Annotated in this window: 58 protein-coding genes, 1 tRNA gene, 1 other RNA gene and 1 riboswitch (1 of these 61 only partly in view); of the genes, 32 read left to right on the top strand and 28 right to left on the bottom strand. The window is 68.5% G+C overall.

Translation table 11 applies throughout. From position 1 onward, the window contains the following. The 4 genes from nadB to radC all read right to left on the bottom strand — a co-directional run. On the bottom strand, positions 1–1,152 hold the 5' portion of the coding sequence (nadB, locus tag ACSHSS_RS09040; protein WP_006398543.1) for an L-aspartate oxidase. 435 nt of this gene lie to the left of the window's left edge; only the first 1,152 of its 1,587 coding nucleotides appear in the window; the start codon lies at positions 1,150–1,152; its stop codon lies beyond the left edge, outside the window. Between the two features lie 159 nt (positions 1,153–1,311). Beyond that, positions 1,312–1,479 carry a 50S ribosomal protein L33 gene (rpmG, locus tag ACSHSS_RS09035; protein WP_004185395.1) on the bottom strand — a complete coding sequence of 56 codons (168 nt, stop codon included), beginning with the start codon at positions 1,477–1,479 and terminating at the stop codon, positions 1,312–1,314. Between the two features lie 17 nt (positions 1,480–1,496). Beyond that, positions 1,497–1,730, bottom strand: a complete 234-nt coding sequence (rpmB, locus tag ACSHSS_RS09030; RefSeq protein WP_004186391.1) for a 50S ribosomal protein L28 — start codon at positions 1,728–1,730, stop codon at positions 1,497–1,499. Between the two features lie 238 nt (positions 1,731–1,968). Further along, entirely contained in the window at positions 1,969–2,739 is a 771-nt protein-coding gene (radC, locus tag ACSHSS_RS09025) for a RadC family protein (protein ID WP_035952147.1), read from the bottom strand. 134 nt (positions 2,740–2,873) lie between these two features. Here radC and ACSHSS_RS09020 point away from each other — a divergent pair, with 134 nt between their 5' ends. From ACSHSS_RS09020 to ACSHSS_RS08985, 8 genes are all read left to right on the top strand, one after another. Then, positions 2,874–3,329 carry an FKBP-type peptidyl-prolyl cis-trans isomerase gene (locus tag ACSHSS_RS09020; protein ID WP_006405874.1) on the top strand — a complete coding sequence of 152 codons (456 nt, stop codon included), beginning with the start codon at positions 2,874–2,876 and terminating at the stop codon, positions 3,327–3,329. A gap of 2 nt (positions 3,330–3,331) precedes the next feature. Next, positions 3,332–4,309: a 4-hydroxy-3-methylbut-2-enyl diphosphate reductase gene (ispH, locus tag ACSHSS_RS09015; RefSeq protein ID WP_006398548.1), complete on the top strand. Its 978-nt coding sequence runs from the start codon at positions 3,332–3,334 to the stop codon at positions 4,307–4,309. A 226-nt stretch (positions 4,310–4,535) separates the two neighbouring features. Beyond that, a complete protein-coding gene (locus ACSHSS_RS09010) occupies positions 4,536–5,336 on the top strand; it encodes a branched-chain amino acid ABC transporter substrate-binding protein (RefSeq protein ID WP_105841232.1) in 801 nt (266 codons plus the stop codon). Between the two features lie 211 nt (positions 5,337–5,547). After that, on the top strand, positions 5,548–6,498 hold the full coding sequence (locus ACSHSS_RS09005; RefSeq protein WP_006405872.1) for a branched-chain amino acid ABC transporter permease: 951 nt from the start codon (positions 5,548–5,550) through the stop codon (positions 6,496–6,498). An 18-nt stretch (positions 6,499–6,516) separates the two neighbouring features. Beyond that, positions 6,517–7,686, top strand: coding sequence for an ABC transporter permease subunit (locus tag ACSHSS_RS09000; RefSeq protein ID WP_006398551.1), 1,170 nt, complete (start codon positions 6,517–6,519; stop codon positions 7,684–7,686). Positions 7,687–7,709: 23 nt separating this feature from the next. Next, a complete protein-coding gene (locus ACSHSS_RS08995; RefSeq protein WP_006398552.1) occupies positions 7,710–8,486 on the top strand; it encodes an ABC transporter ATP-binding protein in 777 nt (258 codons plus the stop codon). Continuing rightward, on the top strand, positions 8,486–9,202 hold the full coding sequence (locus tag ACSHSS_RS08990) for an ABC transporter ATP-binding protein (protein ID WP_012212865.1): 717 nt from the start codon (positions 8,486–8,488) through the stop codon (positions 9,200–9,202). Before ACSHSS_RS08995 ends, ACSHSS_RS08990 begins: the two co-directional genes overlap by 1 nt. Positions 9,203–9,443: 241 nt before the next feature. After that, positions 9,444–9,935, top strand: a complete 492-nt coding sequence (locus ACSHSS_RS08985; protein ID WP_445544847.1) for a DUF2278 family protein — start codon at positions 9,444–9,446, stop codon at positions 9,933–9,935. Between the two features lie 22 nt (positions 9,936–9,957). On the opposite strand, the gene ACSHSS_RS08980 is transcribed toward ACSHSS_RS08985, so the two are convergent. The 3 genes from ACSHSS_RS08980 to ACSHSS_RS08970 all read right to left on the bottom strand — a co-directional run bounded on the left by ACSHSS_RS08980 (position 9,958) and on the right by ACSHSS_RS08970 (position 12,932). Next, positions 9,958–10,413 carry a GNAT family acetyltransferase gene (locus ACSHSS_RS08980; RefSeq protein ID WP_006405869.1) on the bottom strand — a complete coding sequence of 152 codons (456 nt, stop codon included), beginning with the start codon at positions 10,411–10,413 and terminating at the stop codon, positions 9,958–9,960. Positions 10,414–10,426: 13 nt separating this feature from the next. Then, entirely contained in the window at positions 10,427–11,611 is a 1,185-nt protein-coding gene (locus ACSHSS_RS08975) for an acetylornithine transaminase (RefSeq protein ID WP_445544846.1), read from the bottom strand. Between the two features lie 289 nt (positions 11,612–11,900). Continuing rightward, positions 11,901–12,932 (bottom strand): CDP-6-deoxy-delta-3,4-glucoseen reductase, encoded by a 1,032-nt coding sequence (locus tag ACSHSS_RS08970; protein ID WP_006398558.1) that lies wholly within the window; start codon positions 12,930–12,932, stop codon positions 11,901–11,903. Positions 12,933–13,038: 106 nt separating this feature from the next. On the opposite strand from ACSHSS_RS08970, the gene ACSHSS_RS08965 reads away from it, so the two are divergent. Next, positions 13,039–14,070, top strand: a complete 1,032-nt coding sequence (locus ACSHSS_RS08965; RefSeq protein ID WP_217261842.1) for an NAD-dependent epimerase/dehydratase family protein — start codon at positions 13,039–13,041, stop codon at positions 14,068–14,070. Here ACSHSS_RS08965 and ACSHSS_RS08960 read toward each other — a convergent pair. Both ACSHSS_RS08960 and ACSHSS_RS08955 read right to left on the bottom strand, forming a co-directional pair. After that, positions 14,053–14,229 carry a hypothetical protein gene (locus ACSHSS_RS08960; RefSeq protein WP_012212871.1) on the bottom strand — a complete coding sequence of 59 codons (177 nt, stop codon included), beginning with the start codon at positions 14,227–14,229 and terminating at the stop codon, positions 14,053–14,055. The two genes, ACSHSS_RS08965 and ACSHSS_RS08960, sit on opposite strands and share 18 nt — an antisense overlap. Positions 14,230–14,334: 105 nt before the next feature. Beyond that, complete coding sequence (locus ACSHSS_RS08955; protein WP_217103840.1) at positions 14,335–15,051, bottom strand: pseudouridine synthase; 717 nt, start codon at positions 15,049–15,051, stop codon at positions 14,335–14,337. A 100-nt stretch (positions 15,052–15,151) separates the two neighbouring features. Here ACSHSS_RS08955 and copC point away from each other — a divergent pair, with 100 nt between their 5' ends. From copC to ACSHSS_RS08935, 4 genes are all read left to right on the top strand, one after another. Beyond that, positions 15,152–15,526: a copper homeostasis periplasmic binding protein CopC gene (copC, locus tag ACSHSS_RS08950; protein WP_445544845.1), complete on the top strand. Its 375-nt coding sequence runs from the start codon at positions 15,152–15,154 to the stop codon at positions 15,524–15,526. A 56-nt stretch (positions 15,527–15,582) separates the two neighbouring features. After that, positions 15,583–16,083, top strand: coding sequence for a DinB family protein (locus tag ACSHSS_RS08945; RefSeq protein ID WP_107998625.1), 501 nt, complete (start codon positions 15,583–15,585; stop codon positions 16,081–16,083). Between the two features lie 174 nt (positions 16,084–16,257). Further along, on the top strand, positions 16,258–17,031 hold the full coding sequence (locus tag ACSHSS_RS08940) for an SDR family oxidoreductase (protein ID WP_445544844.1): 774 nt from the start codon (positions 16,258–16,260) through the stop codon (positions 17,029–17,031). A 151-nt stretch (positions 17,032–17,182) separates the two neighbouring features. Next, entirely contained in the window at positions 17,183–18,112 is a 930-nt protein-coding gene (locus ACSHSS_RS08935; protein ID WP_445544843.1) for a LysR substrate-binding domain-containing protein, read from the top strand. Positions 18,113–18,186: 74 nt separating this feature from the next. On the opposite strand, the gene ACSHSS_RS08930 is transcribed toward ACSHSS_RS08935, so the two are convergent. Next, on the bottom strand, positions 18,187–19,089 hold the full coding sequence (locus tag ACSHSS_RS08930) for a LysR family transcriptional regulator (protein WP_445544842.1): 903 nt from the start codon (positions 19,087–19,089) through the stop codon (positions 18,187–18,189). A 101-nt stretch (positions 19,090–19,190) separates the two neighbouring features. Here ACSHSS_RS08930 and ACSHSS_RS08925 point away from each other — a divergent pair, with 101 nt between their 5' ends. Beyond that, entirely contained in the window at positions 19,191–20,081 is an 891-nt protein-coding gene (locus ACSHSS_RS08925; protein WP_445544841.1) for an alpha/beta fold hydrolase, read from the top strand. Positions 20,082–20,091: 10 nt separating this feature from the next. Here the strand turns inward: ACSHSS_RS08925 and ACSHSS_RS08920 are convergent, their stop codons facing one another. After that, positions 20,092–20,829 carry an SDR family oxidoreductase gene (locus ACSHSS_RS08920; protein WP_445544840.1) on the bottom strand — a complete coding sequence of 246 codons (738 nt, stop codon included), beginning with the start codon at positions 20,827–20,829 and terminating at the stop codon, positions 20,092–20,094. A 116-nt stretch (positions 20,830–20,945) separates the two neighbouring features. Here ACSHSS_RS08920 and ACSHSS_RS08915 point away from each other — a divergent pair, with 116 nt between their 5' ends. After that, positions 20,946–21,848 carry a LysR family transcriptional regulator gene (locus ACSHSS_RS08915; protein ID WP_006398569.1) on the top strand — a complete coding sequence of 301 codons (903 nt, stop codon included), beginning with the start codon at positions 20,946–20,948 and terminating at the stop codon, positions 21,846–21,848. Between the two features lie 148 nt (positions 21,849–21,996). On the opposite strand, the gene ACSHSS_RS08910 is transcribed toward ACSHSS_RS08915, so the two are convergent. From ACSHSS_RS08910 to ACSHSS_RS08900, 3 genes are all read right to left on the bottom strand, one after another. After that, a tRNA-Leu gene (locus ACSHSS_RS08910) sits at positions 21,997–22,081 on the bottom strand. Positions 22,082–22,168: 87 nt separating this feature from the next. Beyond that, on the bottom strand, positions 22,169–23,326 hold the full coding sequence (locus ACSHSS_RS08905; RefSeq protein WP_445544839.1) for an ABC transporter substrate-binding protein: 1,158 nt from the start codon (positions 23,324–23,326) through the stop codon (positions 22,169–22,171). Between the two features lie 64 nt (positions 23,327–23,390). Continuing rightward, on the bottom strand, positions 23,391–24,332 hold the full coding sequence (locus ACSHSS_RS08900) for a CysB family HTH-type transcriptional regulator (RefSeq protein WP_006398571.1): 942 nt from the start codon (positions 24,330–24,332) through the stop codon (positions 23,391–23,393). 213 nt (positions 24,333–24,545) lie between these two features. Here ACSHSS_RS08900 and ACSHSS_RS08895 point away from each other — a divergent pair, with 213 nt between their 5' ends. From ACSHSS_RS08895 to cobA, 6 genes are all read left to right on the top strand, one after another. Continuing rightward, complete coding sequence (locus ACSHSS_RS08895; protein WP_006398572.1) at positions 24,546–26,225, top strand: nitrite/sulfite reductase; 1,680 nt, start codon at positions 24,546–24,548, stop codon at positions 26,223–26,225. A gap of 25 nt (positions 26,226–26,250) precedes the next feature. Next, positions 26,251–26,808 (top strand): DUF934 domain-containing protein, encoded by a 558-nt coding sequence (locus ACSHSS_RS08890; RefSeq protein ID WP_217044807.1) that lies wholly within the window; start codon positions 26,251–26,253, stop codon positions 26,806–26,808. Beyond that, positions 26,805–27,548, top strand: coding sequence for a phosphoadenylyl-sulfate reductase (locus ACSHSS_RS08885; protein WP_006398574.1), 744 nt, complete (start codon positions 26,805–26,807; stop codon positions 27,546–27,548). The genes ACSHSS_RS08890 and ACSHSS_RS08885 overlap by 4 nt, the downstream gene beginning before the upstream one ends. Positions 27,549–27,625: 77 nt before the next feature. Next, positions 27,626–28,588, top strand: coding sequence for a sulfate adenylyltransferase subunit CysD (cysD, locus tag ACSHSS_RS08880; RefSeq protein ID WP_006417190.1), 963 nt, complete (start codon positions 27,626–27,628; stop codon positions 28,586–28,588). Positions 28,589–28,610: 22 nt separating this feature from the next. Beyond that, on the top strand, positions 28,611–29,927 hold the full coding sequence (locus tag ACSHSS_RS08875; protein ID WP_006398576.1) for a sulfate adenylyltransferase subunit 1: 1,317 nt from the start codon (positions 28,611–28,613) through the stop codon (positions 29,925–29,927). 71 nt (positions 29,928–29,998) lie between these two features. After that, positions 29,999–30,763 carry a uroporphyrinogen-III C-methyltransferase gene (gene cobA / locus ACSHSS_RS08870; RefSeq protein ID WP_059782707.1) on the top strand — a complete coding sequence of 255 codons (765 nt, stop codon included), beginning with the start codon at positions 29,999–30,001 and terminating at the stop codon, positions 30,761–30,763. Between the two features lie 100 nt (positions 30,764–30,863). Here cobA and ACSHSS_RS08865 read toward each other — a convergent pair whose 3' ends face one another. Genes ACSHSS_RS08865 through lptF form a run of 3 tightly spaced genes read right to left on the bottom strand, consistent with a single transcriptional unit; the run spans position 30,864 to position 33,519 of the window. Further along, positions 30,864–31,244 (bottom strand): sirohydrochlorin chelatase, encoded by a 381-nt coding sequence (locus ACSHSS_RS08865; protein WP_035952103.1) that lies wholly within the window; start codon positions 31,242–31,244, stop codon positions 30,864–30,866. A 28-nt stretch (positions 31,245–31,272) separates the two neighbouring features. Continuing rightward, positions 31,273–32,421 carry an LPS export ABC transporter permease LptG gene (gene lptG / locus ACSHSS_RS08860; protein ID WP_006417186.1) on the bottom strand — a complete coding sequence of 383 codons (1,149 nt, stop codon included), beginning with the start codon at positions 32,419–32,421 and terminating at the stop codon, positions 31,273–31,275. Between the two features lie 3 nt (positions 32,422–32,424). After that, on the bottom strand, positions 32,425–33,519 hold the full coding sequence (gene lptF / locus ACSHSS_RS08855) for an LPS export ABC transporter permease LptF (protein WP_006398580.1): 1,095 nt from the start codon (positions 33,517–33,519) through the stop codon (positions 32,425–32,427). 122 nt (positions 33,520–33,641) lie between these two features. Between lptF and ACSHSS_RS08850 the strand changes: the two genes are divergently transcribed. The 3 genes from ACSHSS_RS08850 to ACSHSS_RS08840 are packed head-to-tail and all read left to right on the top strand — an operon-like array spanning position 33,642 to position 36,415. Continuing rightward, positions 33,642–35,153: a leucyl aminopeptidase gene (locus ACSHSS_RS08850; RefSeq protein ID WP_006398581.1), complete on the top strand. Its 1,512-nt coding sequence runs from the start codon at positions 33,642–33,644 to the stop codon at positions 35,151–35,153. Positions 35,154–35,187: 34 nt separating this feature from the next. After that, positions 35,188–35,604: a DNA polymerase III subunit chi gene (locus tag ACSHSS_RS08845; RefSeq protein ID WP_445544838.1), complete on the top strand. Its 417-nt coding sequence runs from the start codon at positions 35,188–35,190 to the stop codon at positions 35,602–35,604. Between the two features lie 25 nt (positions 35,605–35,629). Next, entirely contained in the window at positions 35,630–36,415 is a 786-nt protein-coding gene (locus ACSHSS_RS08840) for a DUF2486 family protein (protein ID WP_445544837.1), read from the top strand. Between the two features lie 80 nt (positions 36,416–36,495). On the opposite strand, the gene ACSHSS_RS08835 is transcribed toward ACSHSS_RS08840, so the two are convergent. Both ACSHSS_RS08835 and ilvD read right to left on the bottom strand, forming a co-directional pair. Further along, the gene (locus tag ACSHSS_RS08835) at positions 36,496–36,822 is read right to left on the bottom strand and encodes a c-type cytochrome (RefSeq protein ID WP_253574581.1); all 327 of its coding nucleotides are present in this window, start codon (positions 36,820–36,822) and stop codon (positions 36,496–36,498) included. Positions 36,823–36,974: 152 nt separating this feature from the next. After that, positions 36,975–38,648, bottom strand: a complete 1,674-nt coding sequence (gene ilvD / locus ACSHSS_RS08830; protein ID WP_445544836.1) for a dihydroxy-acid dehydratase — start codon at positions 38,646–38,648, stop codon at positions 36,975–36,977. Between the two features lie 144 nt (positions 38,649–38,792). Here ilvD and ACSHSS_RS08825 point away from each other — a divergent pair, with 144 nt between their 5' ends. Further along, the gene (locus ACSHSS_RS08825; protein ID WP_445544835.1) at positions 38,793–39,704 is read left to right on the top strand and encodes a LysR substrate-binding domain-containing protein; all 912 of its coding nucleotides are present in this window, start codon (positions 38,793–38,795) and stop codon (positions 39,702–39,704) included. An 89-nt stretch (positions 39,705–39,793) separates the two neighbouring features. Further along, entirely contained in the window at positions 39,794–40,687 is an 894-nt protein-coding gene (lgt, locus tag ACSHSS_RS08820) for a prolipoprotein diacylglyceryl transferase (RefSeq protein ID WP_006398588.1), read from the top strand. A 121-nt stretch (positions 40,688–40,808) separates the two neighbouring features. Here lgt and ACSHSS_RS08815 read toward each other — a convergent pair whose 3' ends face one another. From ACSHSS_RS08815 to ACSHSS_RS08795, 5 genes are all read right to left on the bottom strand, one after another. After that, positions 40,809–41,549, bottom strand: coding sequence for an SIMPL domain-containing protein (locus tag ACSHSS_RS08815; protein ID WP_006398589.1), 741 nt, complete (start codon positions 41,547–41,549; stop codon positions 40,809–40,811). A gap of 179 nt (positions 41,550–41,728) precedes the next feature. Then, positions 41,729–42,190: an EVE domain-containing protein gene (locus tag ACSHSS_RS08810; RefSeq protein WP_006398590.1), complete on the bottom strand. Its 462-nt coding sequence runs from the start codon at positions 42,188–42,190 to the stop codon at positions 41,729–41,731. Positions 42,191–42,337: 147 nt separating this feature from the next. Further along, positions 42,338–42,519, bottom strand: a non-coding RNA gene (gene ssrS / locus ACSHSS_RS08805) — 6S RNA. A gap of 82 nt (positions 42,520–42,601) precedes the next feature. Further along, a complete protein-coding gene (locus tag ACSHSS_RS08800) occupies positions 42,602–42,916 on the bottom strand; it encodes a cell division protein ZapA (protein ID WP_006398591.1) in 315 nt (104 codons plus the stop codon). Then, a complete protein-coding gene (locus ACSHSS_RS08795) occupies positions 42,913–43,263 on the bottom strand; it encodes an ATPase (protein WP_445544834.1) in 351 nt (116 codons plus the stop codon). The genes ACSHSS_RS08800 and ACSHSS_RS08795 overlap by 4 nt, the downstream gene beginning before the upstream one ends. Before the next feature lie 165 nt (positions 43,264–43,428). Further along, a riboswitch (cobalamin riboswitch) is annotated at positions 43,429–43,682 on the top strand. A gap of 507 nt (positions 43,683–44,189) precedes the next feature. On the opposite strand from ACSHSS_RS08795, the gene ACSHSS_RS08790 reads away from it, so the two are divergent. The 5 genes from ACSHSS_RS08790 to cobC are packed head-to-tail and all read left to right on the top strand — an operon-like array spanning position 44,190 to position 48,461. Further along, positions 44,190–45,203 (top strand): FecCD family ABC transporter permease, encoded by a 1,014-nt coding sequence (locus tag ACSHSS_RS08790; protein WP_105841303.1) that lies wholly within the window; start codon positions 44,190–44,192, stop codon positions 45,201–45,203. Next, positions 45,200–46,015 carry an ABC transporter ATP-binding protein gene (locus ACSHSS_RS08785; RefSeq protein WP_105836913.1) on the top strand — a complete coding sequence of 272 codons (816 nt, stop codon included), beginning with the start codon at positions 45,200–45,202 and terminating at the stop codon, positions 46,013–46,015. The genes ACSHSS_RS08790 and ACSHSS_RS08785 overlap by 4 nt, the downstream gene beginning before the upstream one ends. A 52-nt stretch (positions 46,016–46,067) precedes the next feature. Beyond that, positions 46,068–47,123 carry a nicotinate-nucleotide--dimethylbenzimidazole phosphoribosyltransferase gene (cobT, locus tag ACSHSS_RS08780; RefSeq protein ID WP_059844080.1) on the top strand — a complete coding sequence of 352 codons (1,056 nt, stop codon included), beginning with the start codon at positions 46,068–46,070 and terminating at the stop codon, positions 47,121–47,123. Further along, entirely contained in the window at positions 47,116–47,889 is a 774-nt protein-coding gene (locus ACSHSS_RS08775; RefSeq protein WP_006409915.1) for an adenosylcobinamide-GDP ribazoletransferase, read from the top strand. Before cobT ends, ACSHSS_RS08775 begins: the two co-directional genes overlap by 8 nt. Continuing rightward, positions 47,874–48,461, top strand: coding sequence for an alpha-ribazole phosphatase (gene cobC, locus ACSHSS_RS08770; RefSeq protein ID WP_105775768.1), 588 nt, complete (start codon positions 47,874–47,876; stop codon positions 48,459–48,461). Before ACSHSS_RS08775 ends, cobC begins: the two co-directional genes overlap by 16 nt. A gap of 67 nt (positions 48,462–48,528) precedes the next feature. On the opposite strand, the gene ACSHSS_RS08765 is transcribed toward cobC, so the two are convergent. Genes ACSHSS_RS08765 through cobU form a run of 4 tightly spaced genes read right to left on the bottom strand, consistent with a single transcriptional unit; the run spans position 48,529 to position 51,989 of the window. Then, entirely contained in the window at positions 48,529–49,446 is a 918-nt protein-coding gene (locus ACSHSS_RS08765) for a cobalamin-binding protein (RefSeq protein WP_445544833.1), read from the bottom strand. Next, entirely contained in the window at positions 49,443–50,462 is a 1,020-nt protein-coding gene (cobD, locus tag ACSHSS_RS08760; RefSeq protein WP_445544832.1) for a threonine-phosphate decarboxylase CobD, read from the bottom strand. Before cobD ends, ACSHSS_RS08765 begins: the two co-directional genes overlap by 4 nt. Next, positions 50,455–51,399 carry an adenosylcobinamide-phosphate synthase CbiB gene (gene cbiB, locus ACSHSS_RS08755; RefSeq protein WP_059782686.1) on the bottom strand — a complete coding sequence of 315 codons (945 nt, stop codon included), beginning with the start codon at positions 51,397–51,399 and terminating at the stop codon, positions 50,455–50,457. The genes cobD and cbiB overlap by 8 nt, the downstream gene beginning before the upstream one ends. Then, a complete protein-coding gene (gene cobU / locus ACSHSS_RS08750; RefSeq protein WP_445544831.1) occupies positions 51,393–51,989 on the bottom strand; it encodes a bifunctional adenosylcobinamide kinase/adenosylcobinamide-phosphate guanylyltransferase in 597 nt (198 codons plus the stop codon). The genes cbiB and cobU overlap by 7 nt, the downstream gene beginning before the upstream one ends. A gap of 77 nt (positions 51,990–52,066) precedes the next feature. Between cobU and ACSHSS_RS08745 the strand changes: the two genes are divergently transcribed. Continuing rightward, on the top strand, positions 52,067–53,572 hold the full coding sequence (locus ACSHSS_RS08745) for a cobyric acid synthase (RefSeq protein ID WP_445544830.1): 1,506 nt from the start codon (positions 52,067–52,069) through the stop codon (positions 53,570–53,572). The last annotated feature ends 215 nt before the right edge of the window (positions 53,573–53,787 follow it).

Below are 53,787 nucleotides of genomic sequence, written 5' to 3'. Positions count from 1 at the left end.
GAGCAGCGAATTGCTCGCGAGCCGGTTCGCGCCGTGCAGGCCCGTGTACGACGTTTCGCCGACCGCATACAGGCCGGCCAGATCGGTGCGTCCGGCGAGGTCGGTCACGACGCCGCCGCACGTGTAGTGCGCGGCCGGCACGACGGGAATCGGCTCCTTGGCGATGTCGATGCCGAATTCGAGGCAGCGCGCGTGGATCGTCGGGAAGTGCTCGCGCAGGAACGCTTCGGGCTGGTGGCTGATGTCGAGATAGACGCAGTCGATCCCGCGCTTCTTGATCTCGAAGTCGATCGCGCGCGCGACGATGTCGCGCGGCGCGAGCTCCGCGCGCGGATCGTGCGCGGGCATGAAGCGCGTGCCGTCCGGCAGCTTCAGCAGGCCGCCTTCGCCGCGCACGGCCTCGGAGATCAGGAACGATTTCGCGTACGGATGGAACAGGCAGGTCGGATGGAACTGGATGAATTCCATGTTCGCGACGCGGCAGCCTGCGCGCCACGCCATCGCGATGCCGTCGCCGGTCGCGGTGTCGGGGTTCGTCGTGTACAGGTAGACCTTGCCGGCGCCGCCCGTCGCGAGCACCGTGTGCGGCGCCTCGATCGTGATCGTGCGGTCGTGCTCGACGTCGAGCGCGTACAGGCCGTGACAGCGGCGGCCGGGCAGGCCGAGCCGGTCCGACGTGATCAGGTCGATCGCGTGATGGTTTTCGAAGAACGTGATGTTCGGATGCCGGCGCGCACGCTCCGACAGCGTCGCGAGCACCGCATGACCGGTCGCGTCGGCCGCGTGGATGATGCGGCGATGACTGTGGCCGCCTTCGCGCGTCAGATGAAAGCCGAGTTCGGCCGCGTCGTCTTTCGTGAACGGCACGCCCTGCGAGATCAGCCATTCGATCGCTTCGCGGCCGTGCTCGACGATGTAGCGCGTCGCGCCTTCGTCGCACAGGCCGCCGCCTGCGACGAGCGTATCGTCGACGTGGTTTTCGATGCTGTCCGCCGAATCGAGGACAGCGGCGATGCCGCCTTGTGCGTTATCGCTCGCGCCTTCCATCATCGAACGCTTCGCGATCAGCGCGACGCGTCGCGTGCTGGCCAGGTTGAGTGCGACCGACAGCCCTGCCAGGCCGCTGCCGACGATCGCCACGTCGAATTTCATGCTGCATCTCCATCGTTGTGCTTTGAGGCTCGTGCGTTCCGGCGGCCGCGCCGCGGGAAAGGGGAGAGCATACCGCGTCGGACGAAGCTGCGTACGCGCAAAACAAAAAGCCCCGCATGAGCGGGGCTTTTCGTGTCAACAGGCTGCAGGAAATGGAGATTACTTGATCTTCGTTTCCTTGTACGCCACATGCTTGCGGGCGACGGGATCGAACTTCATGATCTCCATCTTTTCCGGCATGTTGCGCTTGTTCTTCGTGGTCGTGTAGAAGTGACCCGTACCAGCGGTCGACTCGAGCTTGATCTTGTCGCGTGCGCCTTTTGCCATGATTGTGCTCCTTGGGCTTAGGCTTCGCCGCGTGCGCGCAGGTCAGCGAGCACGGAATCGATGCCGTTCTTGTCGATCAGGCGCAGGCCGGCGTTCGAAACGCGCAGGCGCACCCAACGGTTTTCGCTTTCCACCCAGAACCGGCGGTTTTGCAGGTTCGGCAGGAAGCGGCGCTTGGTCTTGTTGTTCGCGTGGGAAACGTTGTTGCCGCTCATCGGCGCTTTCCCAGTTACTTGGCATACGCGTGCCATGAGAGCACTCCTAATACGCTAAATTCGGGGTTCGATCGCCGGTGAAGGTTCTCATCGCGCCGCCACGTGATCCATGGCCGCACTCCGAACGCACAAGCCCTTGCAGACAAGGCCCTTCGATGGCTAGAACTGGTTGGAAAAAAGACAGACGGCGATTCTAGCAGAAAAATATCAGGAAAATCAAACCTAATTTCGCATCGCCGTTGCGGCGCTCCGCGAAGGGGCGCCGCGCCACAGTCTACAGCCAACCGGCGCGCGCGAACGAGAATGTGTCGGCCTTGCCGACGACGACGTGGTCGAGCAGCCGCACGTCGACCAGCGCGAGCGCGTCGCGCAGCGTGCGTGTGAGTCGCCGATCCTCGGCACTCGGCTGCACGGCGCCGGACGGATGATTATGCGCGACGATCAGCGCGGCCGCGTTCATCCGCATCGCGCTGCGCACGATCTCGCGTGGATAGACGGCCATGCGCGTCAGCGAGCCGCGCGTGTTTTCCTCCATGTCGATGAGGCCGTGCCGCGCGTCCAGATACAGCGTGACGAAGACTTCGTACGGCCGTGTGCCGATCTTCAGCCGAAGATAGTCGTCGACGGCGGCCGGCGAGTCGATCGGCCTGCGCAGCAGCGCCTTTTCCGCGAGCGCGCGGCGCGCGAGCTCGGTGATCGCGCCGAGCAGTGCCGCGCGCGCCGGCCCGATGCCCGGACATGCGCCGAAATCGGCCGGCGTCGCATCGAGCAGCCCGCGCAGCGAACCGAAGCGCACCAGCAGCGCGCGGGCGCTCGCGAACACGCTGTGCCCGCGCACGCCCGAGCCGAGCAGCAGCGCGACGAGCTCGTCGTCGGTCAGCGCGGCGGGCCCGCGCTCGAGCAGCCGTTCGCGCGGCAGGTTCGGCCGCCAGTTGCCCGGCCGGCGCCGGCGCGGCGCGTCGGGCTGCGCACGCTCGGGCGGGGCCGGCGGCGCGTCGTGCGCGTCGCGGCATTCGACGGGCGGAAGAGGGCAGGATATGAGCATCGTCGAAACTCCATTGGCGGCGGCCGCACGTGCAACGTCGTCGCACTTTCAGCCTTGCGCGCTCAGGTGACTTACAATATTGGCTTTGCGCTGGGCCTCGCGGCCGTTTCGGGCGCCGACTGAACGAGTAATTCATGAGCCTCATCGATCTATCCGAAGTGAAGCCCGGTTCCCATGTCACGCTGCATTACCGGCTTGCACTGGCCGACGGCGCCGACATCGTCAACACCTTCGCCGACAAACCCGCGACGCTGCTGCTGGGCGCCGGGCAACTGGCGCCGTCGCTGGAACAGATTCTGCTGGGGCTCAAGGTCGGAGACCATTCGACTTTTCAGCTAACGCCCGAGCAAGGGTTCGGTCCCCGCAATCCCGACATGCTGCAGCGCGTGACGCTCGCGACGCTGCGCGAGAACGGCATGGTCGACGAGGACTTCACGCCGGGCGAACTGATCGAGTTCAACGCACCGGACGGCGGCCGATATGCAGGCGTGCTGAAGGAAGTCGGCGAAACCTCCGCGCTGTTCGATTTCAATCATCCGCTCGCGGGCCAAGCGCTCACGTTCGAAGTGAAAATCATCGGAATCCTGTAATCATGAGCACCACCGATACGCTGTCCGGACAGACCGTCGCCGCCGACGCCGAAATCCTGCTCGCGCAGCCGCGCGGGTTTTGCGCGGGCGTCGATCGCGCGATCGAGATCGTCGAACGCGCGATCGCGATGCACGGCGCACCGATCTACGTCCGTCACGAGATCGTCCACAACAAGTACGTGGTCGAGGATCTGAAGAAGAAAGGCGCGATCTTCGTCGAGGAGCTCGAGGAAGTGCCGGCCGGCAACACCGTGATCTTCAGCGCGCACGGCGTGTCGAAGGCCGTGCGCGACGAAGCCGGCGTGCGCGGGCTGCGCATTTACGACGCGACCTGTCCGCTCGTCACGAAGGTGCACGTCGAAGTCGCGAAGATGCGCCAGGACGGCGTCGACATCGTGATGATCGGCCACAAGGGCCATCCGGAAGTCGAAGGCACGATGGGGCAGGTCGAGCGCGGGATGCATCTGGTCGAGAGCGTCGAGGATGTGCAGAAGCTCGAGCTCGCCGATCCGGAACGCATCGCGCTCGTCACGCAAACCACGCTGTCCGTCGACGACGCGGCCGAGATCATCGCGGCGCTGAAGGCGAAGTACCCGAAGATCCGCGAACCGAAGAAGCAGGACATCTGCTACGCGACGCAGAACCGTCAAGACGCGGTGAAGTTCATGGCGCCGCAGTGCGACGTCGTGATCGTCGTCGGCAGCCCGAACAGTTCGAATTCGAGCCGTCTGCGCGAAGTGGCCGAGAAGCGCGGCGTCGCGGCCTACATGGTCGACGCGCCCGAGCAGATCGATCCGGCGTGGGTCGCCGGCAAGCGCCGCATCGGCGTGACGGCCGGCGCGTCGGCGCCGGAAGTGCTGGCCCAGGCCGTGATCGCGCGGCTGCGCGAGCTCGGCGTGCGCAACGTGCGCGCGCTCGAGGGGATCGAGGAAAACGTGTCGTTCCCGCTGCCGCGCGGGCTGAACCTGCCCGCCGCCTGATTGCCGCATTGCAATCGCGATGCACCGAAGCGCGCCTGACGGCGCGCTTTTTTTTGTCCGTTGAATTCCCCATTCGCAACCATCGTTCCCCGGCATGGTGCAACCCGGTTGCTCCATCCGTTCCAAACGGCCTCTCAAAATTGGTTGCAATGCAGGAAAACCCCATCGAATCAGGAATATTGGCGCGTTCTAAATGGAGTTACAATGCGCCCGTTTTGAGGCCGGAATGGCTTCGAAAGCAGGTTTTGGCAAGGCGCGGGAGACCTATTCGATGCATGTGAAGTTGGCTTACGCCGTGTCCGTCGCCGCACCGGTTGCAATGGTCGCCGGCTGCAGCAAAAAGAGCGACGACGAGGCGGGCAGGGAGGCTGCGGCGTGCGCGGCACCGCCGGCCAGCGACGTGCGCGTCGCCAGAACCGGTCGTGCGGCGTCGTGGGGGCGCCGTATCGCGCAACCGAGCAATGTAGACGGGACACGTTTGACGATCGAGGACATCCACGTAGCGGGCCGCACGCACGCCGGCTCGCGACACGCATCCGTCGCGGCCTGCCGCGCGCGCGGCGCGACGGCGGGCACGCGGGTTGCCGCGCAGTGCGCGCCGGCGGCGCCGCATGGCGGCCGCGCGAGCGGCGCCGTGTCGGCGATCTCGATGCCCGCTCATTCCGATTCGACGAAGCAGCGCGTCGCGACGGCCCGTCGCACGATCGCACGCGGCCTGCTTCGTCCGCTGAATTCCGACGCGGTCCCGACCGGGATCGGAGGCAAGCGCCGCGCGGCAACGCGTCGTGCGGCGCGCGCGTCCGGCGTCGGAGCACACACCCTTGGCGGCAGCGGCGCATGCGCCGGCAAGGCGGTCGAGCCCGCGCGCGACGCGGTGCGCAACCTGATCGGGCGGGATACGGGGTTCGCCCCGGCCCGGACGGAACCAGGCGCGGCTTTCGGGAAACCGGACGCCGGCCGTTTCGGCATGCTGCCCTACGACTTCAAGGAGGCCCACACCACCGTCCTCGATGTCGTAACGATTTAGCGACGGGACTCACGACGGCACCGGAACAGTGCGGTGCCGTTTTTGTATCCGCTCCGGCGGCAGGTCCGGCCGTACAGGCCGGGCGGCGCGCGCCGGGACGATCAACCCTTACCGGTATCGACTAGTACCCGCAGTGTCGCCGAGAAGGCGCGATTCCTCGCTTACCCGCGGGGCGCAACGTCCTCCGGCCGCACGGGCCAAGGAGCTTTAAATGGATATTTTCGTCCAGCAGATCCTCAACGGGCTGGTGCTCGGCAGTGTGTACGCCATCATCGCGTTGGGCTACACGATGGTGTACGGCATTCTCGGCATCATCAACTTCGCGCACGGCGACGTGCTGATGATCGGCGCGATGGTCGCGCTGTCCGCCATCACCGTGCTGCAGAACCATTTCCCCGAACTCGGCAACATCGCGACGCTGACGATCGGCCTCGGCATCGCCGCGATCGTCTGCGCGTTCGTCGGCTTCACGATCGAGCGTGTCGCGTACCGGCCGCTGCGCCGCGCGCCGCGTCTCGCGCCGCTGATCACCGCGATCGGCGTGTCGATCCTGCTGCAGACGGCCGCGATGATCATCTGGTCGCGCAACCCGCTGCCGTTCCCGCAACTGCTGCCGACCGATCCGATCAACGTGATCAAGGCGACCGACACGACGCCCGGCGCCGTGATCTCGGTCACCGAAATCGTGATCATCGCCGTCGCGTTCATCGTGATGGGCGGCCTGCTGCTGCTCGTGCACAAGACGAAGCTCGGCCGCGCGATGCGTGCGATCGCCGAAAGCCCGAACACCGCGAGCCTGATGGGCGTGAACCCGAACTTCGTGATCTCGGCCACCTTCATGATCGGCTCCGCGCTCGCCGCACTGGCCGGCGTGATGATCGCGTCCGAATACGGCAACGTGCACTTCTACATGGGCTTCATCCCCGGCATGAAGGCGTTCACCGCCGCCGTGCTCGGCGGGATCGGCAACCTCGGCGGTGCGATGGTCGGCGGCGTGCTACTCGGCCTGATCGAGCAGCTCGGGGCCGGCTACATCGGCAATCTCACGGGTGGCGTGTTCGGCAGTAACTACCAGGACGTGTTCGCATTCATCGTGCTGATCATCGTGCTGGTGTTCCGTCCGTCGGGCCTGCTGGGCGAACGGGTCGCAGACCGCGCGTAACGGAAGGGAGCAAACAACATGACATCCATTCAACCGATCGAATCGTCGACGACGCTCGTCGAAGAGCGCAACACCGCGAAGACCGTCACCATCGGCATCCTGACCGCGGCGTTCGTGATCGCCGCCCCGCTCGTGATCGGCGCGGCCGGCGGCAACTACTGGGTCCGCGTGCTCGACTTCGCGATGCTCTACGTGATGCTCGCGCTCGGCCTGAACGTCGTGGTCGGCTTCGCCGGCCTGCTCGACCTCGGCTACATCGCGTTCTACGCGGTGGGCGCCTATACGGCGGCGCTGCTCAGCTCGCCGCACCTGACCTCGCAGTTCGAGTGGATCGCGGCGCTCGCGCCGAACGGGCTGCACGTGCCGTTCCTGATCATCGTGCCGATCGCGATGGCGCTCGCGGCGACGTTCGGCGTGCTGCTCGGGGCGCCGACGCTGCGCCTGCGCGGCGACTATCTGGCGATCGTCACGCTCGGCTTCGGTGAAATCGTCCGGATCTTCATGAACAACCTCGATCGTCCGGTCAACATCACGAACGGTCCGAAGGGGATCACGGGCATCGATCCGGTGCACGTCGGCGGCTTCAACCTGTCGCAGACGCACACGCTGTTCGGCTTCCAGCTGCCGTCCGTGTACATGTACTACTACCTGTTCGTGCTCTGCGCGCTGCTCGTGATCTGGGTCTGTACGCGCCTGCAGCACTCGCGTATCGGCCGTGCATGGGCCGCGATCCGCGAGGACGAGATCGCCGCGAAGGCGATGGGCATCAATACCCGCAACGTGAAGCTGCTCGCGTTCGCGATGGGCGCGTCGTTCGGCGGGCTGTCGGGCGCGATGTTCGGTGCGTTCCAGGGCTTCGTGTCGCCGGAATCGTTCACGTTCTGGGAGTCGATCGTCGTGCTCGCGTGCGTCGTGCTCGGCGGCATGGGCCATATCCCCGGCGTGATCCTCGGCGCGGTGCTGCTCGCGGTGTTCCCGGAATTCCTGCGCTCGACGATGAGCCCGCTGCAGCACGCGCTGTTCGGCCACGACGTCGTCGATACCGAAGTGATCCGTCAGGCGCTGTACGGCCTCGCGATGGTCATCATCATGCTGTATCGCTCGGAAGGCCTGTGGCCCGCGCCGAAGCATGAGGACAAGATCGCGAAGCTGGCCAAGCGCAACGGCAAGAAGCCGGTGCGCGCGTAATCAACGGACAAGGGGATCCACACATGAGCGACAAGCAAATCCGACTGTCCGTGCAGGGCGTGAACAAGCGCTTCGGCGGGCTGCAGGCACTGTCCGACGTCGGGCTGCAGATCCGCGAAGGCGAGATCTACGGGCTGATCGGCCCGAACGGCGCCGGCAAGACGACGTTCTTCAACGTGATCACGGGCCTCTACACGCCGGACTCCGGCGAGTTCAAGCTCGACGGCCAGAACTACACGCCGACGGCCGTGCACCAGGTCGCGAAGGCCGGCATCGCGCGCACGTTCCAGAACATCCGGCTGTTCGGCGGGATGACCGCGCTCGAGAACGTGATGGTGGGCCGCCACGTGCGCACCAAGCACGGGCTGCTCGGCGCGGTGTTCCAGACGCCGGCCGAGCGCCAGGAAGAGCGCGAGATCAAGGAACGCGCGATCGAGCTGCTCGAATACGTCGGCGTGCTGCAGTATGCCGACTACACCGCGCGCAACCTGTCGTACGGCCACCAGCGCCGGCTCGAGATCGCGCGTGCGCTCGCGACCGACCCGAAGCTGCTCGCGCTCGACGAGCCGGCGGCCGGGATGAACGCGACCGAGAAGGTCGAACTCACGCGTCTGCTCGACAAGATCCGCGCGGACGGCCGCACGATCCTGCTGATCGAGCACGACGTGAAGCTCGTGATGGGCCTGTGCAACCGGATGACGGTGCTCGATTACGGCAAGGTGATCGCCGAGGGTCTGCCGCAGGACGTGCAGAAGAATCCGAAGGTGATTGAGGCATATCTCGGCGCAGGGGTGCACTGATGGCAGCGGCAATGTTGAAAATCAAGGGCTTGCAGGTCAACTACGGCGGCATTCAGGCCGTCAAGGGCGTTGACATGGAAGTCCGTCAGGGCGAGCTCGTGACGCTGATCGGCGCGAACGGCGCAGGCAAGACCACGACGATGAAGGCGATCACGGGTCTGAAGCCGTACTCGGCCGGCGACATCGAATACGACGGCAAGTCGATCAAGGGCGTGCCGCCGCACGAGCTGCTCAAGCGCGGCCTCGCGATGGTGCCGGAAGGCCGCGGGATCTTCGCGCGGATGTCGATCGTCGAGAACATGCAGATGGGCGCGTATCTGCGCAGCGACAAGGAGCAGATCAAGAAGGACGTCGAGCGGATGTTCGGCTTCTTCCCGCGTCTGAAGGAGCGCGCGTCGCAGCTCGCGGGCACGCTGTCGGGCGGCGAGCAGCAGATGCTCGCGATGGCGCGCGCGATCCTCTCCAAGCCGAAGCTGCTGCTGCTCGACGAGCCGTCGATGGGGCTGTCGCCGATCATGGTCGAGAAGATCTTCGAAGTCGTGCGCGAGATCTCGAAGGAGGGCATCACGGTGCTGCTCGTCGAGCAGAACGCGCGCCTCGCGCTGCAGGCGGCCGACCGCGGCTACGTGATGGATTCGGGCACGGTCACGATGGAAGGCGATGCGAAGCAGATGCTCGACGATCCGAAGGTGCGCGCTGCGTATCTCGGCGAATGAGCGAACGCGTATGGCGCGGCCGCCAGGCCGCGCCATACGGGCGCTTTCGAAAGGCTGTCACGCGATGTCGTGACGGCCTTTTTTCATGGCGGCGCCCGGCATCGAACTGTGCGCGCGATTCCGACTCCATCCGACGATCGTGCCGCGCATGCGGCACGGCAGGCGGCGGCGCACGGCTGTCGGCAAGCCGACACGCGCAGCGCGTAGCATGATGAGCCCCCTCGGCGCATGGAGAGCACGCATGAGTCTCGATTACGGTTTCGTAAAGGCGAAGGTGAAGGCCGTCGCAAGACTGAAGGGTTCACCGCACGGCGGCGAGACGCAGTATCACGTCCACCTGACGCTGGCCGTGCCCGGCGGCGACTGGGACGTCGCGATCAACGTCGGCACCAACGACGCGGACGATTTGCTGTATTACAAGCTCGTCTACGATTTCCATCATCCGGTCGCCGCGCAGGCGGGGCAGTTCGACGTGGTCGTGTTCGGCCGCACGTATGCGCAGGGCAACGGGATACACGACACGCACATGAACCAGGGCTCGACGGGCCCGAACTACCTGCACCGCGCAGGCAACGACCATAACGATCACAACGACGTCTGGCAGGACGGCGCGCTGATCGTGCGCGTGAGCGATACGCAGTGGGCCGCCTATTTCGCCGCGTTCGAAAAGCAGGCGGTGCCGACCGACGCGCTCGGCAACCCGCTGCCGGACGCCGGGCCGATCACGCGCTGACGCGACGCTGCCGGCCGTCGCGTCACGCGGCCGGCAGCGTCTTGCCGAACGAGATGCGCTCTTCGACGCGATAGCCGAGCGCCGCGTAGAAGCGGCATGCGTCGTCGTTGCCGGGCAGCACCTGCAGGTTGATCTTCGGGCAGCCGAGCGCGGCGAGCGCACGCTCGGCATGCGCGATCAGCGCGCGGCCGACGCCGAGCCGCCGCACGTCGTTGGCGACGCCGAACGAATAGAGCCAGCCGCGATGGCCGTCGAAGCCGGCCATCAGCGTGCCGACGACGCGCGTGCCGCAGACCGCGACGAAGAACAGCTCCGGCTGCGTCGCGAGCTTCAGCTCGATCGAGCGCTGCGGATCGCGGTGCGGCGGCGCGCCGGCCGCATCGTAATGCGGAAACGCGTCGCGCCACACCGCGAGTACGGCATCGGTGTCGGCGCGTTCGAACGGGCGGATAACGACGGCATCGGCGGCGGCATCCATCGGCGGGTTCTCCTCAGAGCGTGTCGAGCACCGACCGCAGCATCGCCATCATCTGGTCGATTTCCTCGGTCGTCACGTTCAGCGCGGGCATGAAGCGCAGCAGGTTCGGGCGCGCGGCGTTCAGCAGCAGCCCGTCGGGCTGCATGTCGCGCGCCTTCTCGACGATCTGCGGGCCGATGTCCTTGCCGAGCAGCAGCGCGCGCAGCAGCCCTTCGCCGCGTTCGCCTTCGAAGCCGCGCTCCTCCGACAGCTCGAGCAGCTTGCGCTTCAGGTATTCGCTGCGCGCACGCACGCCCTCGAGGAAGCCCGGCGCGACCAGTTGCGAGATCACCGAATGGCCGACCGCCGTCATCAGCGGATTGCCGTTGTACGTGCCGCCCTGATCGCCGGCTTCGAATACCGCGACGTCGGCCTTCGACAGCAGCGCACCGAGCGGCACGCCGCCGCCGATGCCCTTGGCGAGCGTCATGATGTCCGGCTCGATGCCCGACAGCTCGTAGGCGAACAGCGTGCCCGCGCGGCCGCACCCGCTTTGCACTTCGTCGACGATCAGCAGCAGGTTGTGCTGGCGCGTCAGCTCGCGCAGCGCGCGCATGAACTCGCGCGTCGCCGGAATCACGCCGCCTTCGCCCTGGATCGGCTCGAGCATCACCGCGACCGTCTTCTCGTTGATCAGCTTCTCGACCGACTCGATGTTGTTCAGCTCGGCCTTCGGGAAGCCCGGCACCTGCGGTGCGTAGAGCGTGTCCCAGCCCGGCTTGCCGCTCGCCGACATCGTCGCGAGCGTGCGGCCGTGGAAGCTCTGATCGAACGTGATGATCTCGTACGCGCCGTTGCGGAACTTGCGGCCCCACTTGCGCGCGAGCTTGATCGCGCCTTCGTTCGCCTCGGCGCCGCTGTTCGTGAAGAACACCTTGTCGAACACGCTGTGCTGCGTGAGCAGATCGGCGAGCTTCGCCATCGGCTCGTTGTAGAACGCCGGCGACGGATTCAGCAGCTTCTCGGCCTGCGACTTCAGCGCTTCGACGATCCCTTCGTTGCAGTGCCCGAGGCTGTTGACGGCCCAGCCCTGGATGAAGTCGAGATAGCGCTTGCCCGTGTGATCGTAGAGCCAGGACCCCTTGCCGTGCGTAAACACGATGTCGGGGCGGTTCGTGATGTACATCAGCGAGTCGATCGGGTAATCGTTCAGGGGCATGGCAGCAGACTCCGGCGGACGTGGAAACGGAAACGGGCAATAAAAAAGCCACGGAATGCCGTGGCTGGTGGATCGAACAGCTTGTGCGTAACCGGTGAAGCGGGGCGGGTTACGCGCGAGTCCGTGACGAGCCGGCGGCATCCGGGCGGAGCGGCGAGCGGCGACGTCGGAGAGCGGACAGGAAGCGGTTCATGTGCGCAAGCATAAGGCATCCCGCGCCCGACTGTAAACCGCCGCGATGCCACGCGTGTGACATCGCGACGCGCAGCGGCGCGGGCCGGCGCCGGACTCAGACCGGATGCGCGAGATCGGCGGCGCTCGTGAACGAGTCGGCGTAGAACTCGTCGGCGGGCAGGCCGTGGTGCTGCGTGAAGTCGCGCTGCGCGGACTCGACCATCACCGGCGCGCCGCACGCGTAGACCTGGTAGCCCGACAGGTCGGGCAGATCCTCGATCACGGCGCGGTGCACGAAGCCGGTGCGGCCCGTCCACTGATCGGCGTCGTCCGGCTCGGACAGCACGGGCACGTACTTGAAGTTCGGGATCTCGCGCGCCCACTGCTCGGCGAGCTCGCCGAGATAGATGTCCTTCTTGCGGCGTGCGCCCCAGTAGAGCGTCATCGGCCGCGTGATGCCGGTGTGCTTCACGTGCTCGATGATCGCCTTGATCGGCGCGAAGCCCGTGCCCGATGCGAGCAGCACGATCGGCTTGTCGGAGTCTTCGCGCAGGAAGAACGTGCCGAGCGGGCCTTCGAAGCGCAGGATGTCGCGCTCCTTCATCGCGCCGAACACGTGATCGGTGAACTTGCCGCCCGGCATGTGGCGGATGTGCAGCTCGACCGGGCCTTCCTCGTGCGGCGCATTGGCCATCGAGTAGCTGCGGCGCGAGCCGTCCTTCAGGATGAATTCGATGTACTGGCCCGCGAGATACTGCAGACGCTCGTTCGCCGGAAGCTGCAGCTTCACGACCATCACGTCGTCGGCCTTGCGTTCGAGCGCGGCGATCCGGCACGGCAGCTTCTTGACCTGCACGCCGTCGACGCCCGCGATCTCGCGCACGTCGATCTCGAGATCGCATTGCGCCGTCGCGCAGCAGAGCAGCGCGAGGCCGCGCGTGCGCTCGTCGTTCGACAGCGCCGACGCGGCATGCGGGCCCTGTTCGATCTGCCCCGACACGATCTGCCCCTTGCAGGAGCCGCACGCGCCGTTCTTGCAGCCGTACGGCAGATGGACGTTCTGGCGCAGCGCGGCCGCCAGCACGGTTTCGTCCGACTCGACCTGGAATTGCCGGCCGCTTTGCTTGAGAGTGACGTTGAATGCCATAGAACCAACTAGAACAAAATGTGGGGACCGTGCATGTCGCACACGGCAGCTACAATGCAAATCCGTTGCGCGCCGCGCAACGGTGGCTACTGATCTCGCAACCAACATGATCGCGACTCGAATTCTGCGCCGGCCGCGCGTGCTGGTCGTCGGCTGCGGCGACGTCGGCCTGCGGTGCGTCGCGCAATGGCGCGACACGCGCCGCGACCTGCGGATCGTCGCGCTGACGAGCCATCCGGCCCGCCGCGACGCGCTGCGCGCCGCCGGCGCGACGCCGGTCGTCGGCGACCTCGACCGGCCGCAGACGCTGCGCCGGCTCCGCGGTCTCGCACGGACGATCCTGCATCTCGCGCCGCCGCAGCCCGACGGCCGCGACGATCGGCGCACGCGCGCGCTCGTCGCCGCATTGACCATGCCTGCGCGGCGGCGCCCGCCGCAGCCCGCGACGGGCCGGCTACGCCGGCTGCGCGCCGCGCAAGGCCCGCTGCAGGCGCCCGCGCGCAAAGGGCGTATTGTACCCGACGGCCTTCGCGCGCCGCGGCTCGTGTACGCGAGCACGACCGGCGTTTACGGCGATTGCGGCGGTGCGCGCATCGACGAAACGCAGCCGCTGCGCCCCGCGAATCCGCGCGCGTTCCGGCGCGTGTCGGCCGAGCGGCAACTGCGTGCGGCGACGGTGCGCGGCGTGCTGCTTGCATCGATCGTGCGGATTCCGGGCATCTACGCGGCGAACCGGCTGCCGCTCGCGCGGCTCGAACGCGGAACGCCCGCGCTCGAGCCCGCCGACGACGTCTACACGAATCACGTGCACGCGGACGATCTCGCGGCGATCCTGCGCCGCACGGCGGAGCGCGGCCGGCCCGCGCGCGTCGTGCACGCGTCGGACGACAGCGAACTGCGGATGGGAGAGTATTTCGACCGCGTCGCGCACGCGTTCGGCCTGCCGCCGCCGCCGCGGATCAGCCGTGCGGACGCCGAGCGGCAGCTCGAACCGACGCTGCTGTCGTTCATGCGCGAGTCGCGGCGCCTGTCCAATGCGCGGCTCAAGGCCGAATTGTGCGTGAGCTTGCGCTATCCGACCGTAGACGATTTCCTTCAAACGCTGGCGCCGCGCGGCGCCTCACGTGAGCGCGGGTAGCGCCTCGATCAGCAGGAAGCACATCAGCGCGCCGAGCAGCGCACCGATCAGGTTCGGGTGGTAACGGTGCTTCGCGCGCATCGCGGCCAGCAATCCGCCGATTGCGGCGGCGCCAAGGATCGCGAACGCGATCATCACGTATGACTGAGTGGTTTGCATGACGTCTCCCCTGCATCGCTGCTCGTACAGCTTGTGATTTCAGTATAGCGGGGGAACTGTCGCGCACGGTGGGGCGCAAGGGCGAACGATCGTGCGGATTTTCCCTTACAGGGTTTTGACGGGATTGCGCAGCGCGGCGAGCTCGGCTTCGCCGAGCCAGCGCCATGCGCCGGGCGCGAGGTCGGCGGGCAGCGCGAGGCCGCCGACGCTTTCGCGGTGCAGCGCTTCCACGCGGTTGCTGGCCGCAGCGACCATGCGCTTCACCTGATGATATTTGCCTTCGAGGACGGTCAGCGCGAGTGTGTGCGGATCGCGCGCGTCGGCGGCGACTGCCGCGACCGGCTTCGGCTCGCCGTGCAACTGCACGCCGCCGCGCAGCGCGTCGAGCTGCGCGGCATCGAGCGCGTGGCGCACCGTCGCGACGTAGGTTTTCGGCACCTTGCGCTTCGGCGACGTGTACGCGTGCACGAACTGCCCGTCGTCGGAGAGCAGCAGCAGGCCGGTCGTGTCCTGGTCGAGGCGGCCGACGCACTGCACGCCGCGCGCGACCAGCGGCGCAGGCAGCAGGCTGAACACGCTCGGATGATGCTGCGGATCGCGCGAGCACTCGTAGCCGGCCGGCTTGTTCAGCACGACGTACGCGCGCGCATGGAACGGCCAGGGCGTGCCGTCCACGGTGAAGACGAGGCCGTCGGTGTCGAGGTCGGCGTCCGGGTCGGTCGCCGGCGCGCTGCCGATCGCGACGCGGCCCGCTTCGATCAGCCCGCGGCACTGGCGGCGCGAGCCGAAGCCCTGCGTGTAGAGAATGCTTTCGAGATCCATAGCGCGCGCATTCTATCAAGCGGCACGCGCGCACCGGCATGAAGCCGTGCGCGCTGGTAAGCTGCGCATCACACGTTCGTTCACTCCCGACCGAGAATCCATGCGTTTCGATCCCTGTCTGCTCGGCCGCCGCGCGGCCGCCGTCCTGTTTGCCGCGACCGTTTCCTCGGCCGCGTTCGCGCACGCGCACGTCGCGAAAAGCGATCCGGCCGCCAATGCCGTGCTTGCCGCCGCACCGGCCGCCGTGACGATCGACTTCACCGAAACGCTCGAACCGGCGTTCAGCTCGATCGTCGTCGTCGACGGCGGCGGCAAGACGGTGTCGGACGGGCGTGCGCGCGTCGATGCGGGCGACCGCAAGCGGATGACCGTGCCGCTGAACGCGCTCGGCGCCGGCGCGTATACGGTGAAATGGGTGGCCGTCGCGACCGATGGACACCGCACGCAGGGAAGCTACGGTTTCAGCGTGAAATAGGAAGCGCGCGGCGCACCGCCGCGTTCGCCATCGTCTCGTCCGACCCGGAGGCTCGCATGAACCCGACGACGCTCGATGCACTTGCCGATTTCCCCCGTCTGCTCGAAGCCCACTTCGCGGCCGTGCCGGACGGCTATGCGCGCTGGACGCCGGACGACTGGACCGGCATCCCGAGCGAACGCTTCTCGCCGCTCGGCCAGCTGTGCCACGTGCGCGACATCGAGATCGACGGCTATCACGTGCGGCTGCGGCGCATGCTCGAGGAAGACCGGCCGCTGCTCGTGTCCGTCGACGGCGATGCGCTCGCGATCGAGCGGCGCTACGATGCCGCGTACGCATCGGACGTGCTCGCGGCGTTTCGCGACGCGCGCCGCACGACGCTCGAGATCGTGTCGCGTCTCACGCCGGAGCAGTTCGCACGCACCGGCGAATTCGAAGGCTACGGCCCGCTCACCGTGCGCGGGCTGCTGCATTACCTGTGCAGCCACGATCAGCAGCATCTCGCGGGCATGCAATGGCTGCTCGGCAAGATCGACGCGCAGCGTCACGCGCGCTGAGCGCAACGCGGTTTTTCTGCGGCGGTCGGTGCGGTCGCGCACCGTTCGGCGCCGCCGCCGGCTGCCGGCTGCGATTGGGCGGCTTTTCTGGATAATCCATCCAGCCGCGGCCGGCTGACCGGCGCGGCGTGCATGCCTACACTCGGAGCTTCTTCAACCGGAAAGGAGTCAACCGTGGCCACTCACACGCTCGCAGACAAGGTCGTCCTGATCGCAGGCGGCGCGAAAAACCTCGGCGGCCTGATCGCGCGGGACCTCGCGAGCCACGGCGCAAAGGCCGTGGCGATTCACTACAACAGCGCGGCGACGCGCGCGCAGGCCGACGAGACGGCCGCCGCGGTGCGTGCCGCCGGTGCGCAGGCCGATACGTTCCAGGCCGACCTGACGACGGCCGCCGCGGTCACGAAGCTGTTCGACGACGTGAAGCAGCGCTTCGGCAAGATCGACATCGCGATCAACACGGTCGGCAAGGTGCTGAAGAAGCCGATCGTCGAGATCGGCGAGGCCGAATACGACGAGATGTTCGCGGTCAACAGCAAGTCGGCGTTCTTCTTCATCAAGGAAGCCGGCCGGCATCTCGAGGATCACGGCAAGCTCGTCACGCTCGTCACGTCGCTGCTCGGCGCGTTCACGCCGTTCTATGCGGCGTACGAAGGATCGAAGGCGCCGGTCGAGCACTTCACGCGTGCGGCCGCGAAGGAATACGGCGCGCGCGGGATCTCGGTGACGGCCGTCGGTCCGGGCCCGATGGATACGCCGTTCTTCTACCCGGCCGAAGGCGCCGATGCGGTCGCGTATCACAAGACGGCGGCCGCGCTGTCGCCGTTCAGCAAGACGGGGCTGACCGACATCGAGGACGTCGTGCCGTTCATCCGCCATCTCGTCACGGACGGCTGGTGGATCACGGGCCAGACGATCCTGATCAACGGCGGCTATACGACGAAATAAGCGACGAAGTAAGCGACGAAATAAGCGACCGAGTACGCGCCGGATACCGCGCGGCCGCGCCGTACTGGGCGGTTTGCGTGGACAATCGGAAGGCGTGCGGGCATGCCCGCGCGCCTTTTTCGTTTTCGGCGCCGGCGGCGCACGCAGCCACATGGACAAGCTCGATCAGGTCAGGATCTTCCTTCAGGTTGCCGAGATGGGCAGCTTCATCAAGGCGGCGCACGCGCTCGACGTGCCGCGCGCGACGGTGTCGGCGGCCGTTCAGCAGCTCGAGGCGGCGCTCGGCACACGGCTGCTGCATCGCACGACGCGGCAGGTGCAGCTGACCGCCGACGGCACGGTGCTGCTCGAGCGCGGCCGGCGCCTGCTGTCCGAAGCCGACGAACTCGACCGGCTGTTCCGGCGGCGCGACCGCGACGTGATCGGCCGGCTGAACGTCGACGTGCCGAGCCGGATCGCGCGGCGCGTGATCGCGCCCGCGCTGCCGGCGCTGTTTCGCCGCCATCCGAAGCTGCAGCTGTCGCTCGGCTCGACCGACCGGTCGATCGACCTCGTGCAGGAGGGCGTCGACTGCGCGATTCGCGTCGGGCGGCTCGCGGACAGCAGCCTCGTCGTGCGCCCGCTCGGGCAGTTCGCGCTGATCAACTGCGCGAGCCCCGACTATCTGCGCGAGCACGGCGTGCCCGAGCATCCGGACGCGCTCGCGCACGGACACTGGGCGATCGGCTATGCGTCGCCGACGACGGGGCGCGAGCTTGACTGGGAGTACGGCACGGACGCGGGCCGGCACACGCTGACGCTGCCGAGCCGCGTCGTCGTGAACAACGCGGAAACGTATATTGCGAGCTGCATCGCCGGGATGGGACTGATCCAGATCCCGCGTTTCGACGTCGCGCATCTGCTCGAGAGCGGCGCGCTCGTCGAAGTGATGCGCGCGCATCGGCCCGCGCCGATGGATGTCTCGGCCGTTTATCCGCATCGTCGCCATCGGTCGCGGCGGCTCAACGCGTTCGTCGAATGGTTCGGCGAATTGATGGCCGATGCGCTGACGGACCGTGTCGCCGACGCGGATCGCGACTGACGGCGCGGTACGGCACGATCCGGCGCGACACGCGATGCGATGTCCGCGACAACGCGCGCACCGCATCGCGCCATTCAGCGCGGCATGGCCGCGAACTGCCGCGTCCGCCCAGTGTCCCGCACCGCGTCGATCAGCGCCGCACCGACGCCGTCCGGCTTCGACGTGAACGCGTAGAACCGCGCGGCCGGCAACGCGGGCAGGCCGTCCGCCGCCCCGCACGTACGCAGTCCGGCGCGCAGCTGGCTGCGCGCGAGCACCGTGACCGCGAAGCCCGCGAGCGCGGCCGACACGCAGCCCGCCATGCTGGCGCTTTCGAACAGCACGCGAAACGGGCGCAGCGACGCGGCGAGCGCCGACACGGCCGCGTCGCGATACACGCACGGCTCGGGGAACAGCGCGAGCGGCACTTCGCGCTCGCGATCGAGCGTCGCGTCGGCTGCGAACGCCCATTCGAGCGGCTCCTCCCACAGCAGTTCGCCGGCCGCCTCGACCTGCCGGCACTGCTTGCCGAACACGACGTCGAGCCGGCCGAGCGCCTGCTCGCGCAGCAGCGACGCCGTGATCCCGACCTTCAGCTCGATCGACGCATGCGGATCGCGATCGCGAAACGCGCGCAGCACCTGCGGCAGCCACGCGGCCGCGAAGTCCTCGGACGCGCCGACGCGCAGCCGCCCGTGTGCCGGCGCGCCGCGCAGGCGCGCGCGCACTTCGCGCTCCATGTCGACGATGTTGCGCGCATATGCGTACAGCGTGTCGCCGGCCGGCGTGAGCGCGATCCGCCGCGTGGTGCGTGCGAGCAGCACGGTGCCGGCCGCCTGTTCGAGCCGCTTGATGTGGCCGCTGACCGCGGACGGCGTCAGTGCGAGCCGTTCGGCCGCCGGCGCGAAGCCGCGGCTGTCGACGACTTCGAGAAAGGTGCGCAGCAGCGCGATGTCGAGCGACGTCGACGTCGACGCCGGATCGGTCAGCGGTTCCATCGGACCATTCAACATGAAATGTGACGAGTGATCGATGATACTCCGTGAATCGTGACGAAATGGCGGCTTAGCATCGAACCATCCGATCGACGGGAGCACACATGACTGCCTACGCCCATGCGACCACTGCGTCGCTCGACATCGCCTATCTCGAATGGAATCCGCGCGGCCAACGTGCGGCCGTGCTGCTGCATGGCTGGCCGGACAGCGCCGTCGGCTGGACGCCGGTTGCCGAAGCGCTCGCCGCGCGCGGCTATCGCGTGCTCGCGCCCGCACTGCGCGGCTTTGCGCCGACGCGGTTTCGCGATGCGTCGGTGCCGCGCAGCGGGCAGCTCGCCGCGCTCGGCCGCGACGTGCTCGAGTTCGCCGATGCGCTCGGTCTCGAGCGGCCGGTGCTGGTCGGGCACGACTGGGGCGCGCGGGCGGCCGCCAACGCGTGCGGGCTGCGCGACGGCGCTGCCTCGCATCTCGTGATGCTGTCGGTCGGATACGGCACCAACGATCCGCATCAGCCGCTGTCGCTGCAGCAGGCGCGCAACTACTGGTACCACTGGTTCCTCGCGACGGCGCGCGGCGAGCAGGCGCTGCGCGACGATCGCCGCGCGTTCGCGCGCCTGATGTGGGACACGTGGTCGCCGCCCGGCTGGTATCGGCCCGACGAGTTCGACGCGGCCGCCGTCGCGTTCGACGGACCGGACTGGATCGAGGTCGTGCTGCACTCGTACCGGCATCGCTGGGGCTTCGTGCCCGGCACGCCGGCCTATGCGGACGACGACGCACGGCTGAATCCGGCGCCCGTGCTGGCGGTGCCGACGCTCGTTCTGCATGGCGGCGCGGACACATGCAATCACCCGGACAGCTCGGCGGGGCGCGAGCGGTTCTTCAGCGGTCGCTACGAGCGGCAGTTGCTCGACGGCGTCGGGCACTTTCCGCAGCGCGAGGCGCCCGCGGCCGTCGCGGATGCGGTCCTCGCGTTCTGCGCGCAGCGCTGACGCACCGCGATCAGCACATCCCGCCGTTCGCGCGCAGGATCTGACCGTTGATCCACGCGCCGTCGGGGCCGGCGAGGAAGGCGACGACGCCCGCGATGTCGTCGGACTGGCCGATCCGTTCGAGCGGATTCATCTTGGCGAGCCGCTCGATCTGCTCCGGGCCTTTGCCGCGCAGGAACAGCTCGGTCGCGACCGGCCCCGGTGCGACGGCGTTCACGCGAATCGCGCGCCCGCGCATTTCCTGTGCGAGCACCTGCGTGAGGCTTTCGACGGCCGCCTTGCTCGCGACGTAGACGCCGTAGGTCGGCAGGCGCATGCCGATTACGCTCGTCGACAGGTTCACGATGCGGCCGCCGTCGCGCACGCGCTTCGCCGCCTCGCGGCATACGTTGAACGTGCCTTTCAGGTTGATCGCAATCGTCTCGTCGAACGCGGCGTCGTCGAAGTCGGCGATCGGCGCGAGCTTCATCACGCCGGCGCTGTTGACGACGACGTCGATGCCGCCGAACGCGCGCGTCGCCGTGTCGAACAGTGCGGCAACCGCGCTCGCGTCCGCGACGTCGGCCTGCACGGCGAGCGCCTCGCCGCCGGCCGCCGCGATCGCGTCGACGACGTCGCGCGCGGCGTCGCCGTTGCCCGCGTAGTTGACGACGACCTTGAATCCGTCGGCCGCGAGACGGCGCGCGATTTCCGCGCCGATTCCGCGCGACGCACCCGTGACGACGGCGACCTGGTTCGATGTGTTCATGTCCTGCTCCTTGTTCGTGAATGCCGGCCGGGCCGGCGACAGGACCAATGTAAGCCGCCGCCGCCAATAAAAATAATGAATAATGCTCAGATCATGAATGACAAAAAGTACGTCGGATGCGATTCGACAGCAGGCTTTTGAGCGGAATCGGCGTGCTATCGGCCGTGATCGAGGCCGGCAGCTTCGCGCGCGCGGGCGAAGCGATCGGCCTGACGCAGCCGGCGGTGAGCCGCGCGGTGGCGCGGCTCGAGGAGCGGATCGGGATCCGGATCTTCAACCGCACCGCGCGCGCGATCACGCTGACCGACGAAGGGCGACGCTTCTACGAAGCGGTCGCGCCGCTGCTGGCCGGCATCGAAGACGCGGCGCTCGATGCCGGTCGCGCGAAGGAGAAGGTGAGGGGGCGGCTGCGCGTGAACGTCGACGGCACCTTCGGTCACTACGTGCTCGCGCCGAAGCTGGCCGCGTTCCTCGAGCGCTTTCCGGATCTGTCCGTCGAGATCAGCGTGCGCGACCGGATGGGCGACCTCGTCGCCGACGGTTTCGACGTCGCGGTGCGCTTCGGCGTGCCGGAGCCGTCGTCGTACCGCGCGCGGCTGCTGCTCGAGACGCGCGTGCTGACCTGCGCGTCGCCTGCGTACGTTGCTCGGCACGGCGAACCGCGGCATCCACGCGAGCTTGCCGACGGCCATCGCTGCGTGCTGATCCGCGATCCGGTCACGGGGCGGCCGTTCGAGTGGGAATTCCATCGCGGCGGCGAGGTCGTGCCGTTCGCGGCGGCCGGCCGGCTGATGGTCAACGATACCGGTTCGCTGCTCGGTGCGTGTCTCGGCGGGGCGGGCGTCGCGCAGCTGCTCGAGCTGTATGCGCGCGACATCGTGTCGGAAGGGCGGCTGACGCTGCTGCTGCCGGACTGGACCGACGAGACGTTTCCGCTCTACGCGTACTACCACGCGTCGAACCTCGTGTCGGCGAAGGTGCGCGTGTTTCTCGATTTCGTCCGCGAGCTGACGAACTGAGCGTGGCCGCGCGCGGACGGCGCGGACAAAGAAAAAGCCCCGGTCGTCGACACGGGGCTCGATGCGGGTGCGTCGCGGTGCGAACGCGTGGTGGAGGCAGTCGTCGCGCGCCGGTGTTGCGGCGGGGAGAAGCTGCGCTTCCGTTGTCTGGTGCCCAGGGCCGGAATCGAACCGGCACGCCTTGCGGCGGGGGATTTTGAGTCCCCTGCGTCTACCAATTTCACCACCTGGGCTTGTTCGGACCGCGCATGCGATCGTGCGCGGCGAAACGCGGATTATGGCCGAAAACCGCGCGCCGGGCAAGCCGCGCGGCCGCGCCGTCACTGGCTCAGATAGACGAACTGCCCGTGCCTGACGATCCCCATCACGCTCGCGCGCTGATCGAGGCCCACGTGATCCTTGTCGCTCGTATTCACGACGCCGTTGGGCACGACGAGCTCGTGCGCGCGCTCGAGCTCGCGCCGCAGCGCCGCCCGGAAGGCGGGCGTGCCGGGCTGCGCGACCTTCACCGCGCGCCCGACCGCATCGGCGAGCCGCGGATAGACGCCGGCCGCATCGCCCGCGAACTGCGTGACCGTGCCGGCGCCGTACTTCGCCTCGTACGCGTCGACGAACGCGAGCGCGGCCTTGCGCGCAGGATGGTCGGCCGGCAGCGTGCGCGCGACGACGACCGGCTGCGTCGGAAACAGCGTGCCGTCGACGTCCTTGCCGCCCAGCTTGATGAACTCCGGCGTCGCGATCCCGTGCGTCTGGTAGATCGGCCCCTTGTAGCCGCGCTCGATCAGCGTGCGCTGCGGCAGCACGGCCGGCGTGCCCGAGCCCGCGATCAGGATCGCGTCCGGTTTCGCCGCGATCAGCTTCAGCGCCTGGCCGGTCACGCTCGCGTCGGTGCGGTTGAAGCGCTCGGTCGCGACCACGCGGATCTTGCGCAGCTCGGCGAAGCGCGTGAACTCGTTGAGCCAGCTGTCGCCGTAGCTGTCCGCGAAGCCGATGAAGCCGACCGTCTTCACGCCGTGGTTCGCCATGTAGCGCGTCATCACGTCGGCCATCGCGCGGTCGCTCTGCGCCATCTTGTACGCCCAGGTGCGCGCGCCTTCCTGCGGCTCGACGATCGCGCCCGAGCCGACCAGCGTGATCATCGGCGTCTGGCCGGCCGCGACCGCGTCGAGCGCCGCGAGCGCGGCCGGCGTGATGTTCGGCCCGACCACGACGTCGACGTGATCCTCGTCGACGAGCTTGCGGATATTGCGCACCGCGGCGCCCGGATCGGACGCGTCGTCGAGCACCGTCACCTGCAGCGGCTGCCCCGCGATCGTCTTCGGCCACATCAGGATCGCGTTCTTGCTCGTGATGCCGATCGCGGCGGCGGGGCCGGTCGACGACAGGTCGACGCCGACCTTCAGGTCGGCATGCGCGGTCGCGCACGCGAGCACGAGGGCGGCGCCGGCGGCGCGGCGCAGCAGGGCGGGAAGCGTCATGCGGGATTCTCCGTCGGGCAACAAAAAGGGGCGCGATATGCGCCCCTGTCGTTATACACGCGGCTCAAAGCTCGTACGATTCGGATTCGCCCTTGAGCGCCTGCTCGATCAGCTTGCGGTTCAGCGTCGGCGACAGCAGTTCGACGAGCGTATACACATAGCTGCGCAGATACGCCCCCTGTTTCAGTGCGACGCGCGTCACGTTGCTGCCGAACAGATGGCCGACCGGGATCAGCCGCAGGTTGCGGTCGCGCTCGGGATTGAACGCGATGTCGGCCATGATCCCGACGCCGAGGCCGAGCTCGACATAGGTCTTGATCACGTCCGCGTCGATCGCCTCGAGCACGATGTCCGGCGACAGCCCGCGCAGCGCGAACGCATGGTTGATCTTCTTGCGGCCCGCGAACGCGTCGTCGTACGTGATCAGCGGATACTGCGCGAGATCGTCGAGCGTGACGGGCTTGCGTTCGAGCAGCGGGTGATCGGGCGGGACGACGGCCGCGTGATGCCACTGAAAGCACGGCAGCGACACAAGCTCCTTGTAGTCGGCGATCGCCTCGGTCGCGACGGCGAGATCGGCCTGGTCGTGGATCACCATCTCGGCGACCTGCGTCGGGCTGCCCTGGAGGATCGACAGATGCACCTTCGGGAAGCGCTTCTTGAACTCGGCGATGGCGGCCGGCAGCGAGTAGCGCGCCTGCGTGTGCGTTGCCGCGATCGTCAGGTTGCCCTGATCCTGCGCCGCATAATCTTTTCCGACCCTTTTCAGGCTTTCGACTTCCTGCAGGATCCGCTCGACCGACGCAAGGATGATGCGGCCAGGCTCGGTCAGCGAGCGCACGCGCTTGCCGTGGCGCGTGAAGATCTCGACGCCCAGTTCGTCTTCCAGCTCGATGATCGCCTTCGAAACCCCCGGCTGCGACGTGTACAGCGCCTTGGCGGCCTCGGTGAGGTTGAAATTCTGCCGGACGGCCTCGCGCACGAAGCGAAATTGGTGCAGGTTCATTTATAACCCTTCCGCATATCAACAGAATTTTTTAGTCGTTTGAAATATAAGGCGAGTTTATTACGATTCACCGGAGTTTTTCAAATATGGATATCTGTTTTCGTCATTAGCAATCCACCGGGCAGCGGAAGGCCGGCGGCAGGCGGAACGGAGATTCGGGCGCGACGTGGCTAGGACGTCGCGCGGTCACCACGAAAACCCTGGGGTCCCCGAATGTATCAGTACGACCAGTACGACCAGACGATCGTCGACGAGCGTGTCGCGCAGTACCGCGATCAGGTGCGCCGCCGGCTGTCGGGCGAATTGAGCGAAGACGAGTTCCGCCCGCTGCGCCTGCAGAACGGCCTGTACATGCAGCGCCACGCGTACATGCACCGCATCGCGATTCCGTACGGCAACCTGCGCAGCGACCAGCTGCGGATGCTGGCGCGCATCGCGCGCGAGCACGATCGCGGCTACGGCCATTTCTCGACGCGTTCGAACATCCAGTTCAACTGGATCAAGCTCGAAGAAACGCCCGAGATCCTCGCGAAGCTCGCGTCGGTGCAGATGCACGCGATCCAGACGTCGGGCAACTGCATCCGCAACATCACGGCCGACCAGTTCGCGGGCGTGGCGCAGGACGAAGAGATCGATCCGCGTCCGTGGGCCGAGATCCTGCGTCAGTGGTCGACGTTCCATCCGGAATTCGCGTGGCTGCCGCGCAAGTTCAAGATCGCGGTGTCGGGCTCGAAGCACGACCGCGCGGCCGTGCAGATCCACGATCTCGGCGTGTATCTGAAGAAGAACGCGCAGGGCGAAGTGGTCGCGAGCATCCTCGCGGGCGGCGGCCTCGGCCGTACGCCGATCGTCGGCGCGGTGATCCGCGAGGATCTGCCGTGGCAGCACCTGCTCACGTACTGCGAAGCGGTGCTGCGCGTGTACAACCGTTACGGCCGCCGCGACAACCTGTACAAGGCGCGCATCAAGATCCTCGTGAAGGCGCTGTCGCCCGCGAAGTTCGCGCAGCAGGTCGAGGAAGAGTGGCAGCACCTGAAGGACGGTCCGTCGACGCTCACGCAGGCGGAAGTCGATCGCGTGTCGCAGTACTTCCAGCCGCCCGTCTACGAAAAGCTCGCGGACACCGATGCCTCGTTCGAACAGCATCTGCTCGAGAACAAGGCGTTCGCGCGCTGGGTCGAGCGCAACGTCGCGCCGCACAAGGTGCCGGGCTATGCGGCCGTCACGCTGTCGCTGAAGAATCACCGCGCGGCGCCCGGCGACGCGACGGCCGAGCAGATGGAGCAGGTGGCCGACTGGGCCGACGCCTATTCGTTCGGCGAACTGCGCGTGTCGCACGAGCAGAACCTGATCCTCGCGAACGTCAAGAAGCGCGACCTGTTCGCGGTGTGGGAAAAGGCGAAGGCCGCCGGTTTCGCGACGCCGAACATCGGGCTGCTGACCGACATCATCGCGTGCCCGGGCGGCGATTTCTGCTCGCTCGCGAACGCGAAGTCGATCCCGATCGCGCTCGCGATCCAGCAGCGCTTCGACGATCTGGACTACGTGTACGACCTCGGCGACCTGTCGCTGAACATTTCCGGTTGCATGAACTCGTGCGGTCACCACCACGTCGGCAACATCGGCATCCTCGGCGTCGACAAGGACGGCTCGGAGTGGTACCAGGTGTCGCTCGGCGGCGAGCAGGGCACGGGCCAGAACGGCGCGCGCCTCGGCCGCGTGATCGGCCCGTCGTTCTCGGCCGAAGAAGTGCCCGACGTCGTGTCGACGCTGATCGACACGTTCGTCGAAGCGCGCATCGACGGCGAGCGCTTCATCGACACGTACGATCGCATCGGCATCGCGCCGTTCAAGGAGCGCGTGTATGCCGCGCGCCAGACCGTGAACGCGTAACCAACCGGGTAGAAGGAATTTGCAGATGGCTTCGATTATCAAGAACCGCGCAGTGATCGACGACGCATGGCAGGTCGTGCGCGCGGAGCAAGACGGTGCGCTGCCCGCGGTCGATGCGCTGCCGGCCGGCAAGGTGCTGGTGCCGTTCGCCCTGTGGCAGGCCGAGCGCGCGGCGCTCGTCGCCGCGAAGACGAAGGACGAACTGGGCGTGTGGCTGGCGCCGGACAGCGAACCGGCCGATCTCGCGCCGGACTTCGACGCGATCTCGCTGATCGCGGTGGACTTCCCGCGCTTCGCGGACGGCCGCGGCTACAGCATCGCGCGGCTGCTGCGCGAGCGCTACGGCTGGGCCGGCGAGTTGCGCGCGATCGGCGACGTGCTGCGCGACCAGCTGCTGTACATGTCGCGTTGCGGCTTCGACGCGTTCGCGGTGCGCGCGGACAAGGACATCCACGATGCGCTGAACGCGTTCGGCGAATTCACGCAGCGCTATCAGGGCGCGTTCGACGAGCCGGCGCCGCTGTTCCGTCGCCGCGCGGCGACGGCCGACGTGGCGACGTCCGCTGCCAAGGTGAGCGCATGAGCAACGCAACCGCCACCGCGCTGACGCCCGAGCTCGCCGCGAAGGTCGAGCGGCTCGACGCGCTGCTCGCGCAGATCGCCGCGCGTCATCCGAACGTGAAGCTCGCGAGCAGCCTCGCGGCGGAAGACATGCTGCTCACACACGCGATCCTGTCGAAGGGTCTCGCGATCGGCATCTTCTCGCTGAACACGGGCCGCTTGCATGCCGAGACGCTCGGCATGATCGACCGCGTGCGCGAGCGCTACGGCTACGAGATCGAGCAGTTCCACCCGCAGCAGGATGCGGTCGATCGCTATGTCGCCGAGCATGGACTGAACGCGTTCTACGAAAGCGTCGAGCTGCGGAAATCGTGCTGCCACATCCGCAAGGTCGAGCCGCTGAACCGCGCGCTCGCCGACGTCGATGCGTGGGTCACGGGCCAGCGCCGCGAGCAGTCGGTCACGCGTGCCGAGCTGCACGAGGAAGAGCAGGACGAGGCGCGCGGGATCGCGAAGTACAATCCGCTCGCCGACTGGACCGAGCGCGACGTGTGGGCGTACCTCGACGCGTTCGGCGTGCCGGTCAACCCGCTGCATGCGCGCGGCTATCCGAGCATCGGCTGCGAGCCGTGTACGCGCGCGATCCGTCCCGGCGAGGACAGCCGCGCGGGCCGCTGGTGGTGGGAGTCGCGCGACACGAAGGAATGCGGCCTGCACATCGCGATCACGCCGATTCCCGCAAGCGCCGACGCATCGCACTGAAGCCCGAACGACAAGATCGAATATTGCGCCGCTCGCGACAGCGGGCGGCACGAACCCAGAAGAGAAGGACCGAAACCATGAGCACGACGCTCGAGCAATCCGCCTTTGCCCCGCCCACCGGCGCCGACAGCCGCATGGGCCATCTCGACTGGCTCGAAGCCGAGTCGATCCATATCCTGCGCGAGCTGGTCGCCGAGTGCAGCAAGCCGGCGCTGTTGTTCTCGGGCGGCAAGGATTCGGTCGTCGTGCTGCACCTCGCGCTGAAGGCGTTCGGTCTCGGCGCGAACCGCAAGACGACGCTGCCGTTCCCGCTCGTCCATATCGACACCGGCCACAACTACGAAGAAGTGATCGACTTCCGCGATCGCCGGGCGAAGGAGATCGGCGCCGAGCTGATCGTCGGTCACGTCGAGGACTCGATCAAGCGCGGCACGGTCGTGCTGCGGCGCGAGACCGATTCGCGCAATGCGGCGCAGGCCGTCACGCTGCTCGAGACGATCGACGCGCACGGTTTCACCGCGATGATCGGCGGTGCGCGCCGCGACGAAGAGAAGGCGCGCGCGAAGGAGCGCATCTTCTCGTTCCGCGACGAATTCGGCCAGTGGGATCCGAAGGCGCAGCGTCCGGAACTGTGGAGCCTGTACAACGCGCGCCTGCACAAGGGCGAGCATCTGCGCGTGTTCCCGATCTCGAACTGGACCGAGCTCGACGTGTGGCAGTACATCGCGCGCGAAAACCTCGAGCTGCCGTCGATCTACTACGCGCACCAGCGCGAGATCGTCCGCCGCAACGGACTGCTCGTGCCCGTCACGCCGCTCACGCCGATGCGCGAGGGCGAGACGAGCGAGATCGCGCAGGTGCGGTTCCGCACGGTCGGCGACATTTCCTGCACGTGCCCGGTCGAGAGCGACGCCGACGACGTCGAGAAGATCATCGCCGAGACGGCGGTGACCGAGATCACCGAGCGCGGCGCGACGCGGATGGACGACCAGACGTCGGAAGCCGCGATGGAACAGCGCAAGAAGCAAGGCTATTTCTGACGCACACGAGGACATTCACATCATGAGCATCATCGAGAACACCGAAGACCTCGGCGTGCTGCGCTTCATCACCGCAGGCAGCGTCGACGACGGCAAGAGCACGCTGATCGGCCGCCTGCTGTACGACAGCAAGGCCGTGCTGTCCGACCAGCTGTCCGCGCTGTCGCGTGCGAAGAACAAGCGCACGGTCGGCGACGAGCTCGACCTCGCGCTGCTGACCGACGGCCTCGAAGCCGAGCGCGAGCAAGGCATCACGATCGACGTCGCGTACCGCTACTTCGCGACCGCGAAGCGCAAGTTCATCATCGCCGACACGCCGGGCCACGAGCAGTACACGCGCAACATGGTGACGGGCGCGTCGACCGCGCACGCGGCGATCATCCTGATCGACGCGACGCGCGTGACGGTGGAGAACGGCGTTGCCGAACTGCTGCCGCAGACGAAGCGCCACAGCGCGATCGTGAAGCTGCTCGCGCTGCAGCACGTGATCGTCGCGATCAACAAGATGGACCTCGTCGACTACAGCGAAGCGCGCTTCAACGAGATCCGCGACGCGTACGTCGCGCTCGCGAAGCAGCTCGGGCTGACCGACGTGCGCTTCGTGCCGGTCTCGGCGCTCAAGGGCGACAACATCGTCGGCGCGAGCGAGCGCATGCCGTGGTATGCGGGCGAGCCGCTGCTCGACGTGCTCGAGTCGCTGCCGGTCGCGACGCAGGCGCACGACGCGCTGCGCTTCCCGGTGCAGTGGGTCGCGCGTCAGGACGGCAGCTCGGCCGACGACTTCCGCGGCTACATGGGCCGCATCGAGTCGGGCGAGGTGAAGGTCGGCGACGAGATCGTCGTGCTGCCGTCGAACCGTCCCGCGACGGTCGCCGAGATCATCGCGCCGGTGCCGGGCGGCACCGCGGCCGTGCCGCACGCGTTCGCGGGTCAGACGGTGACGATCCGTCTCGACGAAGACGTCGACGTGTCGCGCGGCGACATGTTCGTGACGGCCGCCGAGCCGGTCGCGCCCGCGAAGAAGCTCGAGGCGGACCTGTGCTGGTTCGACGAGACGCCGCTGTCGCCGCAGCGCAAGTACCTGCTGAAGCAGACGACGAGCACGGTGTTCGCGAAGATCGGCGGCGTCAAGCAGGTGCTCGACGTGCATACGCTGTCGCACGCGACCGACCGTCAGGACCTGAAGATGAACGACATCGGCCGCGTCGCGCTGACGCTGCAAAAGCCGATCGTGTGCGACACGTACGACGCGCATCCGGGCACGGGCGCGTTCGTGCTGATCGACGAGGCGACGCATCACACGGTCGCCGCAGGGATGATCCGGGCGTTTTCGGCGTAACCGGCATCGCGCTGCCGCCACGCGGCGGCGCGCGCCGGGAGCGTCGCCCGCATGAAGGCGAAGCGACAAACATGGGCAAGGTGTATCTGATCGGCGCAGGGCCGGGGGCGGCGGACCTCATCACGGTACGCGGCGCGCGGCTGCTCGCCGCGGCCGACGTCGTGCTGCACGACGCGCTCGTCGAGCCCGAGATGCTCGACTACGCGCCGAACGCACGCAGGATCGCGGTCGGCAAGCGCTGCGGGCAGCGCTCGACCGCGCAGCAGTTCATCAACAAGCAGATCGTCGACGCGGCGCGCGAACACGCGTGCGTGGTGCGGCTCAAGGGCGGCGATCCGATGCTGTTCGGGCGCGCGGACGAGGAAATGCGCGCGCTCGAAGCGGCCGGCATCGACTACGAGGTCGTGCCGGGCATCACGGCGGCGCTGGCCAGTGCGGCGACGCTGAAGCGCTCGCTGACGCTGCGCGGCGTCGCACGCAGCGTCGCATTCGCGACGCACAGCCGTGCGCCGGGCAGCGACGAGATTCGCGAAGCGGCGCGTGCCGACTCGATCGTCTACTACATGGGGCGCGACAGCGCGCCGGGCATCGCGCAGGAGCTGATCGACGCGGGCCGCGCGCCGACGACGCCGGTCGCGATCGTCGAGGCGTGCAGCACCGCGCGCGAGCGTACGCTGACGCTCACGCTCGCCGAGATGGCAGCCGGCGCGGCGCAGGCGTGGCTCGATCCGGCGCAGCCGAGCCTGCTGATGATCGGCGATGCGCTCGCCGAGCGGCAGCGGCAGCCGCAGCCGCAACACGCGGCGGAGGGCGGCCGGTTGCGCAACGCGGCCTGACGACGGCGCCGCCTGCGACGGCTTCGCGCCGTCCCCGAAAATACGAACGCCGGCATCTGCCGGCGTTTTTCATGGTGCGCTATGCGCTGCGCATCGCCTTTCAGGCGTCGCGTTCGAGCTGGTCGATGCAGTAGCGCGCGATCGCGTCGAGCACGCCGTCGTCTTCGCCGACGGCCGTTGCGCAGCGGATCTCGACACCGGGATGCGCGGCACGGCACGCGTCGATCAGTTGCGGCAGATCGCGCCGCACGTGGCCGCCCTGGCCGAAGAACACCGGCACGACGGTCACGCGCGTGCAGCCGGCCGCCACCTGTGCGGCAACGGCGGCGTCGAGCGACGGCGTCATCAGTTCGAGGAATGCGAGCGAGACCTGCGCGGCGCCGCCGGCGGCGCGCAGCCGCGCGGCGAGCCGCTCGAACGGCTCGGCCCAGCGCGGATCGCGCGCGCCGTGACCGAACAGGACGATGCCGTGCGAAGTCATGTCGAAACCTCCGTCGGGCGCGCGGCGCTCAGTGCCGGTCGACCCATTTCAGCGCGAACAGCCCGAGCGCGAGATAGATCAGGCCCGGCGTGGCCGCGGTGAGCGGCGCGGGCCACGTGTTCAGCGTGCCGATATGCGAGAACAGCGTATTGAGCAGCTGGAAGCTCATCCCGAGCATGATGCCGCCGAACACCTTCACACCGACCACGCCCGCACGCGTATGCAGATACGCGAACGGCAGCGACAGCACGAGCATCACGAACACCGCGAACGGATAGAGCAGTTTGCGCCACAGCGCGATGTCGTAGCGCTGCGTGTCCTGATGGTTTTCGCGCAAGTGCTGGATATAGCGGAACAGGTTGATGATCGACATGCGCTCGGGCGACACGAGCAGCACGGACAGGATCTGCGGCGTGAGATCCGAGCGCAGCCGGTATTCGGGCAGCGACACCTGCTGCGACCGGTACACGGGGTTCAGCGCATCGGGCGCTTGCCCGGCGATCGGCTGGATCGGCGTCAGTTCCGTCTCGGTCACGCCCTTGAGCAGCCAGTGGCCGGGCGGCTCGTAGCGGCCCGTCTGCGCGATGCGCACGTTCTTCAGCTGGAATTTCGCGTCGAATTCGTAGATCCGCACGTTGCTGATCGTCGAATCGGGCGCGAGGCTGCCGACGTTCACGAAACGCGTGACCTGCTCGCCGTTCTCGCGCGCGGCGAGCGTGTCCTTCACCCATACGCCGGACTGGAAGTTCGACGACACCGATGCGCCGAGCGCCTGCAGCCGCACGCGCTCGGACAGCTGGTCGGCGTACGGGCCGACGAATTCGCCGATCAGGTAGGTGACGATCACGAGCGGCACGCCGATCTTCAGCAGCGAGCGCAGCGCCTGGTTGGTCGCGAGGCCCGAGACGCGGAAGATCGTGAACTCCGAGTTCGCGGCCATTTGCGCGAACACGTAGATCGCACTGATCAGCGCGGCGACCGGGATGATCTCGTAGAAGCGCGAGGGCGTTTGCAGCGCGACGCGCAGCACCGCGTAGCCGAACTTGTAGTTGCCGTGCCCGACCGAATTCAGTTCGCTGATCAGGTCGAAGAAGAAGAACAGGCCCGAGAACGCGAACAGGATGAAGACGAACGTGACGTAGATCTGCCGCGCGAAGTACTTTTCATAGAGCCGCATCGATCATGCTCCCGAGCGGCCGAACAGCGCGCGTGTGAAAAGCGGGCGATTGCGCACCCGCAGCCAGAAGATGAACGCGACGATCGCCGCGACGACCACGTGCAGCGCGACGAGCCCGACGCCGAACGACATCTTGCCCTGCTCGATCTGCGCCTGCACGACGTTCAGCAGGTTCGAGTAGGTCAGGTAGATCAGCACGGCCATCACGAGGTTGATCGTGCGGCTGCGGCGCGGGTTCTGATAGGCGAGCGGAATGCCGAGCACCATCAGGTTGATCGCGATCAGCGGCAGGCCGGCGCGCCACGCGAATTCCGCGAGGTTGTCGCGCGTCGGGTTGCGCAGCAGCTCGGGCGTCGGCGTGCTGCTCGTGGTCGGCACGTTGACGACCGGCTTGCTCGTGATCTTCACGCCGTAGCGCTCGAACTCCATGATCTTGAAGTTCGGCTGGCCGGGCGTGCCGTCGTAGCGACGGCCGTCCTCGAGCACGACGAAGCGGTCGCCGTCCTTCGTGGTTTCGGTGTGGCCGGTCTGCGACACGACGACGTTGACCTTGCCGTTCTCGGTGGACGTGACGAAGACGTTCTGCACCTTGCTCTGGTCGGGCGTCATCTTCTCGATGAAGAACACGCGATGGTTCGACGCCGATTCGCGGAACTGGCCGGGCGCGAGCAGCGAGATCTCGTCGCGCTGCTGGAAGCGCGCCTTGATCAGCCGGCTCTGCTGGTTCGACCACGGCCAGCCGACGAACGCGAAGAACGTGATCAGCACGATGATCGGCGTCGCGAACACGCCGATCGGCTTGATGAGCCGCGTGAGGCTCACGCCCGAGGCGAGCCAGACGACCATTTCGGAGTCCCGGTACCACCGGGTCAGCACGAACAGGATCGACACGAACAGCGTGACGACGAGCATCACCGCAAGATAGCCGATGACGGTCAGGCCGATCAGCACGAGGACGTCCTTCGGGTCGACTTCGCCGGACGCGGCATAGCCGACGATGCGGATCATCATCGTCGTGAGCATGATCGTGAGCAGCACCATGAACACGGCACCAGCCGTATACGCAAGCTCGCGCTGGAGGGAGCGTTCGAAGATCATTCTTGAAGAGAAGAGGGCGGGAGGCAGCGCCCGCGTGGTGCGGCGCTCGCGCCGCCACGGGAAAAATAGCGGATAATTGCGGCTTTCATCCTTAGCCCAGATTTTATCCGAGGACAAGCGCGATGGACTTTAGCATAAAAGGCTGTGATTGGAGCAAAGGCGAGGCGAAGGGGTTCCTGACCGGGAAGTCCGACTGCATCGTGCTCGGCATCTTCGAAGCGCAGACGCTGTCGGGCGCAGCGCTGGACATCGACACGGCCACCAAGGGACTGATTTCGCGCGTCGTGAAGGCCGGCGACATGGACGGCAAGCGCGGCAAGACGCTGTTCCTGCCCGAAGTGTCGGGCATCGGCGCGTCGCGCGTGCTGCTGGTCGGCCTCGGCAAGCAGGATGCTTTCAACCAGAAAGCCTACAACGACGCCGTCACGGCCGCATGGCGCGCGCTGCTCGCGACGAAGGTCGTCCAGGTCACGTTCACGCTCGCGCAGCTGCCGGTCGACGAACGCGGCTCGGACTGGGGCGTGCGCGCGGCGATTCTCGCGCTGCGCAACGAAACCTACCGCTTCACGCAGATGAAGAGCAAGCCGGAACCGGTCTCGCATACGTTGAAGCGCGTCGTGTTCAGCGTCGAGCCGGCCGACGAGAAGGCCGCGAAGGTCGCGGTCAAGCAGGCCGTCGCGCTTGCGAACGGGATGGATCTGACCCGCGACCTCGGCAACCTGCCGGGCAACGTCTGCACGCCGACCTATCTCGCGAACACCGCGAAGCAGCTCGCGAAGGACTGGGGGATGAAGGCCGAGGTGCTCGGCCTGAAGCAGATCCAGGCGCTGAAGATGGGCTCGTTCCTGTCGGTCGCGCGCGCGTCGGTCGAGCCGCCGCAGTTCATCGTGCTGCACTATCAGGGCGCCGCCGCGAAGGCCGCGCCGATCGTGCTGGTCGGCAAGGGCATCACGTTCGACACGGGCGGCATCTCGCTGAAGCCGGGCGAAGGCATGGACGAAATGAAGTACGACATGTGCGGCGCCGGCTCGGTGCTCGGCACGATCCGCGCGGTCGCCGAGATGGGGCTGAAGCTGAACGTCGTCGGCATCATCCCGACCTGCGAGAACATGCCGGGCGGCAACGCGACGAAGCCGGGCGACGTCGTGACGAGCATGAAGGGGCTGACGATCGAGGTGCTGAACACCGACGCCGAAGGCCGCCTGATCCTGTGCGACGCGCTCACGTACGCCGAGCGTTTCAAGCCGGCCGCGGTGATCGACATCGCGACGCTGACGGGCGCGTGCATCATCGCGCTCGGCCACCACAACAGCGGGCTGTTCTCGAAGGACGACGCGCTCGCGGGCGAGCTGCTCGACGCGTCGCGCGAGGCGAACGATCCGGCATGGCGTCTGCCGCTCGACGACGAGTATCAGGATCAGCTGAAGTCGAACTTCGCGGATCTCGCCAACATCGGCGGGCGTCCGGCCGGCAGCGTGACGGCCGCCTGCTTCCTGTCGCGCTTCACCGAGAACTACCCGTGGGCGCACCTCGACATCGCGGGCACCGCGTGGAAGAGCGGGGCGGCGAAGGGCGCGACCGGCCGTCCGGTGCCGTTGCTCGCGCAGTTCCTGATCGACCGCGCCGGCCAGTAATGGCGCGAGCGACGACGATGCGGGTACGCGGGTCATGACGCGGATCGATTTCCATTCGAACGTCGGCGATTCGGTCGCGTATGCGTGCCGGCTGCTGCGCAAGGCCTACCAGGCGGGGCAGCCGGTCGTCGTGGTCGCGGAGCCCGCGCGCCTGCGCGCGCTCGACGAGCGGCTGTGGACGTTCTCGCCGCTCGACTTCATTCCGCATTGCGGCGTCGACAGCGCGCACGCGGCCGGCACGCCGATCGTGCTCGCCGCCGACCTCGACAAGGCGCCGCATTACCACGTGCTGCTGAACCTCGGCGCGGCCGTGCCCGCGCAGTTCGCGCGCTTCGAGCGGCTGCTCGAAGTGGTCGGCAATGCGCCGGACGAACTGGCCGCAGGCCGCGAACGCTATCGCTTCTACCGCGATCGCGGCTATGCGCTGAACAATTACAAGCAGGGCGGCTAGCCGAAACCGTCGACGGAGTGCTCGCGTGACACAACCCGAACCATCCTCGATTCCGACGCTGACCGACGTTCTCGTGCCGGGCAGGCCGGAACGCGCGCCGGCGCGCGAAGCCGATGTGCAGCCGCAGCCGCTGCAGCCGTCACAGCCGTCACAGCCGTCACACTCGCCGCACGACGACGCGGCGCTGCCGCTGCTGACCGACGTGCTCGTGCCGGGTGGCCCGGTGGCGGCGCCGGCTGGCGTGCCGGCCGCCGCGCCGGAAGCCGAAGCCGATCCCGAAGGCGTCGCCGTGCATCCGGTACCGACCCCCGACGTGCCGGCAGTCGAATGGCCGCCCGCCGAGGCGGCGACGGCGCGCGATGCCGATGCGCCGGCCGAGCCGGGCGCCGCGCAGCAGGTCGTCGCGCAAGACGCGGCGATGGGTGCGCCGCTGCCGTCGACATTGGCCGCCGACATGCCGTTTGCGGATGCCGCCGATGCAGCCGCCCGGTCGCCGGGCCGCCCGGCGGCTGAAGACGCGCTGCCTGAGGCCGTCGTGCCGGCCGCCGACGCGCCGGCGGCGGTGCTGACGGCCGAGGATGCGCAGCATATCGCCGAGCGCCTGCGCAACCGTCTGACCGCCTATCTGACCGGCGCGGGGCGCGACGCGATCGAAGCGCGCTGCCGCGAGGCGCTGCACGACCATTCGGCGTGGCTGGTCGGCCAGATCACGCGCGAAGTGGCGCTGGCACTCGAAACCGAGGTGATGGACTGGGTGCGCGACGCGGTCGACGAGGAAATCGCGCGGCGCCGCGGCACGCGTTCCGACTGAACGGCGGGCGGGCCACGCCGGCGCAACGGCGATGCGGCCGCATGTCGAGCGCGCCGCAGCCGGTTTTCATCCGATTCGGATCAGTGCAGCGACATCACCCATTGCGCGAGCGTATGCGCTTCGGCGCTCGTCAGCTGCGTATTGGCGGGCATCGGCACGGTCCCCCACACGCCGACGCTGCCCTTCACGATCGACTGCGCGAGATAGTCAGCCGCATCGCCGCGCGGCGCATAGCGGCGCGCGATGTCGTGGAACGACGGGCCCATCAGCGGCTTGCCGACCGCATGGCAGGCCATGCAGTTCTTGCGTTGCGCGAGCGTCAGTCCGTCGGCCTGCTGCGCCGACGCGGCCGCCGCGCCGCCGGCCAGCAGCGTCGCGAGCAGCGCGCGCAATATCGTTTGTTTCATGCGGTTCTCCGCCGGCGGCACGGCCGGCTTCACGGTCCGCGCATTATAAGAGCAAAGAAGACGCCGGTTCGGCGCGCGGCGGGCGGGGCGGGGACGGACGGACTGCCGCACCGCCGCACCGCCGAAAACAGCCCGCATGACGCGGCCGCACGTTACCCCGTGACCGCACCCCGATTCGCCGGCCGTGCGAGCGCGGCATACTTGGCGAGCACGCCGCGCGTGTAGCGCGGCGCCGGCTGCTTCCATGCGGCGCGGCGGCGCGCGAGTTCCGCATCGTCGACGTTCAGCTGCAGCAGCAGCTTATGCGCGTCGATCGTGATCGAGTCGCCTTCCTGCACGAGCGCGATCGTGCCGCCGACGAACGCCTCGGGCGCGACGTGGCCGACGACCATCCCCCACGTACCGCCGGAGAAACGACCATCGGTGATGAAGCCGACCGATTCGCCGAGCCCCTTGCCGATGATCGCCGACGTCGGCGCGAGCATTTCCGGCATGCCGGGCCCGCCTTGCGGGCCGAGATAGCGCAGCACGAGCACGTCGCCGGCGCGGATCTTGTCGCCGAGGATCGCGTCCATCGCGCTTTGCTCGTCGTCGAACACGCGCGCCGGGCCCGTGATCACCGGGTTCTTCAGGCCGGTGATCTTCGCGACCGCGCCGTCCTCGGCGAGATTGCCCTTCAGGATCGCGAGATGGCCTTCCTTGTACAGCGCGCGCTCGATCGGGAAGATCACCTGCTGATCGGCGCGCGGCACGGACGGCACGTCCTTCAGCTCTTCGGCGATCGTGCGGCCGGTGATCGTGACGCAGTCGCCGTGCAGCAGGCCCGCATCGAGCAGGATCTTCAGCACCAGCGGAATGCCGCCCGCACGGTGCAGGTCGGTCGCGACATACTGGCCCGACGGCTTCAGGTCGCAGATCACCGGCACGCGCTTGCGGATCCGCTCGAAGTCGTCGATCGTCCAGTCGACCTCGGCCGCATGCGCGATTGCGAGATAGTGCAGCACCGCATTGGTCGAGCCGCCGGTCGCCATGATCAGCGACACCGCGTTCTCGATCGACTGCTTCGTGATGATGTCGCGCGGCTTCAGGTCGCGCTTCACCGCTTCGACGAGCACACGCGCCGATTCGGCCGCCGAATCGACCTTTTCCTGATCGGGGTTCGCCATCGTCGACGAGTACATCAGCGACATGCCGAGCGCCTCGAACGACGAGCTCATCGTGTTCGCGGTGTACATGCCGCCGCACGAGCCCGACGTCGGGCACGCGTTGCGCTCGATGCCCTCGAAATCCTCGTCCGACATACGCCCGGCCGTGAATTCGCCGACCGCCTCGAACGCCGAGACGATCGTCAGATCCTTGCCTTTCCAGTGGCCGGGGCGAATCGTCCCGCCGTACACGTAGATGCCCGGCACGTTCAGCCGCGCGAGCGCGATCATCCCGCCCGGCATGTTCTTGTCGCAGCCGCCGACCACCACGACGCCGTCCATCCATTGGCCCTGCACGCAGGTCTCGATGCAGTCGGCGATCACCTCGCGCGACACGAGCGAATACTTCATCCCTTCGGTGCCCATCGACATGCCGTCCGAGATCGTGGGCGTGCCGAAGATCTGCGGATTCGCGCCGGCCGCCTTGATCGCCTCGACGGCCGCGTCGGACAGGCGCTGCAGCCCCGCGTTGCACGGCGTGATCGTCGAATGCCCGTTGGCGATGCCGATCATCGGCTTGTCGAAATCTTCCTTCTGATAGCCGAGGGCGTAATACATCGAACGGTTCGGCGAGCGGGCGACGCCTTGCGTGATGTGCTTCGAGCGACGGTTGTACGACATGGGGAGCTCCATCGATTGTTGTGGGGCCGGACCGATCGCGCGGGTGCGCCGTGCGGTGCGGCTCGAACAAGGATGGCGTTTCCGTTTTCGCGTGTCCAATATATTATTTGTCGCTTATTAAGTGCTTTTGCGAATGAGTGAGCGATGGCCGAACCGACGCCCGACCTGCGCCAGTGGCGCTATTTCGTGACCGTCGCCGACGAGCGGCATTTCGGCCGCGCGGCCGAGCGGCTGTCGATCACGCAGCCGCCGCTGTCGCAGGCGATCCGCGCGCTCGAGGACGCACTCGGCGTCGCGCTGTTCGCCCGCACGAAGCGCTCGGTCGCGCTGACGGCGGTCGGCGCGGCGCTGCTGCCCGACGTGCGGCGCCTCCTCGCGGCGGCCGATGCGCTGCCGCCGCTTGCGCGGCGCCTCGCGCGCGGCGAGGCCGGTTCGCTCGCGCTCGCGTTCGTCTCGACGGCCGACTACGGGCTGCTGCCGTCGCTGCTGCGCGCATTCGGCGCGCGCTATCCGCAGGTGCGCCTGCAACTCGCGGAAGCGACGAGCGACGTGCAGATCGACGAGCTCGTCGCGGGCCGCATCGACGCGGGGCTCGTGATTCCGCCCGTGCCGCCGCGTCATGCGGCCGGGCTGTCGTATCTGCCGGTCGTGCGCGAGCCGCTCGTCGTCGCGATGCCGGCGGGCGCGTCCGACGCGTCGGACGCGCCCGTGCACCTCGCCGAGATCGCCGCGCTGCCGCTCGTGATCTTTCCGCGCCGTTTGGCGCCCGGCTTTTATGACATCATTACGGGCTGCTACGGCGCGGCCGGCGCGATACCGCGCATCGGCCAGGAGGCGATCCAGATGCAGACGATCGTCAGCCTCGTGTCGGCCGGCATGGGCGTCGCACTGGTGCCGCAATCGCTGCGTAACCTGCGGCGCACCGGCGTGGTCTACCGGCCGCTCGCCGGCGACGCGCCCGTCGTCGAGACGGGCCTCGTCTGGCGCACCGGCGACGTGAGCCCCGTGCTGGCCGCGTTCATCGAGGTCGTGCGTGCGCAGGCGCTCGCCGCCTGACGTGAACGATGGCGCGCGTGTGCCGTCCAATGCGCGGTGCCGCGCGTCGGCGGGCGCCGTGCCGCATTCGAAAACTTCATCGCTAATCCATGATCATTCACCCGAATTTCGACCCCGTTGCGATCCACCTCGGGCCGCTGGCCGTGCGCTGGTACGGCCTCATGTATCTCGTCGGCTTCATCGCGGCGATCGTCGTCGGCCGGATCCGGCTGAAGCTGCCGCACGTCGCTGCGCAGGGCTGGACCGCGAAGGACATCGACGACATGCTGTTCTACGGCGTGCTCGGCACCGTGCTCGGCGGCCGGCTCGGCTACGTGCTGTTCTACAAGGCCGGCTTCTACCTGTCGCATCCGCTCGACGTGTTCAAGGTGTGGGAAGGCGGGATGTCGTTTCATGGCGGCTTTCTCGGCGTGACGCTCGCGATGGTGCTGTTCGCATGGCAGCGCAAGCGCCACTGGCTGCAGGTGACCGACTTCGTCGCGCCGATGGTGCCGACGGGGCTCGCCGCGGGGCGGCTCGGCAACTTCATCAACGGCGAGCTGTGGGGCCGCGTGACCGATCCGGGCGCGCCGTGGGCGATGCTGTTTCCCGGCGCGATGCGCGACGATGCGGCATGGCTGCCGAAGCATCCGGAGCTCGTCGAGAAGTGGCATCTCGCCGACGTGTTCATGCAATACCAGATGCTGCCGCGTCATCCGTCGCAGCTCTACGAAATCGCGCTCGAAGGGATCGCGCTGTTCTTCGTGCTGTTCTTCTTCGCGCGCAAACCGCGGCCGATGGGCGCCGTCTCCGCGCTGTTCCTGATCGGCTACGGCCTCGCGCGCTTCACCGTCGAATTCGCGCGCGAGCCCGACGATTTCCTCGGTCTGCTTGCACTCGGGCTGTCGATGGGGCAGTGGCTGTCGCTGCCGATGATCGTCGCGGGCATCGCGCTGATGGTGTGGGCGTATCGGCGCCGCCGCACGGCCGCGGCCGCCGCGTAACGCGAGCCGATGCGGCGCCGATGCGCGCAAGCGCGCGTATCGGCATCGCGCAACAAAAAACGCCGGCCTGCGGGCCGGCGTTTTTGCATGTTGCTGGCGCGGCGCGACCCGCGCGCTACGGTTACTTCATCTGCACGGAACCGTTGACCGTCACCGACACGGTCGCCTTGCCGCCTTCGACCGCGATCGGTGCGCTCATCTTCGCGCTGTCCATCGGTGCGGCGGCCATCGCCATCATCCGCGGATACGGCTGCACGTTGCGGCCGCTGCCGACGTTCACGTCGCGGATCGTATAGCTGCTGTAGCCGAACGCTTTTGCCGCCTCGTCCGCGCGCGCACGGAACGACTTGATCGCTTCGGTCGTGAGCTTCTGCTCGGCCGCACGCTGCGCTTCCGGCGACAGCGAGAACTCGACGTTCGCGACCTGCATCAGATTCGACAGCTGGCCCGCGAGCTTCGACGCCGCCGCGAAATCGCGCGATTCGAGCACGACTTCCGTGCGGCCGCGCCATGCGGAGATCTTGCCGTCGCGATCGGTGCTCGGATAGACGGAGAACGCGCCGGTGTGCGCGGATACGCCCGACACGCCCTTCGCCTGCGCGAGCGCGGCGTCGGCGCGCTGATTCAGCGCGGACGTCAGGCTGCCCGGATCCTTCGCCTGTTGTTCGTAGAACAGCGTGATGTGGATGATGTCCTGCGGCACGTCGGCGCTCGCCTGCGACGACAGCGACAGCACGCCGGCCGGTTCCGGGAAGTGAGGATTCACGGCCTGCGCGTGCGCGGCAGGCGACGCAAGCGTCAACGCGACGGGAACGGCGGCGGCGAGCGCGAGCGACAGCGCGACGGCGGATTTCTTGGTCATTGTTGGACTCTCCTTATGCGAGGGCGCGCACGCGGTTCGCGCGTGCGCGACGCGGGCTGGCCGCGCAACGAAAACGCTGCCGCACCCGATCGGCCCGGCAGCGGATGCTTAGGCCGCGCGAGCGCGTTGCGAGTTCCGCCGCGGCGACGCGAGCTGACGGGATTTGACGTTCGACAACGTCACTTCATCAGCTTTTCGGTGATGAATTTCCATTCGGCGCGCGTGACGGGCGTGATCGACAGCCGATTGCCGCGCGCGAGCACGCGCATGTCGGCCAGCTCGTCATGCTCGCGCAGCGCGGCGAGCGATACGAGCGGCGTCTTCTTCACGAAGCGCACGTCGACGAGCAGCCAGCGCGGCGATTCCGGCGACGATTTCGGATCGTAGTACGGGCTCTTCGGATCGAATTGCGTGGGATCGGGGTAGGGCGTCGACGCGACTTCGGCGAGACCCGCGATGCCCGGCTCGGGGCAGCTCGAGTGATAGAACAGCACGCCGTCGCCGATCTTCATCGTGTCGCGCATGAAATTGCGCGCCTGATAGTTGCGCACGCCGGTCCACGGCAGCGTGCGTTGCGGGGCGTGCGCGAGATCGTCGATGCTCGCTTCGTCCGGTTCGGACTTCATCAGCCAGAATTGCATGGATCGTAATCGACGCAAAAAGAGGCAGTGTGAGGGCGCTCGCGATCGGCGCGTGCACGCGTGGCCGCGATGGCGCGCGTGCGCAGGCGATACGCAGACGGACCCTGAAAAAGGAAACGGCATCGGGACTCGCCCGATGCCGTTGGATAGGCCCCCGCCTTAGCCGCTAGGCCGGCATCCTGAACCTGAGGTTCAGAATTGGTCGCAGTTAGCAGCACTTCGGGTACATCAGACAGAGTGACGCGCGCGCCCGTGCTACAAATTTCCGCAACCGTGCACATGGCATTGGTTCAAGGAATATATGACCTTGGCGAACCAGGCAGGGAAGCTGACTGAACTGTGAATCGTTGCGCCAATTTGACCACCGTTGATCGTGGAGATCAAGGGGAATCGACGCATCGATTCGAAGATTTATTGCGTCTCGTGCTGTGCGAGCACCGCACCGAGTTGTTCGTTCATCTGGCGCATTGTACGCCGGATTTCCTCGGCCGGAAATGCTTCACCGTGCCGCACGCTCGTTTGCAGTCGCAGCAATTCCGACGCGAGCGACAGCGCGGCCATGACCGCAATGCGATCGGTGCCGCGCACCGAGCTGTTGGCGCGGATCTTCGACATTTCCGCGTCGACGCGCGCGACCGCTTCGAGCAGCGCCGCTTCCGTTTCGGCCGAGCAGGCGAGACGATAACTCTGACCGAGAATGGAGACTTCGATCTGCTTCGTGCTCATGCATGTTCTCCGTGGCTGGCCGCGTCGTCGCTATCGGTGTGCGCCTGCGCATCCAGCAGGTCGAGCTGGTTGTCGGCTTGCTCCGCGCTCTTCGTGCGCGGCAGCTTTTCGAGGATCGCGTTCAGTTTGACTTGCGCGTCGTCGATCTTCGCCGACAGCGTGTCGCGTTCGGCCTCGAGCGCATTGCGTTCGTCGCGCAGCTGCGCGAGTTCCGCACGCACCGCTTCCGCTTCCGCGCGCAGTTGCGCGACCTGCTCCTCGAGCGCGAGCCGTTCCGAGTGATAGCGCTTGTTCAGCGAAATCAGCCGGCCAATATTTTGAGATAGGGTTTCGAGTTCGTTGAGCATCTGCTGCGTCCTCTAAAGACCCAGCATTTTAGCGCGGAATAACGCGCATTCCGACATCTGTAACGTTTCCAGTCGTAACACCCCTGCTTCTTGCTGCGAATCCGCGGATCGTGCGCGGGATTCGCGCTTGGCAGGCGCGATTCTTGACGCTCGCGCGGCCCGCTCCTAAACTGGCGCCGCCTCGGTGCTCGCGCGTGACACGCGCGGTTAAACGGGAAGCAGGAATGCGCGCGTTCGCCGGGACGCCGCTCACCTGCGCTGCCCCCGCAACGGTAAGCGGCCGCGTCGTTCGATGCAGGCCGGCTCGGGCGCGTTTCGCGTGCAATGCACGCAAGCGCGGGCCACTGCGCGTTCGTTCGCGCGGGAAGGCGAGCCGGTGCGCCGCCAGCCCGGATACCGGCCGAGGCGGGAAGCCCGTGCGGGCTTCGTGACGCGCGGCCTGCGGGGAGGCGGGACGCGCAGTGCTTCACGGGACTTTCTTCGATGCCGACCCCAATCGTCCGCCTGGCGCCGCGTGCCGCGTGCGGCTTCGCCGTTCGCTGCGGCGGCGTTCGTGCTCGCGTCTGCGCTTGCGCCGGTGCGTGTGCATGCGTGCGGGGCGGGCGCCATGGTGCGCGTCGCTCTGTGGGCGGCGGCCGCTCCCGTGCAGCGGCGCCGCAGCATCGACCTTGGCTCGCGCACGCGGCCACATGCTCGAGCTGCGGCCGACGTCGGCGCGGCAGCGTCGATGCCGGCGCTTTCCTCTATATTGCGCAGATCGTGCGCGGCCGCCGCGCCGCGCACCTCGCTTCGCCAACCCGCCCGACAAGGACGATTCGTTTGCCGATTACCGTGACTTCCCGCGCCGCCGCGCCCGTGCCGGCTGCGGCCATCGCGCGCATTCGCGTGCACATGCAGCGCGCGGCATGCCGTTCGCGGTGCGCCGCATGAACGCGCGTCGCGCCGCCGCGATCTGGGCCGCGCTCGCGGTAGCCGCCGTGCTGCTGCTCGTCGCGTCGCTGTCGATCGGCAGCGTGCCGATGTCGCCGTGGCAGGCGCTCGCTGCACTCGTGCCGCACGGCAGCGACGCGACGGGCGATGCCGCGCTGTTCGCCGACATCGTGCGCACGCTGCGGCTCCCGCGTGCGTTGGCCGGCTTCGCATGCGGCGCGTTGCTCGCGCTCGCCGGCGCGCTGCTGCAGGTGCTGCTGCGCAATCCGCTCGCGGAACCGTACGTGCTCGGCGTGTCGGGCGGCGCGGCCGGCTTCGCGCTCGTCGCGATGATTGCCGGCGGCGCGTGGTGGCTCGTCGATGCATCGGCGTTCGCCGGTGCGCTCGTGTCGATCGCGCTCGTGCTCGGGCTCGCGCGTCGCGAACTGTGGCGCGGCGAATCGCGCGACGCATCGCCGCGGCTGCTGCTGACCGGCGTCGTGATCGCCGCCGGCTGGGGCGCGCTCGTCACGCTGCTGCTGTCGATCGCGCCCGATGCGCGGCTGCGCGGCATCCTGTTCTGGTTGACCGGCGATCTGAACGGCGCGAGCGCGCCGTGGTTCGCCTGGGGTGCGTTGCTGCTCGCGGCGGCCGTCGCGCTGCCGGCCGCGCCGCAGCTGAATGTGCTGCTGCGCGGCGACGCGGCGGCGCTCGCGCTCGGGGTGCCGGTCGCGCGGCTGCGCGTGCGCGTCTATCTCGCCGCATCGCTCGCCGCCGCGGCCGCGGTCACGACGGCCGGCACGATCGGCTTCGTCGGCCTCGTCGTGCCGCACGCGCTGCGGCTCGCGTTCGGCAACGATCAGCGCATGCTGTTGCCCGCCGCGATGCTCGCGGGCGGCAGCGGCGTGATGGCGGCCGACCTGCTCGCGCGCAGCGCGATCGCGCCCGCGCAATTGCCGGTCGGCGTGATGACCGCGCTGATCGGCGTGCCGGTGTTCCTGTGGATGTTGCTGAGGAGGCCGACACGATGACGGCGGCCATATTCGATGCCGCAGAACAAGGCGCCTACGCGGCGCGCGACCTGACGCTGAAGGCCGGCGCACGCACGCTGCTGGCGGCGTTCACGCAGGTGTTCCGGCCCGGCGAAATCTGGTGCGTCGCGGGCCCGAACGGCGCCGGCAAGACGACGCTGCTCGCGACGCTGGCGGGGCTGCGGCCGCCGGCCGGCGGCAATGTCGAGATCGACGGCCGGCCGTTGTCCGCATGGCCGCCCGCGCAACTCGCGCAGCGCCGCGCGCTGATGCCGCAGCAACTGCACGACGCATTCAGCGCGACGGTGTTCGACACGGTGCTGCTCAACCGCTTTCCGTATCTCGGCGGCTGGGGCTGGGAGCGCGACGGCGACCGCGAGGCGGCGCGCGCCGCACTCGCGACGTTCGGTCTCGGTGCGCTCGCCGGGCGCGACGTGCTGTCGCTGTCGGGCGGCGAGCGGCAGCGCGTCGCGCTGGCCGCGACGCTGTGCCAGGACGCGCCGCTGATGCTGCTCGACGAGCCGCTCGCGCATCTCGATCTGCATCACCAGATCGACTGCCTGACCGCGCTGACCGACTGGGTTCGCGCGCGGCCGCGCACGGTGCTGTTCTCGTGCCACGACCTGAATCTCGCGCGACGTTTCGCGACGCACGCGCTGCTGCTCGACGGCCGCGGCCAGGCATGGTCGGGGCCGGTATGCGACGTGCTCACGCCCGAACGGGCGAGCGACGCGTTCGGTTATCCGCTCGTGCTGATCCGTGAAAACGGCCGCGATGCATTGCTGCCCGCGTGGCCCGAGCGACGCGCATGATTTTCATTGTTCCCGCGTACGGCGCAAGCCGTGCCGACGAGGCTTCCCTTCGATGACCACTCCGACCGAATTCCTTCCGCCGATCGCGCCGCTCGACGAAGCGCTGCGCAAGCGCCTGCAGCACGTGATCGACCATAAGACGAAGCCGCCCGGCAGTCTCGGCCAGCTCGAGGCGCTCGCGTTGCAGATCGGGCTGATCCAGCGCACCGAGCAACCGCGCGTGCAGCGTCCGGCGATGATCGTGTTCGCCGGCGATCACGGGATCGCGGTCGAAGGCGTGAGCCCGTATCCGCAATCGGTGACCGCGCAGATGGTCGCGAACTTTCTCGCCGGCGGCGCGGCGATCAATGCGTTCTCGGGCGTCGCGCAAAGCGAGCTCGAGATCGTCGATGCGGGCGTCGCGTCGCCGTTGCCGGCGTCCGAGCGGCTCGTGTCGCTGCCGATCGGCCGCGGCACGCGCAATTTCGCGGTCGAGCCGGCGATGACGCGCGACGATGCGATGGCGGCGCTCGCGGCCGGCGCGGCGCGCGTGCGTCATCATGCGGCGCTCGGCACGAACGTGATCGGCTTCGGCGAGATGGGGATCGCGAACACGTCGGCGGCCGCGTGCCTGATGAGCCGCCTGCTCGACGTGCCGATCGACGCGTGCGTCGGACGCGGCACCGGTCTCGACGATCAGGGCCTCGCGCACAAGCGCGCGGTACTTGCGCGTGCGCTCGCGCGGCACTCGCACGCGGTCGCGCCGCTCGACGTGCTCGCGACGTTCGGCGGTTTCGAGATCGCGATGATGACGGGCGCGTACCTCGCGGCCGCGAGCGAGCGGATGACGATCCTCGTCGACGGCTTCATCTCGACGTCCGCGCTGCTCGTCGCCGAGCGGCTCGCGCCGGGCGTGCGCGACTACTGCGTGTTCTCGCACGCATCGCACGAGGCCGGCCACCGGCGAATGCTCGAGCATTTCGGGGCGAAGCCGCTGCTCGCGCTCGACCTGCGGCTCGGAGAAGGGACGGGCGCCGCGCTCGCGCTGCCGCTCGTGCGTGCGGCCGCCGCGTTTCTCGCCGAGATGGCGAGCTTCGAATCCGCAGGCGTCGACAATCGTGATGCGTGAGCCGGCCCGCGGCGTGCGCGCGGAAGTGCGGTATTTCTTCGTCGCGCTCGGCTATTTCACGCGCGTGCCGGTGCCGAAGGCGATCGGCTACGCGGCCGGCGATCTCGACCAGGCCGCGCGCTATTTCCCGCTCGTCGGCGCCTGCGTCGGCGCGTGGGGTGCGCTCGTCTATCTCGCCGCGCTGCGCGTGCTGCCGGCGTCGATCGCTGTCGGGCTGTCGATGGCCGCGACCTTGCTTGCGACGGGCGCGTTTCACGAGGACGGTCTCGCCGACAGCTGCGACGCGTTCGGCGGCGGCTATACGCGCGACGACGTGCTGCGCATCATGCACGACTCGCGGATCGGCACGTTTGGCGCGGTCGCGCTGATCGTCGCGCTCGGCCTGAAGTGGCAGGCGCTGGCCGCGATGCCGCCGCTGCGCGCGGCGTGGACGATGATCGCCGCGCATGCGGCGAGCCGCGCGGCGGCGGTGAGCCTGCTGCTGTCGCTCGACTACGTGCGGCCCGAAGGCAAGGCGAAGCCGGTCGCGCAGCGGATGAATGCGCGCGCCGCGTGCATGGCGGCCGCATTCGGTCTGCCGTGGCTGTTCTGGCCGGACTGGCGTGCGGGCGTCGCGGCGCTCGTCGCACTCGCGCTCGTGCGCGCGTGTGCGGCGCGCTATTTCGTGAAGCGGATCGGCGGCTATACGGGCGACTGTCTCGGCTTCGCGCAGCAGGCGAGCGAGCTCGCGATCTATCTGGTGATGCTCGGATGGATGTCGTCCTGATCCGTCATCCGGCCGTCGCGGTCGCGTCGGGCGTCTGCTACGGACGCACGGACGTGCCGCTCGCCGGCTCCGCCGACGCGGCCGCGCGCCTGCTGCACGATCGGCTGAGCGCGCTCGGCGCGCCGCTGCCCGCGTGCATCGGCACGAGTCCGCTCATGCGCTGCGCGACGGTCGCCGACCGGCTCGCGCACGCGTGCGGCGTGCCGTGCGAACGCGACGCCGGCTGGCAGGAACTCGATTTCGGCGCGTGGGAAATGCAGCGCTGGAACGACATCGATCGTGCGGCGCTCGATGCATGGGCCGCCGATCTGATGCATGCGCGTGCGCACGGCGGCGAAAGCGTCGCGCAGTTTGCCGCACGCGTCGCGCAACGCGCGGACGCGATCGCGCGGCTCGGCCTCCCGCAATGGATCGTCACGCATGCGGGCGTGATTCGCGCGTTCGCGTCGCATGTGTTGCGCGTACCGCTCGACACGCTGCTCGCGCGGCCCGTGCCGACGGGCGGCATCGTCTGGCTGCGAGCGGACGATGGCGGCGATGCGTGGGACGTCGTGCAATGGGACGACGCGTAGCGCGGTATCGGCACGGCATGCGGCGGCATCACGCGCCGGCGCGCAGGACAGCGGCCGCGATCGTCTTTCAGTGCGCCGGCCGGCGCGTGCGTGCAACCTCGAGGTCGGTACAGAGCGCGGCTGCGCCGTCCGCGATGCGCGGCGCGGGCCGCGTCAGCAGATCGCCGTCGATCGCGAACAGGTTGTTGCGCGCGACGGCCGTCATCGCGGGCCATGCACGCCAGCGTTCGAGGCTCGGCAGCGCCTGATCCGAGCGCGTCGCGCCGCCGCTCGTCGTCACGATCGCTTCCGGATTCGCGGCGAGCACCGCTTCGTCGGTGACGGTCGGCACGAGCGGCTTCAGCGACGCGAACACGTTGCGGCCGCCGCACAGCGCGATCACGTCGCTGATCAGATGCGTGCCGTTCAGCGTCATCAGCGGCCGGTCCCATGCCTGGAAGAACACCGTGACGGGCGCGCGCGCCGCGTAGCGTGCGCGCAGGGCCGCGATGTCGCGCTCGAACGACGCGGCCGCCGCATCGGCGGCCGGCTGCGTGCCGAGCAGCGTGCCGAGCCGGCGTAGCGACGACGCGATGTCGTCCAGATGCTTCGGATCGCTGAAGAACAGCGGAATGTGCAGCGCACGCAGCGCATCGGTCTGTCGCTCGGCATTGCCGTGCCGCCAGACGACGATCAGATCCGGCCGCAGCGCGGCGATCCGCTCGAGGTCGAGCGCCTTGTTGTCGCCGACGCGCGGCACCGACTTCGCGGCCGGCGGATAGTCGCTGTACGTGACGGTGCCGACGAGCTTCGCGCCGCCGCCCGCTGCGTACACGAGTTCGGTCACGTGCGGCGCGAGGCTGATCACGCGTTGCGCGGGCGCGGGCAGCGTCACGGTCAGGCCGGCGTCGTCGCGTGCGCTGACGTCCGCGTGTACGAGCGGTGCATGCGCGAGCAGCGCGAGCATGGCTGCGGGCAGCAGCCGGCGAAACGGGCGGCTGTTCATGCGGATGCGCGCTCCAGCATCGGCACGCATTGCGCGAGCGCGTCGGCGATGCGCTGCCATTCGGCTTCGCTGCCCGGCAGCCCGATGCGCACGCTCGACGGCTGCGCGAAGTAGCGCGTCCAGATGCCGCGCGTCGCGAGCGCCGCGTGCAGCGCCGCCGCGCGCGTGTCGTCGGTCCAGCTGTACAGCGGCGTCGCGCGCACCGCGAAGCCGTGCGTGCGCAGCAGCGCGGCGAGTCGCGCGCCGTCGGCCGCGAGCCGTTCGCGCGCGGCGGCCTGCCAGGCGCGATCGGCGAACGCGGCGGCGACCGCGTGGCGCGCGGGACCGCCGACCGTCCACGCGCCGAGCAGCGCGCGCAGCGCGCCGATTTGCGCGGGGTGCGCGAGCACGAAGCCCGTGCGGATGCCGGCCAGACCGAAGAACTTGCCGACCGAGCGCAGCACGACGAGACCGGGCCGATCGGCGTAAGGCGCGAGCGAATCGACGGCGCCGGTATCGGCAAACGCTTCGTCGACGATCAGCGTGCCGCCGCGCGCAGCGAGTTGCGCATGCCAGCCGAGCAGGCGCTCGACGGAAACCGTTTCGGCGGTCGGATTGTTCGGGTTGCCGACGATCGCATGGCGCAGCGTGGCCGGCAGCGTGTCGGCGGCGATGTCGAGCGGCACGACGCGATGGCCGTGCCGCGCGAATGCCGGCGCATATTCGCCGTATGCGAGCGGCGCGACGCCGGCGTCGCCGGGCGGCAGCAGCGCGGGCAGCGCGCGGATCGCAGCCTGGCTGCCGGCGACGGGCAGCACGTGCGCGTCGTCGCGCGCGCCGTAGTAGCGCGCCGCGCAGCCGGCAAGACCGTCGCCGTCGTCGGGCAGCCGCCGCCATGCGTCGGCCGGCACCGGCGGCACCGGGTAGCCGAGCGGATTGATGCCGGTCGACAGGTCGAGCCATGCATCGTAGGGAATGCCGTAGCGGCGCGCGGCTTCGTGCAGATTGCCGCCGTGCGCGATCGGAGTATCAGACATGATGAGCGGCCATGACGAGCGCGGCGCTCGCGACGAGCAGCGCGAGCCACAGTGCAAGCGTGCGCGTGACGAGCGAGAGCGCGGCGACGACGTGCGCGGCCGTCGCGTGTGCGCCGGTACCGAGCGCGGGGCGATCCTCGAGCGCGCCGTGATAGACGGCCGGGCCGCCGAGCCGCACGTTCAGGCTGCCCGCGCCGGCCGCCATCACGGGGCCCGCGTTCGGGCTGTCCCAGCGGTGCGCCTGCGTGCGCCAGCAGCGCCAGGCGGCGGCCGTGTCGCCGAGCAGCGCGTAGCTCGCTGCGGTCAGACGCGCGGGGATCCAGTTCAGCGCGTCGTCGATGCGTGCGGCGGCCCAGCCGAACGTCGCGAAGCGTGGCGTGCGGTAGCCCCACATCGCGTCGAGCGTGTTCGCGAGGCGGAACAGCAATGCGCCCGGGCCGCCCGCGACGACGAACCAGAACAGCGCGCCGAAGATCGCATCGTTGCCGTTTTCGAGCGCCGATTCGACGGCCGCGCGCGACAGCGCTTCTTCGTCGGCCGCACTCGTGTCGCGCGACACGATGCGCGCGGTCAGCGTGCGCGCGGCGTCGAGGTCGTGGCGCAGCAGCGCGGCGGCGATCGGCGCGACATGGTCGGCGAGGCTCTTCGCGCCGAGCGCGAACCAGAGCAGCGCGACGTGCAGCGCGGCCGCGAGCGGCCACGGCAGTGCGGCCGTGAGCAGGGCGGCGAGCACGACCGGCGGCACGACGGCCGCCGCCCATGCGGCCACGCCGGCGACGCGACCGCGCCGGCCGGTGTTCAGCGCGGCCTCGATGCGCGCCGCGAGCCGTCCGAACGCGACGAGCGGATGCCAGCCGGCCGGCTCGCCGAATACGCGGTCGACGAACGCGGCCGCGACCGCGAGCATCGCGACGATCGGCAGCGACAGCATCAGCATGTCGGCGCTCCGGGCTTGATGTCGAGCGGCAGGCCCGCGACGAGCAGCGTCACGCGCGTCGCGAGCGCCGCGATGCGCTGGTTCAGCCGCCCGAGTTCGTCGACGTAGCGGCGCGTGACCGAGCCGAGCGGCACGACGCCGAGGCCGATCTCGTTGCTGACGACGATCACCTTCGCGCGCGCGCCGCGCAGCGCCGCGTCGAGCGCATCGACGTGCACCGCGTAGCGTGCCGCGTCGAGCGCATCGACGTGCACCGCGTAGCGTGCCGCGTCGAGCGGTTCGCCGTCGGCCGGGCACAGCAGGTTCGCGAGCCACAGCGTCAGGCAGTCGACGAGCAGGCATGCGCGCGGATCGTCGAGTTGCGCGAGCGTCTCGGCGAGCGCGACCGGCGCATCGGCGAAGCCCCAGTCCGCGGGCCGGCGCGCGCGATGGTGCGCGATGCGGCTCGCGAATTCGGCATCGTCGGCCGTCGCGGCGGCCGTTGCGATGTAGGTGACGGGGCGGCCGCTGTCGGCGGCGAGCCGTTCGGCGTAGGCGCTCTTGCCCGAGCGCGCGCCGCCGAGAACGAAGGTGAGGTCGTGCGGAATCATCGCGTGATTGTAACGGCGCCGCGCGTCGCGACGCGGGCGATAATGCCGCCTTTGCGTCGCTCCGGATTTTTCTCACGATGAATGCACCCGACCTGCTGCCGCGCGGCACGCTGATGATCCAGGGCACGACGTCCGACGCGGGCAAGAGCACGCTCGTCGCGGGCCTGTGCCGCCTTGCGTGCCGTGCCGGCGTGCGCGTTGCGCCGTTCAAGCCGCAGAACATGGCGCTCAACAGCGCGGTCACGGCCGACGGCGGCGAGATCGGCCGCGCGCAGGCGCTGCAGGCGCTGGCCGCGGGCGTCGCGCCGCATACGGATTTCAATCCGGTGCTGCTGAAGCCGACCAGCGATCGCGGCGCGCAGGTGATCATCCACGGCAAGGCGCGCGCGAACCTGAACGCGCGCGCGTATCACGACTACAAGCCGGTCGCGTTCGATGCGGTGCTCGAATCGTACGCGCGGCTGCGCGCGGGTTACGACGCGGTGATCGTCGAAGGTGCCGGCAGCCCGGCCGAGATCAACCTGCGCGAAGGCGACATCGCGAACATGGGCTTTGCCGAGCGCGTCGACTGTCCGGTCGTGCTGGTCGCCGACATCGACCGCGGCGGCGTGTTCGCGCATCTCGTCGGCACGCTCGCATGCCTGTCGGACAGCGAGCGCGCGCGCGTGCGCGGCTTCGTGATCAACCGCTTCCGCGGCGATATCGCGCTGCTGGAGCCGGGCCTCGACTGGCTGCGCGCGCAGACGGGCAAGCCGGTGTTCGGCGTGCTGCCGTACCTGCACGGGCTGCTGCTCGATGCCGAGGACATGCTGCCCGCGCAGGCGCGCAGCGCGGCCGCGCGCAGCGACGCGGGCGTGCTGCGCGTCGTCGTGCCGGCGCTGCCGCGCATCAGCAATCACACCGACTTCGATCCGCTGCGCGCGCATCCACAGGTCGAATTCACCTACTGGAAGAGCGGCCCCGTGCCGAACGCCGACCTGCTGATCCTGCCCGGCTCGAAAAGCGTGCAGCGCGATCTCGCGTGGCTGCGCGCCGCCGGCGGGGAAACGGTCATCCAGCGCCATCTGCGCTACGGCGGCAAGGTGATCGGCATCTGCGGCGGGATGCAGATGCTCGGCCGCACGCTCGATGATCCGCTCGGCCTCGAAGGCGCGCCCGGCAGCGTGCCGGGGCTCGGGCTGCTCGATTTCGCGACGACGCTGCAGCCCGACAAGACGCTGAAGAACGTGACCGGGCGCCTCGCGCTGCCGGGCGCCGCCGCGGTACACGGCTACGAAATCCATATGGGCGAAACGCGCGGGCCCGCGCTCGCGTCGCCGGCCCTCGAGCTGGCGGAAGACGGCGCAGCGGCGGGTGGCATGCGTGCGGACGGCGCGCTGTCGGCGGACGGGCAGATTCTCGCGACCTACGTGCACGGGCTGTTCGACGCGCCCGACGCATGCACGGCGCTGCTCGCGTGGGCCGGGCTCGACCGCGCCGAACGGATCGATTATCCGGCGCTGCGCGAAGCGTCGCTGGAGCGGCTCGCGGACACGTTCGCCGCGCATCTGGACCTCGGCGCGCTGTACGCGGCGTTTCGCTGAGTCGCGCGGCGGCGGGCGGGGGTGGGGCTCGGCGCGGCTTGTCCCGGCTCGGCTTGGTTGGCCTGGCCTAGCTCAGCCCGGCTCGGCTTGGCTTGGCTTGGCTCGGCTTGGCTTGGCTCGGCTTGGCTTGGCTTGGCTTGGCCCGGCCCGGCCCGGCCCGGCCCGGCCCAACCCGGCCCCACCTGTCTCTTATACACATCTCCGAGCCCACGAGA

Source organism: Burkholderia sp. BC1 (genome assembly GCF_052683555.1).
This window is presented reverse-complemented; position numbering and strand designations above follow the sequence as displayed.

Bases quoted from the DNA above. Each gene is read 5' to 3' on its own strand.
- rpmG (WP_004185395.1), bottom strand. From the start codon at position 1,479: ATGGCAAAAGGCGCACGCGACAAGATCAAGCTCGAGTCGACCGCTGGT.
- rpmB (WP_004186391.1), bottom strand. From the start codon at position 1,730: ATGGCACGCGTATGCCAAGTAACTGGGAAAGCGCCGATGAGCGGCAAC.
- radC (WP_035952147.1), bottom strand. From the start codon at position 2,739: ATGCTCATATCCTGCCCTCTTCCGCCCGTCGAATGCCGCGACGCGCAC.
- ACSHSS_RS09020 (WP_006405874.1), top strand. From the start codon at position 2,874: ATGAGCCTCATCGATCTATCCGAAGTGAAGCCCGGTTCCCATGTCACG.
- ispH (WP_006398548.1), top strand. From the start codon at position 3,332: ATGAGCACCACCGATACGCTGTCCGGACAGACCGTCGCCGCCGACGCC.
- ACSHSS_RS09010 (WP_105841232.1), top strand. From the start codon at position 4,536: ATGGCTTCGAAAGCAGGTTTTGGCAAGGCGCGGGAGACCTATTCGATG.
- ACSHSS_RS09005 (WP_006405872.1), top strand. From the start codon at position 5,548: ATGGATATTTTCGTCCAGCAGATCCTCAACGGGCTGGTGCTCGGCAGT.
- ACSHSS_RS09000 (WP_006398551.1), top strand. From the start codon at position 6,517: ATGACATCCATTCAACCGATCGAATCGTCGACGACGCTCGTCGAAGAG.
- ACSHSS_RS08995 (WP_006398552.1), top strand. From the start codon at position 7,710: ATGAGCGACAAGCAAATCCGACTGTCCGTGCAGGGCGTGAACAAGCGC.
- ACSHSS_RS08990 (WP_012212865.1), top strand. From the start codon at position 8,486: ATGGCAGCGGCAATGTTGAAAATCAAGGGCTTGCAGGTCAACTACGGC.
- ACSHSS_RS08985 (WP_445544847.1), top strand. From the start codon at position 9,444: ATGAGTCTCGATTACGGTTTCGTAAAGGCGAAGGTGAAGGCCGTCGCA.
- ACSHSS_RS08980 (WP_006405869.1), bottom strand. From the start codon at position 10,413: ATGGATGCCGCCGCCGATGCCGTCGTTATCCGCCCGTTCGAACGCGCC.
- ACSHSS_RS08975 (WP_445544846.1), bottom strand. From the start codon at position 11,611: ATGCCCCTGAACGATTACCCGATCGACTCGCTGATGTACATCACGAAC.
- ACSHSS_RS08970 (WP_006398558.1), bottom strand. From the start codon at position 12,932: ATGGCATTCAACGTCACTCTCAAGCAAAGCGGCCGGCAATTCCAGGTC.
- ACSHSS_RS08965 (WP_217261842.1), top strand. From the start codon at position 13,039: ATGATCGCGACTCGAATTCTGCGCCGGCCGCGCGTGCTGGTCGTCGGC.
- ACSHSS_RS08960 (WP_012212871.1), bottom strand. From the start codon at position 14,229: ATGCAAACCACTCAGTCATACGTGATGATCGCGTTCGCGATCCTTGGC.
- ACSHSS_RS08955 (WP_217103840.1), bottom strand. From the start codon at position 15,051: ATGGATCTCGAAAGCATTCTCTACACGCAGGGCTTCGGCTCGCGCCGC.
- copC (WP_445544845.1), top strand. From the start codon at position 15,152: ATGCGTTTCGATCCCTGTCTGCTCGGCCGCCGCGCGGCCGCCGTCCTG.
- ACSHSS_RS08945 (WP_107998625.1), top strand. From the start codon at position 15,583: ATGAACCCGACGACGCTCGATGCACTTGCCGATTTCCCCCGTCTGCTC.
- ACSHSS_RS08935 (WP_445544843.1), top strand. From the start codon at position 17,183: ATGGACAAGCTCGATCAGGTCAGGATCTTCCTTCAGGTTGCCGAGATG.
- ACSHSS_RS08930 (WP_445544842.1), bottom strand. From the start codon at position 19,089: ATGGAACCGCTGACCGATCCGGCGTCGACGTCGACGTCGCTCGACATC.
- ACSHSS_RS08925 (WP_445544841.1), top strand. From the start codon at position 19,191: ATGACTGCCTACGCCCATGCGACCACTGCGTCGCTCGACATCGCCTAT.
- ACSHSS_RS08920 (WP_445544840.1), bottom strand. From the start codon at position 20,829: ATGAACACATCGAACCAGGTCGCCGTCGTCACGGGTGCGTCGCGCGGA.
- ACSHSS_RS08915 (WP_006398569.1), top strand. From the start codon at position 20,946: ATGCGATTCGACAGCAGGCTTTTGAGCGGAATCGGCGTGCTATCGGCC.
- ACSHSS_RS08905 (WP_445544839.1), bottom strand. From the start codon at position 23,326: ATGACGCTTCCCGCCCTGCTGCGCCGCGCCGCCGGCGCCGCCCTCGTG.
- ACSHSS_RS08900 (WP_006398571.1), bottom strand. From the start codon at position 24,332: ATGAACCTGCACCAATTTCGCTTCGTGCGCGAGGCCGTCCGGCAGAAT.
- ACSHSS_RS08895 (WP_006398572.1), top strand. From the start codon at position 24,546: ATGTATCAGTACGACCAGTACGACCAGACGATCGTCGACGAGCGTGTC.
- ACSHSS_RS08890 (WP_217044807.1), top strand. From the start codon at position 26,251: ATGGCTTCGATTATCAAGAACCGCGCAGTGATCGACGACGCATGGCAG.
- ACSHSS_RS08885 (WP_006398574.1), top strand. From the start codon at position 26,805: ATGAGCAACGCAACCGCCACCGCGCTGACGCCCGAGCTCGCCGCGAAG.
- cysD (WP_006417190.1), top strand. From the start codon at position 27,626: ATGAGCACGACGCTCGAGCAATCCGCCTTTGCCCCGCCCACCGGCGCC.
- ACSHSS_RS08875 (WP_006398576.1), top strand. From the start codon at position 28,611: ATGAGCATCATCGAGAACACCGAAGACCTCGGCGTGCTGCGCTTCATC.
- cobA (WP_059782707.1), top strand. From the start codon at position 29,999: ATGGGCAAGGTGTATCTGATCGGCGCAGGGCCGGGGGCGGCGGACCTC.
- ACSHSS_RS08865 (WP_035952103.1), bottom strand. From the start codon at position 31,244: ATGACTTCGCACGGCATCGTCCTGTTCGGTCACGGCGCGCGCGATCCG.
- lptG (WP_006417186.1), bottom strand. From the start codon at position 32,421: ATGCGGCTCTATGAAAAGTACTTCGCGCGGCAGATCTACGTCACGTTC.
- lptF (WP_006398580.1), bottom strand. From the start codon at position 33,519: ATGATCTTCGAACGCTCCCTCCAGCGCGAGCTTGCGTATACGGCTGGT.
- ACSHSS_RS08850 (WP_006398581.1), top strand. From the start codon at position 33,642: ATGGACTTTAGCATAAAAGGCTGTGATTGGAGCAAAGGCGAGGCGAAG.
- ACSHSS_RS08845 (WP_445544838.1), top strand. From the start codon at position 35,188: ATGACGCGGATCGATTTCCATTCGAACGTCGGCGATTCGGTCGCGTAT.
- ACSHSS_RS08835 (WP_253574581.1), bottom strand. From the start codon at position 36,822: ATGAAACAAACGATATTGCGCGCGCTGCTCGCGACGCTGCTGGCCGGC.
- ilvD (WP_445544836.1), bottom strand. From the start codon at position 38,648: ATGTCGTACAACCGTCGCTCGAAGCACATCACGCAAGGCGTCGCCCGC.
- ACSHSS_RS08825 (WP_445544835.1), top strand. From the start codon at position 38,793: ATGGCCGAACCGACGCCCGACCTGCGCCAGTGGCGCTATTTCGTGACC.
- lgt (WP_006398588.1), top strand. From the start codon at position 39,794: ATGATCATTCACCCGAATTTCGACCCCGTTGCGATCCACCTCGGGCCG.
- ACSHSS_RS08815 (WP_006398589.1), bottom strand. From the start codon at position 41,549: ATGACCAAGAAATCCGCCGTCGCGCTGTCGCTCGCGCTCGCCGCCGCC.
- ACSHSS_RS08810 (WP_006398590.1), bottom strand. From the start codon at position 42,190: ATGCAATTCTGGCTGATGAAGTCCGAACCGGACGAAGCGAGCATCGAC.
- ACSHSS_RS08800 (WP_006398591.1), bottom strand. From the start codon at position 42,916: ATGAGCACGAAGCAGATCGAAGTCTCCATTCTCGGTCAGAGTTATCGT.
- ACSHSS_RS08795 (WP_445544834.1), bottom strand. From the start codon at position 43,263: ATGCTCAACGAACTCGAAACCCTATCTCAAAATATTGGCCGGCTGATT.
- ACSHSS_RS08790 (WP_105841303.1), top strand. From the start codon at position 44,190: ATGAACGCGCGTCGCGCCGCCGCGATCTGGGCCGCGCTCGCGGTAGCC.
- ACSHSS_RS08785 (WP_105836913.1), top strand. From the start codon at position 45,200: ATGACGGCGGCCATATTCGATGCCGCAGAACAAGGCGCCTACGCGGCG.
- cobT (WP_059844080.1), top strand. From the start codon at position 46,068: ATGACCACTCCGACCGAATTCCTTCCGCCGATCGCGCCGCTCGACGAA.
- ACSHSS_RS08775 (WP_006409915.1), top strand. From the start codon at position 47,116: ATGCGTGAGCCGGCCCGCGGCGTGCGCGCGGAAGTGCGGTATTTCTTC.
- cobC (WP_105775768.1), top strand. From the start codon at position 47,874: ATGGATGTCGTCCTGATCCGTCATCCGGCCGTCGCGGTCGCGTCGGGC.
- ACSHSS_RS08765 (WP_445544833.1), bottom strand. From the start codon at position 49,446: ATGAACAGCCGCCCGTTTCGCCGGCTGCTGCCCGCAGCCATGCTCGCG.
- cobD (WP_445544832.1), bottom strand. From the start codon at position 50,462: ATGTCTGATACTCCGATCGCGCACGGCGGCAATCTGCACGAAGCCGCG.
- cbiB (WP_059782686.1), bottom strand. From the start codon at position 51,399: ATGCTGATGCTGTCGCTGCCGATCGTCGCGATGCTCGCGGTCGCGGCC.
- cobU (WP_445544831.1), bottom strand. From the start codon at position 51,989: ATGATTCCGCACGACCTCACCTTCGTTCTCGGCGGCGCGCGCTCGGGC.
- ACSHSS_RS08745 (WP_445544830.1), top strand. From the start codon at position 52,067: ATGAATGCACCCGACCTGCTGCCGCGCGGCACGCTGATGATCCAGGGC.